The following is a 54,283-nucleotide window of genomic DNA, read 5'->3' on the forward strand; positions in this document are numbered from 1 at the left end:
AGTTGCGCAAGATGCTCAGCACCGGCCATCTGTACAACGGCCCGGCGGCTGTGCGCTACCCACGGGGCAACGGCCCCAACGCGCCGATCGACAAAGACCTGGAACCGATCGAGATCGGCAAGGGTGTGATCCGTCGCCAGGGCAAACAGGTCGCTTTGCTGGTGTTTGGCGTGCAATTGGCCGAAGCCCTGCATGTGGCCGAGAAGCTGGACGCCACGGTGGTCGACATGCGTTTCGTCAAACCCCTGGATGAAGCCCTGGTCCGCGAGATCGCCGGCAGCCACGAACTGCTGGTGACCGTCGAAGAGAACGCCATCATGGGTGGCGCCGGCGGCGCGGTCAGCGAGTTCCTGGCCCAGGAAAACATCCTCAAGTCGATCCTGCACCTGGGCCTGCCCGATGCTTACGTCGAGCACGCCAAACCGGCACAGATGCTCGCCGAGTGCGGCCTGGACGCTGCCGGGATCGAAGCCTCGGTGCGTCAGCGCCTGCAACTGCTGGGGCACTGATAGCCGCCGCAGCGTTCGCCCCTTGGCGCGGGGGCGATCAGCGTTGCGGCGCAATCAAGGCACACAGTGCGGCGGTCGCCGCGACCATCTGTGCGCTGGGCCGCTCCAGGCCGTTATCCATCACCCTTAACAACCGCCCCTGAGCCACCGCCGCGATCTGCGGCCAGGCTTTCCAGGCGTCCAGCTGTGCCTGGCGGGTGGCAAGGATGGCCTGGGGATTGCGCGCCAACACCGCTTCGATACTGACCTGGGGCGCCGGCAGTGCCTGGTCGGCAAACACGTTACGTGCGCCGCACACACTCAAGGCATCGCTGATGATCTGCTGGCCACCAATGGTGTACAGCGGCCGATCCCAGACCTGATAGAACACCGGCAAGGGGGACGGGCGCTGATAGCGCTGGCGCAACTCAGCAAGCCGCGCATCCAGTTGCGCCGCCAGCTTATGCCCCGCTTCGGGCCGGCCCAGGCGCTCGCCGATCTCGGCAATCTGCCGGGTGAGCTGCGCAAGGCTGTGGGGTTCAGCAACGTAGGTGGCAATGCCCAGGCGAGCCAACTGCTCACGCTGGGCCGGGCCAACACTGGCAGGCCAGAGCAGTAACAGGTCGGGTTTGAGGCTGAGCAGACGCTCCACATCCAATTGGCCATAGCGGCCCACGGACGGCAGGTCTTTCAACTCGGGAGGGCGTTCGCCGGCATCCAGCACCCCCACCAGCAGCTCACTGGCCCCCAGTTCGACGACGATTTCCGACAGCGAAGGGGCCAGGCTGACCACCCGCTCCACTGCCAAAGCCGGGCCACACAGGACCAGCAGCAGGAGCGCCAGCCAGCAGCGCATCAGCCGAGCTGGCGTGGAATACGGTAGAGGTAGAACAGCACCGTGGTGGACAGTGCCAGAAGAAACAGCGGCACGGCTTCCAGGCCGACGAAGACCGCCAAGGTGCCAACCCACGCCGGCAATGCGGCCACCAGCAAGGCCAGGCGACGGCGCGCGGCCAGCTCGATCCAGGCGGCGGGTTCTTCCGGGGTGTCCAGGGCTTTCTGGGTGGCGATCAGGGCGTGCTTGTAGCCACTAAAGAACCGCAAACTGACAAACATCGAGGCCACGCCAGCGATAAAGAACGGCATGGCCAGCACCGGCAACAGGGCTTCGCCCTGGCCAAACAGCGCATTGATCACGAACAGCGGCAACAAGGCCAGCGCCAGGTACTGCCACCAGCTGACGGCAAGGCGCCGCCGCACTTGGCCACGAGTCACGCGCGATCAACCTCACCCTGATGCTCGTTACCCATCATGTGGTCGAGCTTGCTGGCCTTGGTGGCCAGGTAGAGCTTGTTATGGGGGTTATGCCCGGTGTGCAACGGCACCCGCTCGGCCACCTGAATGCCCATCTCGGTCAGGGCTTTGACCTTGCGCGGGTTATTGGTCATCAGGCGCAGGGAGGTGACCCCCAAGTGCTCCAGCATCGGCAGGCACATGGCGTAGTCACGCTGGTCAGCGGCAAAGCCCAGGCGTTCGTTGGCTTCAACGGTATCGGCGCCGCCGTCCTGCAGTTCGTAGGCACGGATCTTGTTCAGCAAGCCAATGCCACGCCCTTCCTGGCGCAGGTACAACAGCACGCCACGGCCTTCACGGGCGATGGCCCGCAGGGCGGCTTCCAGTTGCGAGCCGCAGTCGCAACGCTGGCTGAACAGGGCATCGCCGGTCAGGCATTCGGAGTGCAACCGGCCGAGTACCGGGGCACCATCGGCGACATCACCCAGGCTGAGCACCACGTGCTCACGGCCGGTGGCTTCATCGAGAAAGCCATGCATGGTGAATTGCGCAAAAGGGGTGGGCAACTTGGAAGCGGCAACAAAAACGACGGGCACCGTTGTGCTCCTGATCTGTATTGGGACTGGAGATTCGCAGAGGCGGCATTGTAACAGCAGCTTTCGACAGACGCTTAGGCTGAATTATCGGAGATAAAGATCGATAAGTTTGATCAAGGGGTCAACACCGCTCGCCCGGATTCAAAGGGATAAGGCTGCTTCCAATGCTGGAAAATCGGCCGCAGGTGGCCGTTTTTGACCAACTCTTCCATGCGTCGATCAAACACCGCGAGCAAGGCGCGACCACGCTCGTTGTCGGTAAAGCCCAGGTACAGCGGCAATTCGGCCAGATGGCTGAGCCGGAAGCGCGAAGGGTCTTCAGCCTGGCCGAGCACGTAATTCACCTCGGTCAAGGCATCGATGTAGTAGTCGGCGCGGTTGTACATCAGCATCGGCAGAATGCCGATACGCCGGCGAATCTCATTGAAGCGCCGGACATTGGGCAAGTAATCCTGATACTTGTAGCCGCGCACCCAGACCAGCCGGTAAGCACCGAGGTTGTCCTGGGTCAGGGGCGGATTGCTCGCCAGCCCCAGGGAGTAGATATGGTCGGTGTCGTAATTCCAGCGAGGGTAAAGCAGGCCCACCGACTCGCCACGATAAGCCCCGACCTGGGCATCCACCTCGGCCCGCTGCACCAGCCCCACCGAGCGGGTGTAGGGCACGCTGCGGATGTCCAGCTTGATCCCTTGCGGCTCGAACACTTCCCGCAGGATGTCCCACGCCAGGCCCTGGCCGTTGGCTTCGGTGTAGTCGTCCCATTCCTCACTGGCCAGGCGAATGGGCCCGAGCGACGCCGGTGACTCGCCAGCCCAGGCCACGCTATACCCGCAGAAACAGAGCAACAGCACCAGAGCGCGGCTGAACCCCATGTTCAATCCCTCAGGTAAAACACCACACCAGCCCCTGCATCGCCAACCAGGCAAACACCCCGGCCAGCACATCATCGAGCATGATGCCGACACCGCCGTGCACATGCCGGTCGATCCAGCGGATTGGCCAGGGCTTGAGAATGTCGAAGAAGCGGAACATCAGGAACCCGGCGAGCAACCAGTACCAGCCTTCCGGCACCAGCCAGAGGGTGATCCACATACCGACCATTTCATCCCAGACGATGCCTTCGTGGTCATGGACCCGCAGGTCATTGGCCACCTTGCCGCACAGCCAGAAGCCGAACAGCATGGTGATGCCAAGCATCAGCCAGTAGCCCCAATCCGGCAGCATCTGCCACAACGGAATAAAGGGTAGTGCAACCAGCGACCCCCAGGTGCCCGGCGCCTTGGGCAAGGTGCCGGAGCCAAAGCCGAAGGCCAGGAAATGCCAGGGATTACGCCAGACCGACGGCGGCACGAACTCAGCCGGAACCTGTTTGGGATGATCTGTCACGGTGTCTCCCGAAAATGTTGATAGCCCCGCAGACTCGGGGTGATGTCTTGCCCACTGGCGTCCAGCAGCGTCACGCCCTCCCCGCTGACCACCCGCCCCACCACATGCACCGGCCAGCCTTCGGCCAGCAAGGGCGCCAATTCGGCAGGTGGCAGGGTGAAGGCCAGCACGTAGTCGTCACCGCCGCTCAAGGCCGCGACCCGTGCTCCCGCCTCGCCGAGAAAGCTCACCAGCGCCGGGGACATCGGCAAGCGCTGGCTGTCGATCTGCAGACCCACGGCCGAGGCTTTGGCGATGTGCCCACAATCGGCCAGCAAGCCATCGGAGATATCCAGGGCCGAAGTGGCCTTGCCCCGCAGTGCCTGCCCCAGGCCAAGCTGGGGTTGGGGCGACCAGTAATGAGCCAGCAGCGGCTCAGCGACCGCCGGCTCGGCGCTGCGTTGCCCCAGCACCAGCGGCAGGGCGCCCGCGCCGTTGCCCAGCTCACCGCCGACACAGAGCAAATCCCCCGGCCGGGCACCGCTGCGGACCAGGGCCTGGCCAACCGGCACCCGACCCAACACGGTCAGGGTCAAGGCCAGGGGGCCGCGCGTGGTATCGCCGCCAATCAAACGCACGCCGCAATCTTGCGCCATGGTATTCAAACCACGGGCAAAGGCTTGCAGCCAATCGGCGTCCACCGTCGGCAAGGTCAGGGCAAGGGTAAAGGCCAGCGGGGCGGCGCCCATGGCGGCCAGATCACTGACGGCCACCGCCAGAGAGCGTTGACCTAAAAGAAAGGGCTCGCAGGGATCGGCGAAGTGCACACCGCTCACCAGGGTGTCGGTGGAAATCGCCAACTGCTCGCCAGGGGGGACTGCCAGCAAGGCGCAATCGTCGCCAATCCCCAGGGCAACACCCTCGCCGGCCTGCGCACAAGGCGCGGCAGCGAAGAAGTTACGGATCAGCTCAAACTCGCCCATGGCAGCCACAAGCGCGAATCAGCGCTTGAACGCCTTCACTTCAGCTTCACGCAGACGTGGGGCCAGCTTGTCGAGTACGCCGTTGACGAACTTGTGACCGTCGGTGGAACCGAAGACCTTGGCCAGTTCGATACCTTCGTTGATCACAACGCGGTACGGCACGTCGACGCGCTTGAGCAGTTCCCAGGTGGACAAGCGCAACACCGCCAGCTCAACCGGGTCCAGCTCATCGATGGTGATGTCCAGGCAAGGCGTGAGAGCGCTGTCGATCTCGTCTTTGCTGGCCGGAACCCCGTGCAGGATTTCACGGAAGTAGGCACCGTCGATGTCGGTGAAATCGTTGTCGACCCGGAACTGCGCTTCAATCTCGTTCAGCGAATGCTTGGCCATGTGCCATTGGTACAGCGCCTGAGTCGCGAGCTGACGGGCTTCGCGGCGCTTGGCGCTCTTGGATGGCTTGCCAGCGTCCGCAGGTTTCGGATCGCGCGGGTTGAAACGATCGCTATCGTCGCTAATCACTTGGCCTCCAACTGCGCCAGCAGACTGACCATTTCCAGGGCGGACAAGGCAGCTTCAGCGCCTTTGTTGCCGGCCTTGGTGCCGGAACGCTCGATGGCTTGCTCGATCGAGTCAACGGTCAGCACGCCGAAGGCCACGGGCACGCCGAATTCCATGGACACCTGGGCCAAGCCCTTGGTGCATTCGCCAGCCACGTATTCGAAGTGCGGGGTGCCGCCGCGAATCACTGCGCCCAGGGCGATGATCGCTGCGTATTCACCCTTCTGTGCAACTTTCTGCGCGACCAGGGGAATCTCGAAGGCGCCAGGTGCGCGGATGAGGGTGATATCGCTTTCGCTCACGCCGTGGCGAACCAGGGCGTCAACCGCGCCGCTGACCAGGCTTTCGACGACGAAGCTGTTGAAGCGGCCGACCACCAGGGCATAGCGGCCTTTGGGGGCGATGAAGGTACCTTCGATGGTCTTCAGGGTCATTCGACAAATCTCTTAAAGAGCCGGGACGCGTTCAGTACGCGCCCCTCAGTGATGTTTTAACCGCGAACAAGAGGCCTTTGGCGGGCGGCTTTTATTCGGAGGGCACGTATTCTACAACTTCCAGGTCGAAACCGGATATCGCATTAAATTTCATTGGCGCACTCATCAAGCGCATTTTGCGCACGCCCAGGTCCCGCAGGATCTGCGAACCGGCACCGACGATGCTGTAGGTGGTCGGGGTCTTGGCCGGTGCGTGATCGGCACTTTCGCGAATATGCGCCAGGACCACGTCGCCATCCAGGGGGTGGCCGAGCAACAGCACCACACCGCTGCCGGCCTCGGCCACTGCGGACATGGCGGCCCGCAGGCTCCAGCGCCCCGGTTGCTTGACCATCAGCAGGTCGCGCAGCGGGTCCATGTTGTGCACCCGGACCAGGGTCGGCTGTTCGGCACAGATTTCGCCCAGGGTGAGGGCCATGTGCACGTCGCCTTCCACCGAATCACGATAGGTCACCAGGTTGAACTGGCCCAATTCGCTGTCCAGAGGCTGCTCGGAGATCCGCTGAACGGTACGTTCGTGGATCATCCGGTAGTGAATCAAGTCGGCAATGGTGCCGATTTTGATGTCATGTTCGGCAGCGAAGGCTTCCAGCTCGGCGCGACGGGACATGGTGCCGTCGTCGTTCATCACCTCGCAGATCACACCGCTCGGGTCGAACCCGGCCATGCGCGCCAGGTCGCACGCGGCTTCGGTGTGGCCGGCACGGGCCAAAGTACCGCCAGGCTGGGCCATCAACGGGAAGATGTGGCCGGGGCTGACGATGTCATCGGCCTTGGCGTCCTTGGCAACCGCCGCTTGTACAGTGCGCGCGCGGTCAGCGGCGGAGATGCCGGTGGTCACGCCTTCAGTGGCTTCAATGGACACGGTGAACTTGGTGCCGAAACCCGAGCCGTTGCGCGGAGCCATCAGCGGCAGCTTGAGCAGCTCGCAGCGCTCGCGGGTGATCGGCATGCAGATCAGGCCGCGGGCGTGCTTGGCCATGAAGTTGATGTGTTCGGCCTTGCAGCACTCGGCGGCCATGATGATGTCGCCTTCGTTCTCGCGATCTTCGTCATCCATAAGGATGACCATCTTGCCTTGGCGGATGTCTTCAACCAGTTCTTCGATGCTATTGAGCGCCACGCGGCACCCCCTTGAGTCAGGATTTGAGGTAGCCGTTGGCGGCCAGAAAACTTTCGGTGATGCCGCCGCTGGAAGGCTCTGCTGCCTTGTCGCCGAGCAGCAGGCGCTCCAGATAACGCGCCAGCAGGTCGACTTCGAGGTTCACCTGCCGGCCCGGACGGTAGTCGTCCATGATGGTTTCGGCCAGGGTGTGCGGAACGATGGTCAGTTCGAATTCGGCGCCATTGACCGCGTTGACCGTCAGGCTAGTGCCGTCGACGGTGATCGAGCCTTTGTGGGCGATGTACTTGGCCAGCTCCTTGGGGGCACGGATGCGGAACTGAATGGCCCGGGCATTTTCTTCCCGCGCCACCACTTCACCGACGCCATCGACGTGCCCGCTGACCAGGTGACCGCCCAGGCGGGTGGTCGGGGTCAAAGCTTTTTCCAGGTTGACCCGGCTGCCGCTTTTCAATTGATGGAAGGCGGTGCAGTCCAGGGTCTCGCGGCTGACGTCGGCCCAGAAACCGTCACCGGGCAACTCGACCGCGGTCAGGCAAACGCCGTTCACCGCGATGCTGTCGCCCAGTTTTACGTCGGCCAGGTCAAGCTTGCCGGTTTCTACATAGACCCGCACATCTCCGCCTTTAGGGGTCAATGCACGGATGCTGCCGATGGATTCGATAATGCCGGTGAACATGGAGTCCTCCTCGAGAACAGGGCCTTGTCGGCGCGAAAGCTGGGAATTATACGCTCGCTGATGGCACAGGAATGGCGGTGACTCGCCAGTCATCGCCCACAGCGCGCATTTCAATGATTTTCAGCACCGGCGCATCCGCCATCTGTGCCAGCGGCCAGTCCAGCAGCGGTCGGGCCGAAGAGCCGAGGAACTTGCCGGCCACAAAGATCTGGTACTCATCCACCAGGCCTTGTTGCGCGAAGGCACCCGCCAGGCGCGGGCCGGCCTCCACCAGAACGTCGTTGACCCCACGCCCCGCCAGCTCAAGCAGCAGGCGACGCAGATCAACCATTCCGTCCGCCCCGGGAACGATCAGGCACTCAGGGCCATTGGCGTATTGCTCCTCCACGGCTGCGCAGGTGGCAACCAGGGCCGGCCCGGCCTTGAAGAACGGCGCGTCCAGAGGCACCCGCAGACGGCCGTCGATCAGCACGCGCAAGGGTGGGCGACTCAGGGCCAGGGCGGTCTGTTCCTCGTCCAGGCCCAATTCCTGCGCGCGCACCGTGAGCCGGGCGGCATCGGCCAGCACCGTGTCGGCGCCGGTCAGCACCACGCTGGCCTGGGCCCGCAAGCGCTGCACCGCAGAACGTGCGGCCGGGCCGGTGATCCACTGGCTTTCGCCACTGGCCATGGCGGTGCGCCCGTCCAGGCTCATGGCCAACTTGACCCGCACATAAGGCAGGCCGTGCTCCATACGCTTGAGAAACCCCTGATTCAGCGCCCGTGCTTCGCCTTCGAGCACGCCGCTGCCAATCTCGATACCGGCCTGGGCCAGGCGTTGCAGGCCACGGCCAGCCACTTCCGGGTTGGGGTCTTGCATGGCTGCGACCACCCGCCCCACGCCGGCATTCACCAGGGCGTCGGCGCACGGCGGGGTACGACCGTGATGGCTGCAGGGCTCGAGGGTCACGTAGGCGGTGGCACCGCGGGCCAGCTCGCCGGCCGCACGCAAGGCGTGGACCTCAGCGTGGGGCTCGCCGGCGCGCACATGCCAACCTTCGCCAACCACCTGGCCGTCACGCACGATCACGCAGCCGACACGTGGGTTGGGATGGGTGCTGTACCAACCCTTGCGGGCCAGTTCCAGGGCTCGGGCCATGTAATGGGCGTCGAGGACGGACTGCTCAGGCGTGGGCGTCATTCTTTAACCGGCTCGCGGGCGAGACGGTCGATCTCTTCGCGGAATTCATTGAGGTCCTGGAAGCGGCGATAGACCGAGGCGAAACGGATATAGGCCACTTCATCGAGCTTTTGCAGCTCGCCCATGACCAGTTCGCCCACCACCAGGGACTTGACCTCGCGCTCGCCGGTGGCTCGCAGCTTGTGCTTGATATGCACCAAAGCAGCTTCCAGACGCTCGACACTCACCGGGCGTTTTTCCAGGGCGCGCTGCATGCCGGCGCGGAGTTTTTCTTCGTCGAAGGGCTGGCGGCTACCGTCAGTCTTGATCAGGCGCGGCAACACCAGTTCAGCGGTTTCGAACGTGGTGAAACGCTCACCACAGGCCAGGCATTCACGCCGGCGGCGGACTTGCTCGCCTTCGGCGACCAGTCGCGAGTCGATGACCTTGGTGTCGTTGGCACCGCAGAAGGGACAGTGCATGGTGGCAGGCAACAAAAAAAGGGAGGGCCATGGTAGCGCATCCCACTGGCAAGACAAGCCATAGCCTTTACGGTATACAGACCGACTATTATGTTTCGCACACGAAATTTCGCTTTGCTGGAGCTTCAGATGCCCCTACGACCGCTCGTTTTGCTCAGCCTCGTCAGCCTGCTGGTCGCCTGTAGCAGCAACCCTCCGTCTACCCCGGCACAGGCTCCCAGCCCCCAGCAATCGGTCAAAAAACCTCAGGCGCCCGCCGAATTGGGGCCGTTGCCGGCCTATCAACGCGAGCTCAGCGGCGCCTTGGAAGGCATCCCGGCCGGTGCCGAAGTTGAACTGGCGCTGCTGGTGATCGACGAGCGCGGGCGCCCACAACGCTTGCTGGCCAACAGTAATTTGACCGGCAATAACCAGGCCCTGCCGTTTCGCCTGCGCTTCGACCCCGAGGCATTTCCGGCCGGGGCGCGGGTTGAACTGCGTGGGCGCGCCAGCCAGTCCGGGCAACTGATTCTGCACCTGCCGGCCGTGCGCATCGACCAGGCCACCACCCAAGCCCTGGGCTCGCTGCAGTTTGTCAAAGCCCCATGAAGGCGCCGCTCGACCTGCAAGATGCCTTGAGTGAGCTGCTGGGCGACGCCCAACTGGTGCCCAGCGAGCTGCCGGACACCCCGCTGAAACTCTGGCTGATCGACGCCGACAACATGGACCGTGCCTTCACTCCGGAAGAAACCCGGCGCATCCTCCATGAGCCACCCTACTGGTGCTTCTGCTGGGCCAGCGGCCTGGCCCTGGCCCGCTACCTGGCCGAACGTCCCCATTGGGTGGCCGGCAAGCGGGTGCTGGACTTCGGTGCCGGCTCCGGGGTGGCTGCCATTGCTGCGGCCAAGGCCGGGGCCCTGGAAGTGGTGGCCTGCGATCTTGACCCGCTGGCCATCGCGGCTTGCCGGGCCAATGCCGAACTCAACGGGGTGGAACTGAACTACTCCACGGACTTCTTCGCGGAGGCCGATCGCTTTGATCTGATCCTGGTGGCGGACGTGCTCTATGACCGCGCCAACCTGCCGCTGCTGGACCAGTTCCTCAGTCGCGGGCAGCAAGCCCTGGTGGCGGATTCCCGGGTCAGGGATTTCCAGCACCCGCTGTATCAGCGCCTGGAAAGCCTCAACGCCCTGACCCTGCCGGACCTGGCCGAGCCCTGGGAATTTCGCAACGTGAGCCTGTACCACGCACAACGGCCATTTGCCGCTGCGCTGGCGCCTACAGGCGATGGCGATCTATCCCGCGCAACTTTATAGTGGCTCCATTCCCGCTTATTCGAGAGACCCCATGAGTCAGGACACGCCGTACATCTTCGACGCCAGCACCGCCGACTTCGATCAGTCGGTGATCGAAAACTCCTTCCACAAACCGGTCCTGGTGGATTTCTGGGCCGAGTGGTGCGCACCCTGCAAAGCGCTGATGCCGATGCTGCAACAGATTGCCGAGAGCTATCAGGGCGAGTTGCTGCTGGCCAAGGTCAACTGCGACATCGAGCAAGACATCGTCGCCCGCTTCGGCATTCGCAGCCTGCCGACCGTGGTGCTGTTCAAGGACGGCCAACCGGTGGACGGCTTTGCCGGCGCGCAACCGGAATCCGCAGTGCGGGCCATGCTCGAACCTCACGTACAGATGCCACCACCGGCCGCGGCCGATCCCTTGGAGCAGGCTGAGGCGCTGTTCGCCGAAGGGCGGATTGCCGAAGCTGAAGCCACGTTGAAAGTCCTGCTGGGGGAAGACAACAGCAACGCCAAGGCGCTGATTCTGTACGCCCGCTGCCTGGCCGAACGTGGTGAGCTGGGGGAAGCCCAGACCGTGCTGGATGCGGTCAAGAGTGACGAACACAAGGCTGCCTTGGCCGGCGCCAAGGCCCAGATTACCTTCCTCAAGCAAGCGGCCGACCTGCCGGATGCCGCGGACCTCAAGGCGCGCCTGGCCAAGGACCCGCTCGACGACGAAGCGGCCTACCAGCTGTCGATCCAGCAACTGGCCCGCCAGCAGTACGAAGCGGCGCTGGAAGCCCTGCTTAAACTGTTCATGCGCAACCGCAGCTATAACGAAGGCATCGCCCACAAGACCTTGCTGCAAGTCTTCGACCTGCTGGGCAACGATCACCCGCTGGTCACCGCCTACCGCCGCAAACTGTTCGCCGCCCTGTACTGATCCTTGTACGCCTGCGCTGGCCCATGCAGGAGCTGGCTTGCCAGCGAATGCGTTTTGCCAGGTAAGGTGCCTTCGCCAGCAAGCTGGCTCCTACAGGATCACTGCACCCAGCTGTAGAGCGGCGTATCGGCGCCGCTCACCACCTTGACCTCAGCGCAGTGACGCAAACGCACCAACAAACGCTTACCGGCACCGGCGCTGCCGGTCAGGCCCTCCAGTTGCTCCAGCAAGTCCGGGCCGCTGAGTTGTCCGGCCTGGCGCAGCAGGTCCTTGGCGGTCTGCCACACAGCATCATCCTGACTCACGGGCCTGGCCACCGGCGCCGCAGCCATTTCCGGCGTACTCGCCTGCAACTGCGCGCCCAGTTGCGCCCACTCCCCGGCATCCAGCTCCAGGGTCAAGTCCACCGGCCAATCGCCGATGCTTCCACGAATCCTCACCATTGCCCTGCTCCCGGTTATTTCTGTCGGGCATGCTCCCACGCGTCTTGCGTAACGCCAAGCGGGCGGTCAAACTCTGCGCCTTATTGTTATAAGATCACATAACATTATTTTCATCTTCCTCCTGGAGACACGCTATGCGCCGCCTGCTTCTTGCCTTGCCGTTCGCCCTGTTGCCGCTGGCCATTGCCCAGGCTGCCGAAACCCATGATCACGAGCACGAACATGGTAGCCTCGGCGCCCACGAACACGGCGTCGCGCGCCTGAACGGAGCGCTGGACGGCAAGAACCTGGAACTGGAGCTGGAAAGCCCGGCCATGAACCTGGTGGGCTTCGAACACGCCGCCAGCACCGACGCCGACAAGGCCAAGGTCGCCGCCGCACGGGCCCAGCTGGAACAACCCCTGGCCCTGTTCAGCCTGCCCAAGGCCGCCGGTTGCGTCGTGGCCAAGCAGGAACTGGAAAGCCCGCTGTTCGGTGACAAGCCGGATGCCGATGACCACGATCATGATGATGACGACCACGACGAAGACGCCGACGGCCACGAGCATCACCACGAACACAGCGAGATCCACGCCCACTATCAATTCACCTGTGCCACGCCGGCCGCACTGAAGAACCTGGACTTGGGGCAAGTCTTCAAGACCTTCCCCGCCACCCAGAAAATTCAGGTACAACTGATCGGCCCGAGTGGTCAGCAAGGTGTGGAAGCGACGGCTCAATCAGCCACCGTTAAATTCTGATTAGAACCCGGCCCCTGTAGGCACTGGCTTGCCAGCGATGCAAACGCTGCGGTCTGTCACGCAAACCTTAGCGATGCAATCGCCGGCAAGCCGGCTCCTACGGGCAGCGACATCACTTTTGAAACTTCGCCAGCAGGCAATACTGATTGCACATGACCCAAGCATTGATCGAACTGTCTGACCTGGGCTTCAGTTGGCCCGAGCACCCGGAGTTGCTAGACATTCCGGCCTTTCGCCTGGAGGCGGGCGAGACGCTGTTTCTCAAAGGTCCCAGCGGCAGCGGAAAGACCACCCTGCTGGGCCTGTTGGGCGGCGTGCAAAAGCCCAACCGCGGCAGCATTCGCCTGCTGGGCCAAGAGCTGACCGAACTCGGCGCCGGCGCCCGTGATCGCTTCCGCGTCGACCACACGGGTTACATTTTCCAGCAGTTCAACTTGCTGCCGTTCCTGTCGGTGCGGGAAAACGTCGAGCTGCCTTGCCACTTCTCCAAGCTGCGCGCCGCACGGGCGATCCAGCGCCACGGCAGCGTCGACCAGGCCGCCGCGACCTTGCTGGCCCACCTGGGCCTCAAGGACCCGGACCTGCTCAGCCGTCGCGCCGACTCGCTGTCCATCGGCCAGCAGCAACGGGTCGCCGCCGCGCGGGCGTTGATCGGCCAACCGGAACTGGTGATCGCCGACGAACCGACCTCGGCCTTGGACTACGACGCCCGCGAAGCCTTCCTCCAGCTGTTGTTCGCCGAATGCCGCGAAGCCGGGGCCAGCCTGCTGTTCGTCAGCCACGACCAGAGCCTGGCACCGCTGTTCGATCGCAACCTGTCGCTCGCCGAACTCAATCGCGCCGCCACGCCCGCAGAGGTCTGAGATGTATTTGTTCCGTCTAGCCATGGCCAGCCTGGCTAACCGCCGCTTTACCGCGCTCCTCACCGCCTTCGCCATCGCCCTCTCGGTGTGCCTGCTGCTGGCCGTGGAACGGGTGCGCACTGAAGCCCGGACCAGTTTCGCCAGCACCATCAGCGGCACCGACCTGATTGTCGGTGCCCGCTCCGGCTCGGTGAACCTGCTGTTGTACTCGGTGTTCCGTATCGGCAACGCCACCAACAACATCCGCTGGGACAGCTTCGAACACTTCGCCAACAACCCGAAGGTCAAGTGGGCAATCCCCATCTCCCTCGGCGACTCCCATCGCGGCTACCGGGTGATGGGCACCACCGACGCCTACTTCGAGCACTACCAGTACGGCCGTCAGCAGAACCTGCAACTGGCGGTCGGTCGCGCCTTCGCCACGGACCCATTCGAAGTGGTACTGGGTGCTGAAGTCGCCGATGCCCTGCACTACAAGCTGGGGGACCAGTTGGTGCTGGCCCACGGCGTGGCCGCCATCAGCCTGGTCAAGCACGATGACAAGCCGTTCACCGTGGTCGGCATCCTCAAGCGCACCGGCACCCCGGTGGACCGTACGCTGCACATCAGCCTGGGCGGCATGGAAGCGATCCACATCGACTGGCACAACGGCGTGCCGGCCCGTGGCGAAGGCCGTATCAGCGCCGACCAGGCACGCAATATGGACCTCACGCCCCAGGCCATCACCGCCTTCATGCTCGGCCTGAACAGCAAGATCTCCACCTTTGCCCTGCAACGGGAGATCAACGAATTCCGCGGCGAACCGATGCTGGCCATTCTTCCGGGCGTTGCTTTGCAGGAGCTCTGGAGCCTCATGGGGACGGCGGAAAAAGCCCTGTTTGTGGTGTCGCTGTTCGTGGTCCTGACCGGCTTGATCGGCATGCTCACGGCGATCCTCACCAGCCTCAACGAGCGACGTCGGGAAATGGCCATCCTGCGCTCGGTGGGCGCCCGCCCGTGGCACATCGCGACCCTGCTGGTGCTGGAAGCCTTTGCCCTGGCGCTGTTCGGGGTGCTGGCCGGGCTTGGGTTGCTGTACCTGGGCATTGCCCTGGCCCAGGGCTACGTGCAGTCGACCTACGGCCTGTACCTGCCCCTGGCCTGGCCCAGCGAGTATGAGTGGGCACTGTTGGGCGGTATCCTGATCGCCGCCTTGCTGATGGGCAGCGTGCCGGCCTGGCGCGCCTACCGGCAATCCCTGGCCGATGGCCTGTCGATTCGCTTATGAGGAGTTTGTTGATGTCGCGGGTGTTGTTTGCGCTGTTGCTGTTGGTCGCCACGCCCTTGTGGGCAGCCGCCCCGCGAGACCTGGCCTGGTCGGAGATGATCCCTGCCGACGCCCCGCCGGAAGTGCCGAACATGCAGCCCCTGCACGACCTGTCGCAGATGAGCGATGCCCTGTCTGCCGAGTCGGCGCCAGCGGCCAAGCAGGACCTGCCCAACGCGCCAGTGGTGCAGGCACTCAACGGCCAAGCGGTACGCTTGCCGGGGTACATCGTGCCCCTGGAAGTCAGCGAAGAAGGCCGTACCACCGAGTTCCTGCTGGTGCCCTATTTCGGCGCCTGCATCCATGTGCCGCCACCGCCATCGAACCAGATCGTCCACGTCACCAGTGAAGTCGGGGTGAAGCTGGATGAGTTGTACCAACCGTACTGGATCGAAGGCGCGATGCAGGTCAAGCCATCCACCAGCGAGCTGGCAGATGCCGGGTATCAGATGGAAGCCGAGAAGATCTACGTGTACGAATTGCCGGAGTAATTACCGGCCCAAGAGAATAGTTCAACCCGCTCCCAAGGCATCACGGTTTCATTGAGCTGAGTCAAAGGCTCGTCGTTGACGATCCTTAACATTGGCCCCAGTCAATTTGAAACGTCCTTTGGAGCCTCCCATGCACAAGTCCTTGCTCAGCGCCTCCCTCGTCGCGCTCGCCCTTTCTGCCCCGATTGCCAACGCTCACGAAGCCGGCGAAATCATCGTTCGCGCCGGTGCAATCACCGTCAATCCAAAAGCCGACAGTTCCAGCGTCAAGGTCGATCGCGGCCCGGCAGCAGGTACCGACCTGGGCGGCAAGGCAACCATGAGCAGCGACACCCAACTGGGCCTGAACTTCGCCTACATGCTCACCAACCACGTGGGCATCGAACTGCTGGCGGCCTCACCGTTCGAACACGACGTGAAAATCAAAGGCACCAGCCTCGCCCCTGCCAACGGCAAGCTCGGTACCCTCAAGCACCTGCCGCCGACCCTGAGTGTGGTCTACTACCCGCTGGACAATAAGTCGACCTTCCAGCCTTACGTGGGCGCCGGCATCAACTACACCTGGATCTATGACGAGCACGTCGGCAGCGAGGCCAACGCCGCCGGCTTCGATAACTTCCGCGCCAAGAACTCCTGGGGCATGGCCTGGCAACTGGGTGCTGACTACATGCTGACCGACAAGGTCATGATCAACGCCCAGGTCCGTTATATCGACATCGACACCCGCGCCTACGTGGACAATAACAGCGTAGCGCCGGGCACCCGTGCCAAGGTCAATGTGGACGTTGATCCATGGGTCTACATGGTGGGCCTGGGCTACAAGTTCTAAGGTACCCACGCACAAAAAAGGCGCCTACACAGGCGCCTTTTTTTGTCTCGCTGAAAACCTCAGCGGCCCATCAGTCGAGCCAGTCCGACGTTCATCGGGGTCTGCTCCGGGAAGGTGAAGCGCTGCAACAACCGCTGGTTGTTGGCCCGGGAATGACGGATGTCCCCTGCCCGTGCCGGACCATAGCTGATGGGCGGCAGCGGCCCCACCACTTGCCCCAGGGCTTCAAGCATCTGCTTGAGGGTGGTGGCCTGGTTCAGGCCAACGTTGACCGCACCGATTTCCAACTGCGGCGCTTCCAGGGCCTGTACCAACACATCGACCAAATCTTCGACGTAGACGAAATCCCGGGTTTGCTCGCCATCGCCAAACACGGTGATGGGCAGGCCTTTCTGGGCCCGCTCGCTGAAAATGCTGATCACCCCGGAATAAGGCGAAGACGGGTCCTGACGCGGCCCGAAGATATTGAAGAAGCGAAAGATCGCCGGCTCCAGCCCATGCTCGCGGCGATAGAAGTCCAGGTAGTGCTCGCTCGCCAGCTTATCGACCGCGTAAGGCGTCAGCGGCGACTTGGGCGTTTCTTCATCGATCGACTCACCTTCGCCATTGTTGCCGTAGACCGCCGCGCTGGAAGCGAACAACACCCGCTTAACCCCGGCCTGGCGCATGGCTTCACAGACGTTCAGGGTGCCGATGAAATTGCTTTGATGGGTGCGCACCGGGTCGTCCACCGACGCCTGTACCGAAGCCACCGCCGCCAGATGGGCCACGCCCTGGCAGCCGGCCATGACCCGTGCCACCAGCGCGGCATCGGCGACATCGCCCTCGATCAATTCAACCCGTGGATTGTCCAGGGGCAGGTTGCCGGGCTTGCCGGTGGACAGGTCATCGAGGATGCGCACCGAGTAGCCCTTGGCGAGCAAGGCGTCGACCAGATGCGAACCGATGAAGCCGGCACCGCCGGTGATCAATACAGGGCCTTCAGCCATGACGATAAAACCTATCCAGTAAAGCCGGGAGCGCAGCGCGCCAGGCACGCGGCTTGATCCCGAAGGTGTGAAGAATTTTCTTGCAGGCCAGTACCGCGTGCTGCGGCTCTTCGGCCACGTCAGGGCTCGCAGCGTGGGCCTGGGCGGTGGGTGCTTCGATGGCCAGGGCATGCAGTTGCCGGGCTTCGGTCAGCACCGCCTGCCCCAAGGCCAGGACGGTGGTCGCCTCTTGCCCGGCGTAGTGGTAAGTGCCCCACAGCGGCGCCGCGCAGTCGAGTTGCTTGAGCACGGAAATGATCACCCGTGCGGCATCGTCCACCGGCGTCGGGTTGCCCCGCCGGTCGTCGGCCATCAGCAGTTCCCCCGGCTGTTCGGCCCGTGCCAGGAAGCGCCCGAGAATGCCGTCGGCGCTGTCGTCGAGCAACCAGCCCAGGCGCAGCAACACGTGCTGCGGGCAGGTGGCGCGCACGCTCTGCTCGATCCGCCACAGCGCCTGGCCACGCAGGCCGAGGGGAATGGGTTCGTCTTTTTCGCTGTAGGCCGTGGCCCGCGAGCCGTCGAACACCCGGTAACTGGACGGTTGCAGCAGGACGATATTGTGGTGCTGACAGAGTTCGGCCAGACGCTCCACCGCCCGTTCCTGGCCAGCCAGGCGCGCCTCGGGCACAGACTCCGCCTGGAACCAGTCGAAGTAGTAGGCAAGGTTGATCAAGGCATCCGGACGGGTGTCGTCGAGCAGTTGCGTCAGGCTCGCGGCGTCCCAGCCGTCTTGCGGCGGACGAGGGGCGAGGAAACCGATGTCTTCCTCCGCACCGAGGCGAATCAGCGCCTGCCCAAGGGCATTTCCGCCGCCCAGTAACATAAGGCGCATTCGCATAGAGTCAGCAGGCCCAATCTGTTCAGAACGATGGTTTTAAGTGGCCAAGCCTGGAGGCTCGGTCATTGAGAGTAGCCAGAATCGTTGCATTTTGCGGGTTTCCGGCGCAACCGTCACTGAGAAAGTGTTGAGGCGCCGGCCATTTGGCGCACGCCGATCCCGCCGTCTACGAATGCCGACAGGCCAGGCTTGCAACTTGGCCGGGACGGCCGCATAAATCCTCCATGAATCTTCCCCACTGCGTGGACAACGCCCTGGCCGGTTTTCACCCAGCGGTCAGCGCCTGGTTCCAGCTCGCCTTCCCCGCAGCCACCCCGGCCCAGGCCCGCGCGTGGCCGTTGATCCGCCAGCGTCGCTCCACCCTGATTGCCGCCCCCACCGGCTCCGGCAAAACCCTGACCGCCTTCCTCGCGGTGCTGGACGACTTGGTGCAACAGGGCCTGGCCCAAGGCGGCACGCTGCCGGCCCAGACCCTGGTGATCTATGTCTCACCGCTCAAGGCCTTGAGCAACGACATCCAGATCAACCTGCAAACCCCACTGGCCGGCATTACCGAACAGTTGCGCGTGCTCGGCCTGCCGGAACTGTCCATCAGCACCGCCGTACGCACCGGCGACACCGCGCAAAAAGAGCGCACGGCCATGCGCAAAAGCGCGCCGCATATTCTGGTGACCACACCGGAATCCCTCTATGTGCTGCTCGGTTCGGACTCGGGCCGCCAGATGCTGTCCACCGCCCGCACGGTAATCGTCGACGAAATCCATGCCATCGCCGCCAGCAAGCGCGGCAGCCACCTGGCCCTGAGCCTTGAACGACTGCAAGCGTTGTGTGCCGAACCGTTGCTGCGCATCGGCCTTTCGGCCACGCAAAAACCCATTGCCACCGTGGCGCGCTTCCTGGTGGGCCGGGATCGCCCTTGCGAGATTGTCGACATCGGCCATGCTCGCCCCCGGGACCTGGGAATCGAGGTGCCGCCCACACCCTTGTCGGCGGTAATGGCCAACGATGTCTGGGATCTGCTGTACGAGCGCCTGGCAGAATTGGCCCGCGAGCATCGCACGACCCTGGTCTTCGTCAACACCCGGCGCCTGGCCGAACGCCTGACCCGCCACCTCAGCGAGCGCCTGGGCCAGCAGGCCGTGGCGGCCCACCACGGCAGCCTGGCCAAGGAGCAGCGGCTAAATGCCGAGCAGCGCCTCAAGCGCGGTGAATTGCAGGTACTGGTGGCCACCGCGTCCCTGGAGCTGGGCATCGACATTGGTGAGGTCGACTTGGTCTGCCAGATCGGCTCGCCAGGTTCGATCTCGGCGTTTTTGCAGCGGGTCGGACGCTCCGGGCACCAGGTCAGGGGCACGCCCAAGGGACGCCTGTTCGCCTTGACCCGCGACGACCTGATCGAATGCGCCGCCCTGCTCGACAGCGTGCGGCGCGGCGAGCTGGACAGCCTGGTGCTGCCCATCGCGCCACTGGATGTACTGGCGCAGCAGATCATCGCTGAGGTCAGTTGCCAGGAATGGTCCGAAACGGCGCTGCTGGAGATGCTGCGCCGGGCAACGCCATACGCCAACCTCGACCCCAACCAATTCCAAGCGGTGCTGCGCCAGCTCGCCGAAGGCTACAACGGGCGCCAGGGGCTGCGCAGTGCCTACCTGCACCGCGATGCCGTGAGCGGTACCTTGCGTGGCCGGCGCGGCAGCCAACTGACAGCCCTGACCAGTGGCGGCACCATTCCCGACAACGCCGACTACGCCGTGCTGCTGGAGCCCCAGGGGCTGAACATCGGCAGCGTCAACGAAGACTTTGCAGTCGAAAGCATCGCCGGCGATGTGTTCCAGTTGGGCAACGTCTCTTACCGCATCCTGCGGGTGGAAACCGGCAAAGTGCGGGTCGAGGATGCCCAAGGCCAGCCGCCGAATATTCCGTTCTGGCTGGGCGAGGCACCGGGCCGCAGCGCCGAATTGTCCGCCGCCGTGGCCCGCCTGCTGCAGCAACTGGACGAGCGGCTCGCAGCCACCCCGGGCAACCTGCAACCCGCGCTCGACTGGCTGACCGGAGAGCTGGGCCTGGACCCCGCCAGCGCCGGGCAACTGTTGGACTACCTGGCCCGGGCGCGCCAATCCCTGGGTGCGCTGCCGTCCCAGGACTGCCTGATCATGGAGCGCTTCTTCGACGAGTCCGGCGGCACCCAACTGGTGATCCACAGCCCCTTCGGCAGCCGCATCAATCGCGCCTGGGGCCTGGCCCTGCGCAAGCGCTTCTGCCGCACCTTCAATTTCGAGTTGCAGGCCGCCGCCAGCGAAGACGCGATCGTACTGTCACTGTCCACCAGCCACAGCTTCGAACTGGCGGACGTCTGGCGCTACCTGCACAGCAACAGCGCCGAACACATCCTGATCCAGGCCCTGCTGGAAGCGCCCCTGTTTGGCGTGCGCTGGCGCTGGAATGCCGGGGTCGCCCTGGCCCTGCCGCGCTTCGTCGGCGGGCGCAAGGTGGCGCCACAGATCCAGCGGATGAAAAGTGAAGACCTGATTGCCAGCGTGTTTCCCGACCAGATCGCCTGCCTGGAAAACCTCGCCGGCGAACGCGAGATTCCCGACCACCCGCTGGTGCAGCAAACCCTCGACGACTGCCTGCACGAGGCCATGGACAGCCAAGGTTGGCTGGCCCTGCTTCGGCGCATGGAGCAAGGCCAGGTACGCCTGATCAGCCGCGACCTGCCGGCGCCCTCGCCCCTGGCGGCAGAGATTCTCAGCGCCAAGCCCTACACCTTTCTCGACGATGCCCCCCTGGAAGAACGACGTACCCAGGCGGTGCTCAGTCGCCGCTGGAGCGACCCGCAAAGCACCGACGACCTCGGCGCCCTGGACGCCGAAGCCATTGCAGCCGTGGCCCTGGAAGCCTGGCCGGCACCGGGCGGCGTGGATGAAATGCACGAAACACTGATGAACCTGGCCTGCATCAGCGACGCCGAAGCCCAGGCCAATACCCACTGGCCGGAGTGGTTGCGCGCCCTCGCCGCCAGTGGCCGGGCCAGTCGTTTGCAACGCCCCGACGGCGGCGGGTTGTGGCTGCCACTGGAACGCCTGTGCTGCCTGCAAACGCTGTATCCGCAGGCTGACCTGCAGCCGCCCCTGAGCGCCCTGCCCGGCTTCGATCAGCCCTGGACGCCGGAGGCGGCGGCAGTGGAAGTGATTCGCGCCCGGCTCAGCGGTTTTGCCCCCCTGAGCCTGACGCAGATCGCCACACCCCTGGGGTTGCCCGCCGGCCAGGTGACCCAGGCCCTGGCGCAACTGGAGCGCGAAGGCTACGTGCTGCGCGGGCGCTTCACCCCAGCAGGCACTGAAGAGCAATGGTGCGAACGCCACCTGCTGGCACGCATTCACCGCTACACGGTCAAGCGCCTGCGCCGGGAAATCGAGCCGGTGTCCTTGCAGGACTTCATGCGTTTCCTGTTCGACTGGCAGCACGTGTCCAGTCACACCCAGGGCCAGGGCAGCGCCATGCTCGGGGAGATCGTCAGCCAGTTGGAGGGTTACCCGGCGGCGGCCGGTGCCTGGGACAGCGAACTGTTGCCGGCGCGGCTCAAGGATTACTCAGGGAGCTGGCTGGATGAGCTGTGCCGCAGCGGCAAAGTGGCCTGGAGCCGCCTGAGCGCCACCCCCAAAACTGCCGGCGCGAACCTGCGTAGCACCCCCATCGTTCTGCTGCCACGCCGCCAAGTGGCGCTGTGGGGCGAACTCACCGCGCCAGGTGAAACTCGCGAGCTGTCGCCCAAGGCGCACAAAGTGCAGCAGGCCCTGAGTGAACACGGCGCCCTGTTCTTCGATGAATTGCTCCACGAAGCCCACCTGCTGCGCAGCGAGCTGGAAAGCGCCTTGCAGGAGCTGGTGGCGGCCGGCCAAGTGAATGCCGACAGTTTTGCCGGCCTGCGGGCGCTGATCACACCGGCCAGCAAACGCCAGAATCGCAGCAGCCGACGAGGCCGTGGGGCCTTTGTCGGTGGCATGGACGATGCCGGGCGCTGGGCCCTGCTGCGCCGCCCGGGCAGCCCAAAGCCCGGCGCACGTCCCGGGGCCCTGCCGGAGGCCACTCTGGAACATGTGGTCATGACCTTGCTGCGCCGATATGGCGTGCTGTTCTGGCGCTTACTGGAGCGTGAGGCGGACTGGCTGCCCAGTTGGCGCGAACTGCTGCGCACCCTGCATCGCCTGGAAGCCCGGGGCGAGATCCGTGGCGGACGCTTTGTCAGCGGCCTGGCAGGGGAACAATTTGCCCTGCCCGAAGCCATTCCCCTGTTGCGTGAAGTGCGGCGCCGCCCCCTCGATGGCAGCTTGATCGGCGTTTGCGGCGTGGACCCGCTGAACCTGGCCGGCACCTTGTTGCCTGGGCCCAAGGTCGCGGCGCTGGCCGGCAATCGGCTGGTGTATCGCGACGGCCTGCCAGCGGCCGCCGAAATCGCCGGCCAACAGCACATCTGGCTGGAGCTGGACCCGGCTGCGGCGACTCAGTTGCGCAACAAACTGACCCGCCACTGAGCCGCCCCTTCAAACGGCGGGAGGGCTGGGCAGCGCCACCGGCTGTGGATAAGTCTGGGCGAAGTGCACCTCGGGGCAGTTATCCACAAGCTTTTTCAAGCGCTGGTTGAACGCGCGGTTGACCGCGTACTGGCCACCGGAAACCGTGCGGAACTGCGCGGTCAGCACCACGCCATTGAGGTCCATCTTGTCCACGCCGAACACATCCAGCGTGCCCTGCAGGTTGTACTTCAGGAACGGATCCTCGGTGATGGAACGGCCGGCCTCGCGGATCAGTTCGATGGCCTTGTCGACATCGGTGTCGTAGGTGAACTGCACCGAGAAGAACGCATAGGCGAATTGCCGTGATTGGTTGGTCACCGCCTTGATCTGGCCAAAGGGCACCGAATGCACGAAGCCCTTGCCGTCGCGCAGGCGCAGGGTGCGAATGGTCAGGCCCTCCACCGTGCCCGCGTGCCCCGAGTCGAGCACCACCCAGTCGCCAATGGACAGGGTGTCCTCAATGATGATGAACAAGCCGGTAATCACGTCCTGCACCAGTTGTTGGGAGCCAAAGCCGATGGCCAGCCCGACCACCCCGGCCCCCGCCAGCAGCGGCCCGACATTGATCCCCAGATTGGCCATGGTGGTGATGGCGCAGATCACCACCAGGATGATTTTGATCGCGTTGCGCAGCAGCGGCAGGATGGTTTTCACCCGGGTGCTGGGCTGGCGCGCCGAGCGTTTGGTGAGCGGCGGCTTGAGGGCCTCCTGGATCGCCGTGTCGAGCACCACCCAGAGCAGCCAGGTGACCAGGAAGATCAGGCCGATGCGGCTTAACGAATCGCTGATGGCCCGGCCCACCGTGTTGCGCTGGGCGAACTCGAACAACGACAGGCCCCAGATCCGCCCCAATATTTCGATAAAGGCGATGGCCATGACAATCCGCAACAAGGCGTGCAACAGGCTCAGCAGGCGCTCCTTGTAGGCGCTGCTGTGCTGCAAGGCCCGAGCGCTGCGGGACTTGAACAGGTGCTGGAAAATCGTGCTGAGAAACACCGTGGCAATCAGCAGCACCGTGGTCAGCAGGGCGCAGCGCAGGGCCTTCTGGTTGTCTTCGCCGATCCCGATCAGGTTCACCGCGGACACCAGCACCATCAACAGAATCGGCCAGTACCAGAGCCCGGAAAAAATCCGCAGGGATTCTTGCAACGCCGGCTGCTTGAGACGCTGGGCCAGGGGGCGATTGCGAATCAGATGGGCCACCGGCCGGCGCAGACGGATCACCAGCATGGCAAAGGTCAGGGACGCCGCCAGGCCCGTGAACACCGCCACGCTGCTGGTGATATTGCCACCCAGTTGCCGGGCGATCTGCGGGCTGACCAGGGCGTCACTGAGGGCGGCAAAGAAGCCGATCAGGAACAGCGGTTTCGGGCAGTAAGCGCGGATGAGTCGCACCGCGGGACGCTTGTGCCCGCGATTGAACAGCACCACCAGGCACAACAGCACCGACGTGGAAAAAATCCCGCTGCTGGTGGCATAGGCGAAACACAGCGCCAGCGCCCGCCCTACCGAGCTGGGCACCAGGTGGCTGACATACAGGGTCAAGGGCAGGCAAATCAGTGCGGGGAGTGTGTAAGGGAGTAAATAACCGAGTACCGACTGGCTGCGTTCCCGGGCGCGCAACAGGCGTTGCTGGCCCAGGCGCCTGGCGAAGATGCCGCCCAGCAGGGTCAACACCGCAAAGGCGCCGATCCACACCCCGGATAACATCAAGAAATCCCCGGCCACGCTCCAGTTGGAGCGGTCCGTGGGGGGATTGACCAGGCGCCCGACTTCGTCCGCCGCGCGGTCGGCCCGCAGGCGCCAGGCATCGATCAGGTTTTCGTTGAGGTCGAGCTTGTCCTGGACCTCTCCAATGCTCGAACTGATGGCACCGAGCAAACCGCCCTCGACCAGCAACTCGGTTTTTTCGGCGGGCTCATCAGCCGCTGTAGCGGGGGCAGCCTCCAGCTCACTGCTGCCCATAAACAGCAGCACACCCAACAACATTGCGGTCTTGAGTTTCAGCACAACGGAAGGCTCCTTCGGCAAGGTCTGTAAGGAACTGATCGGCAAATGCCCGGCAAGTTCGCTTTGGCCTGAGCGACAAGCGTAGCGCTCCCCCTCTGAAAATCGACAGGCCGCCCATGGATCACCGTCCGTAGGCGCGTCGAAACTTTCTCCCTCGCAGCACAGTCATCCACTCACCGGGGTCATCCAAGGCCCACGCATTGGAGCAGACATGGCAGCGAATCACTTCGATATGACCGCCCCTCGACCCGCCACGCCCAGGTCGCGCCTATGAGTGCCGACTCCGCAACGCGGCCAAGCCTCGCCCAGACTCCGGCCCTGACTCGCTTTCGGGTGCTGACCGTCAATACCCATAAAGGCTTCACCGCCCTCAACCGCCGCTTCATACTCCCGGAATTGCGGGACGCGGTGCGCAGCGTGGCCGCCGACTTGGTGTTTCTGCAGGAAATCCACGGCACCCATGAAGGCCACCCCCAGCGCTACAGCAACTGGCCCAACATGCCCCAGTACGAGTTCCTCGCCGACAGCCTGTGGCCGCAGTTCGCCTACGGCCGCAACGCGGTGTACCCCGAGGGCGACCACGGCAATGCCCTGCTGTCGAAATTCCAGATCGTGCGGTACGACAACCTCGACGTGTCCCTTTCCGGACACGAGAACCGTGGCCTGCTGCATTGCGTGTTGCGCCTGCCGGGCCAGGATCGGGAAACCCACGCCATTTGCGTGCACTTGGGGCTGCGCGAAAACCACCGTCAGCAGCAACTGCAATTGCTGCTGCAACGGCTCGCCGAAATTCCGCCGGAGGCCCCGCTGATTGTCGCCGGGGACTTCAACGACTGGCGCCAGCGCGCCGATGCCACCCTCGCCCCCAGCGGCCTGCAGGAAGTGTTCGTCAGTACTCAGGGCAAGCCGGCTCGCAGCTTTCCGGCGCGCTGGCCGCTGCTGCGCCTGGATCGGATTTATGTCCGCAACCTGAAAATCCACCAGCCCCAAGTGCTGGCGGCCCATCCCTGGTCACATCTGTCCGACCATGCTCCGCTGGCGGTGGAGGTCGAACTATGAACAGCGCACCGCTGGAAAAAAACGTTGTGGATCAGCTCGCGGAGGCCGCGCCGAGCGCGCCGTCACCTGCCGTCGACCTGGAGTATGGCTGGCACAACAACAATCGGATCGAGTTGCTGGAGAATGGCGAAGCCTACTTTCCCAGGGTGTTTGAGGCCCTGCGCCAGGCACAGGAAGAAATCCTCCTGGAGACCTTCATCCTCTTCGAAGACAAGGTCGGCAACGAGCTGCAGCAGATCCTTATCGAGGCCGCGCAGCGTGGGGTGCGGGTCAGCGTCAGCCTCGACGGTTTCGGCTGCGGCGAACTGAGCCAGAGCTTCCTCGGTGCCTTGAGCTCGGCCGGCGTGCGCCTGCAGATGTTCGACCCGGCGCGCCCCATCCTCGGCGTGCGCACCAACTGGTTCCGCCGCTTGCACCGCAAGATCGTGGTGGTGGACGGCAGCCTGGCCTTCATCGGCGGGATCAACTTTTCCGCCGACCACCTGGCCGACTTCGGCCCGGAAGCCAAGCAGGATTACGCGGTGCTGATCGAAGGCCCGGCGGTGATCGACATCCATCATTTCGCCTTGCAGCAAAGCGGCCGCCCGGCCCGGGCCCGGTATTGGTGGCAGCGTCGTTCCCGGCGCCGCGCCGAGTTGGCACAGACCGATCATCAGGGGCAGGTGCGCCTGGTGTACCGGGACAACCGTGAACATCGCTCAGACATCGAAGAGGTCTACCTGCATGTGCTGCGCGGCGCCCGGCAGCGGGTGGTGATCGCCAACGCCTACTTCTTCCCGGGTTTTCGCCTGCTGCGGGAGATCCGTAACGCAGCGCGGCGCGGGGTCGAGGTGCGTTTGATTCTGCAAGGCGAGCCGGACATGCCTATCGCCAAGTTCGCCGCACGCCTGCTTTACGATTACCTGCTCAAGGACGGGGTGAGCATCCACGAATACTGCCAGCGTCCGCTGCACGGCAAGGTGGCCCTGGTGGACGACGATTGGAGCACCGTGGGCTCAAGCAATCTCGACCCCTTGAGCCTGGCGCTGAACCTGGAGGCCAATGTGCTGATCCGCGACCGGGCGTTCAATCATGAATTGTTCGAGCGCCTTGATTGCCTGAGCCGCGACCACTGCAAGGCCGTCACCGCCAACCCTGCGCCCCGCGGCCGGCTGTGGCGGCTCACCGTGGGCTTTGTGGTGTTTCACTGCCTGCGGCACTTTCCGGCCTGGGCTGGCGGGCTGCCCGCGCACAAACCGCGACTGCAAGCCGTCACCCACCCCCGCCAGGAGTCGCAGCCATGAGCCACTCCCAGGCTGCCGCGTCTTCAGCGCCCCAGAAAAAATCATTATGGAGCCGCCTGCAAAAGCCTTTGACCGTGCTGTTCTTCCTGGCGCTGATCGTACTGTTTACCCTGCTGGCGCGGCGGATCGACTGGCACGAAGTGTTCAGCACCCTGGCCGACTTCAAGTGGCCGACACTGCTGATCGCTGCGGCCCTGACCCTGACCAGTTTCCTGGTGTACGCCTGCTTCGACCTGATCGGCCGGACCTACATCCGCCAGGACCTGGGTTGGCGGCAGATTCTGCCGGTGGGGATCATCAGCTACGCCTTCAACCTCAACCTCAGCGCCTGGGTCGGTGGCATCGCCATGCGTTATCGGCTCTATTCGCGGCTGGGGGTGAGCAAGGGCAACATCGCCAAGATCCTCGGTCTGAGCCTGGCCACCAACTGGTTCGGCTACATGGCCGTGGCCGGGGTGGTGTTTGCCAGCGGCCTGGTATCGATGCCCCCGGGCTGGAGCTTGAGCAGCGGCGCCTTGCAGGTCGTCGGGGGGCTGCTGTTGCTGGTCAGCGGCGGCTATCTACTGGCCTGCCAGTTTTCCCGGCGGCGCGAGTGGTCGATACGCGGCACGGAAATCAACCTGCCCTCGCCCCGCATGGCCTTGCTGCAATTGGCCCTGGGCGCACTCAACTGGTCATTGATGGCAGCGGTGATCTTTACCCTGCTCCCGGGGAAGCTGGAGTACCCGTTGGTGCTGGGGGTGCTGCTGATCAGCGCGATTGCCGGGGCCATCACCCATATTCCTGCGGGGCTGGGGGTGCTGGAAGCGGTGTTTGTCGCGTTGCTGCAACACGAGGTTTCCCGCGGTGGCCTGCTGGCCGGGCTGATTGCCTATCGAGCCATCTACTTCATCTTGCCGTTACTGGTGGCGCTGGCGATGTACCTGCTGGTGGAAGCCAAGGCCAAGGCGCTGCGGGTGGAAAAACCGTCGTCCTGATCGGCACGGGCACCTGCCATCGCTGGCCGGGCGAGCCCGGTCAGTCAAACAGGCAGGCAGGATTCAGGCTCAACGTTGCTGGATGATACTCAAGCGCTCGCCCACCACCATCTCGGTAATCCAGTCCACAAGGATCGAGGTGTAAGCCTGCTGGGACACGGGGTCACTCAAAGAGTGGTCCGCCCCGTCGATGATGCGATGGGTCAACGAGTGGGTCTGCTGGCAGGCGGCGCGGTAACTCATGATGGTGGCGTGGGGCACGTGGTCATCGGTCTCCGACTCCACCAACAGCACATCCCCGGTAAATTCCGAACAGGCATGCAGCGCCCGATTGCTTTCGGCGGGCACCCGCTGGCCGCGGTAGGCCAATAGATCAACCTTGTCCAATTCGCGTTTGGGCGTATGCCATTGCTCATCCCGATACAGCGCCGGCACCCGCAGCGCCAGCCAGCGTACCGGTCGCAGGGAGGTAAGGATGCTTGCCAGGTAGCCACCGTAACTGGTGCCGACCACGGCAATCGCCGAGGTGTCCAGGGCCGGGTGCGACAACAGCCGGTCATAGGCGGCGAGCAAGTCCCGCAGATTGTCCTCTCGGGTCACCCGAGACAACGGAATACCGGTGCCCGCATGCCCCCGCAGGTCGAAGGTCAGGCACACACAGCCCAACCCGGCAATGCCTTTGGCGCGTTCCAGATCTCGCTCCTGGCTCCCCCCCCAGCCGTGGACAAACAACACCCCCGGCACTTTGGATTTGGGACTGAGGAAGGTCCCGCTCATTTGTTCGTCGTCGATGTCGATCTGAATGCTTTCACTTCTAGCCGTCATAGGATTGGACCCTCACGTACTTGAGTAGAAATTCACTGTCTTGCGCCGGGCCGCGATACACCTCGATGGCATCCGCCGGCAGTGGCCGATCGGTGTAGGTCTCCACAGAGGAGACGCGAATCACCTTCATCGCCGGGTCATTGACGAAGCTCTGCAGGGCGGCGATTTCCGCGCTGCTGGCGCCGCCCATGCGCCAGGACTGCTCCAGCACTCCGCTGCAGGGTTGCCCTTGGGCATCCAGGCCCTGGGCGATGTCGTAATTGCGCCGGGAGGCAAAAAACTGCGGATAGGCTTCGTCCGCAGCGGCGTCGAAAACCTGGGCCTGCTGCACCGCCAGGCGCACATCCGCCGACAGCGCCAACGCCAACAAGGCGTCGTAGTCGCCGCGCACCACCAACAAGTCGGAACCGCCGTAGACCTGCTCGCCATGCCCATCCTCGGTGAGGTATTGCTGGCCGCAGTAGCTCAGCGTCAAACCGCCGATAAAGGACTGGCCGACGCTATGGGTCACCACCTCGCTCAAGTCCTGCTCAAGCACCACGCCGGATTGGAAAAGCTCGGCAATCTCGGGTTGGGCCAGAAGCTGCTCAAAGCCCTCCAGGTTCTCGATAACCTGTTGCCCCCGCCCGGCGCACGCATGGATCGGCTTCAGGCGTATGGCGCCGCTGCGGAGCAACTGGGCCGCTGCGGGCCGGGCATCAGCCAGGGAAAAGACACTGAGCCCCTGCAACACCACCGCACGCACCCGCTCGGCGAACACCGACGACCAACCTGGCGGGGCCGCGGCGTCGGCGTTGAGCAGGCCGTGGGTGATGGCCTTGGTGCAGATGAAGTCATGTTCGACATAACCGCCCCACAGGTCTTCAGGGCCCTTGACCGCCAACTGCCGGGCGGCTTCAGGACCCACCAGGGTCTGGGTCGGCAGCCAGTAAAGGTTGGGGCCCACTTTGTCCTCCGGGCCGTGCCGGGGCGAGAAGCGCAGGCCGAGAATTTGCGCCAACCAGCGCGCCAGGGCCTGGTTGGTCTCGACTTCATGCTGGGGCGCCTGGGGCCGGATGGAGTGAGCCACGACGCGCTTTTTATCGTCTGCCGGAATCATCGGTCCACCTTGGCCTAGGCCTTGAGTTCAGAGAATGCCACTCAAGGTTGCAGGGTTCAGGCCAACCGCGACGCCCGAGCAATCCAGCGGCCAAGGCGGGAAAGGTGGCATCGGGCCTGTTTGATTTTGCACGATCGGCCCTGAGCGCCCGGTATTTTGCACGACGGCGCTAGTCGCCGCTGGCAACGACCACCGATGCGCCTGCGCCGAAACGGAGCCGATAAGCGCTGGGTGCCAGCCCGGTGATTTTCTTGAAAACCGCCCGAAACGCACTCGGGTCCTGGTAGCCCACGGTCCAGGCGATGTGATCGATGGTGCCGTTAGTGAATTCGAGCATTTCCCGGGCCTTGCCAACCCGTACATGCTGGCAATACTCGGTTGGCTTGAGGCCGGTGGCGCCACGGAAGCGCCTAAGGAAGGTGCGTTCTTCAAGCCCCGCGCACTGGGCCATGGCGCCAATCGACACCTCCACCGCGCCGCTGGCTTGCAACCAATGCTGGACCTTGAGCACCGCCGCATCGCCATGGCCGAGGATCGGCGCGAAATGGCTGCCGCATTGCTGGGTACTGGCCCGATGCTCCACCGCCAGAAAGCGCGCGGTGCGGCTGGCAAGGCTGGGGCCCAACAAACGGTCGACCAGGCGCAAGCCCAATTCGGCCCACGCCATCAGGCCGGCGCTGGTAATCAGGTCGCCGTCATCGATGATCGGCGAGTCGGCCTTGACCCGGAGCGCGGGGTATTGCTCGGCCAGCAGGGGCGCGTAGGTCCAGTGGGTGGTGACGTCCCGACCATCGAGCAAACCGCTGGCCGCCAGCAGAAAGACCCCGATACACACCGAGCACAGGGTCGCGCCATTGCTGTGCTGGGCACGCAGCCACTCGATCAGCGGTGACAACGAGGCCGCATCAGGCAATGTGGCAATGGACGGCGGAATCAGTACCGCCAGCAATGGCCCCACGGCTCCAGGATGGCTGTCGAACACCCGCTGCGGGGCACTGTCACCGTCGGCCTGCCAATGGCTCACCCGCAACAGCGGCCACGGAGCATCCGAATGCTGGGCCGCCAGCCGGTTGGCCACGGCGAACAGGTCAGTCAGCCCATGGACCGCCGCCATCTGCGCCCCGGGGTAGATCAGCAGGCCCAATTCGACGCTGGGCGATTGCGCAACCATTGTCAGTTTTCCCTCGCTTATTGTCGGTGCGGCCAATCCTCGGAGGCGGCGCGGGCGACCATACTGGTCCCACACGCTCATCAAGGAAAGCCCTCATGTCCAAACCAGCACTGATCGTAATCGACATCCAGAATGACTACTTCCCGGGCGGCAAGTGGCCCCTGGCCGGGGTTGAAGCTGCAGCCGCCAACGCTGCACGCCTGATCGCTGCCGCGCGCCAGGCCGGTGAGCTGGTGGTGCATGTGCGCCATGAATTCGCCGATGCCGACGCGCCCTTCTTCGCCCCTGGGTCAGCAGGCGCACAACTGCACCCCAAGGTCCTGAACCGCCCCGAGGAACCGGTGGTGCTCAAGCACGCGGTCAACGCCTTTCACAACACCGAACTCAAGGCACTGCTGGAGCAGCACAACATCGACGAACTGGTGATCGCCGGCAGCATGAGCAACATGTGCATCGAAGGCGCCACCCGTGCTGCCGCCGACTTCGGCTACCCGGTCACCGTGATCCATGACGCCTGCGCCTGCCGCGAACTGGAATTCGATGGCCAAGTGGTCCCAGCCCAGGAAGTGCACCTGGCGGCCATGGCATCCCTGGCGTTCGCCTATGCCAAGGTGCTGCCGACCGACGAGTTCCTCGCCAGCCGCGGCTGATTCAACTGCTTCCGCCCGGCCAGGCACCGTCCTGAGGCAGAACCTGCAGACGAAAAAAAACCGCTCCCTTCAAGGAGCGGTTTTTTTATGGGTCGATACCGAAAGGGGCGACCTTAGAACGGGATATCGTCATCGAAGCTGTCGAAATCCGGAGCCGGTTGCGGAGCCGCCTGCTGTGGCGCTGGACGCGACTCACGCTGTGGCTGCTGCGAAGGCTGTGGACGGGACTGCTGTGGACGCGGTGCCGAGTTGGACATGCCGCCCTGGCCTTGCTGGTCGCCCTGTGGACGGCCGCCCAGCAGTTGCATGGTGCCCTGCATGTCGACCACGATTTCAGTGGTGTAACGCTTGATGCCGTCTTTTTCCCACTCGCGGGTCTGCAGTTTGCCTTCGATGTAGACCTGCGAACCTTTACGCAGGTATTCACCGGCGATCTCAGCCACCTTGCCGAACATCGACACACGGTGCCATTCGGTTTTCTCGACCTTCTGGCCGGTCTGCTTGTCGGTCCACTGTTCGCTGGTCGCCAGACTCAGGTTGGTCACGGCGTTACCGTTAGGCAGGTAGCGAACCTCAGGATCCTGGCCGCAAGTACCGACCAATATGACTTTGTTAACCCCACGGGCCATAACGTTCTCCTAGGCTTCGCACGCCGACGGCGCTGGATTGACCAGCTGCTCGAGGGTCGCGCGATCCAATAATTCGGTGTCCAATTTGATGTAAATGGCGGCCTCTTCGGCCACCATCACTGCATCTGTTACCCCAACGACGGCCTTCAGGCGCTCGACCAGACCGGCTTCGCGGATCGCCTCGGGCGATAAAGGCAAACGCAGACTCGTCACATACGGGGGCTCGCGCATGGTAACAGCAAAGACCAGCCAGAGTGCAGCCAGACCTGCGCATCCCAGGAACACAACCGACAAACCGCCATGCTGGAACAGCCAGCCGCCGAGAATGCCGCCCAGTGCCGAACCCAGGAATTGGCTGGTGGAATACACCCCCATTGCCGTGCCCTTGCCGCCCGCGGGTGAAACCTTACTGATCAACGAGGGCAACGAGGCTTCCAACAGGTTAAACGCGGTGAAGAACACCACGGTACCGATCACCAGCGCCCGCAGACTGTCGCCGAACTCCCAAAAGAATAGCTCGGTGAGCATCAGTGTCGTCACCGCCCCGAGTAAAACTCGTTTCATTTTGCGTTTCTTCTCGCCGTAGATGATGAACGGGATCATGGCGAAGAAGGAAATCAACAAGGCGGTGAGGTAGACCCACCAGTGCTGCTCTTTGGGCAGGCCGGCTTTTTCTACCAGGGCCAGGGGCAAGGCGACGAAGCTCGACATCAGCATGGCGTGGAGCACGAAGATGCCCAGGTCCAGGCGCAGCAGGTCAGGGTGTTTCAGGGTCGGCAGCAGCGCCTGTCGCGCCACGCCCGACTCACGGTGCTGCAACGGACCGGTGGAGCGCGGCACCATGAAGGCAATGATCAGGATACCCACCAGGGCCATGCCGCCAGTGGCGAGGAACAACCCGGACAGGCCGAAGCGGCTGGTCAGCAGCGGACCGACCACCATCGCCACCGCGAAAGACAGGCCAATGGTCATGCCGATCATGGCCATGGCTTTGGTGCGGTGCTGTTCGCGGGTCAGGTCGGAGAGCAACGCCATGACGGCTGCGGAAATCGCCCCGGCGCCCTGCAGGATGCGCCCGGCGATCACGCCCCAGATCGAGTCGGCGTTGGCGGCTAGGACACTGCCGAGGGCGAAGACGATCAGGCCCAGGTAGATCACGGGGCGGCGACCGATACGATCGGAAATGATCCCGAAAGGAATCTGGAACAGCGCCTGGGTCAAGCCGTACGCGCCAATGGCTAGGCCGATCAGGGCCGGGGTCGCTCCTGCGAGATCCATTCCATAGGTCGCCAGCACCGGCAACACCATAAACATGCCAAGCATACGGAAGGCGAACACCAGCGCCAGCCCGCTTGCTGCGCGGGTCTCGCTGCCACTCATGCGTTCGCTGTGGGGATCGTGCATGGATAAACCTCGTGTGAACCGGCGGCGATTCTACCAGTCCCATCGATTGACGGGGTATAGGGTGACGCTTTGCCGCGCCGCTGCAGGACATCACTGCAAAGTAGCCATTTGATGGTGTGCATCCATCCAGTATTTGGCTTTATACTCCTACGCTTTCGACGCCCGCCGACCGAGGCCGCTTTTGGACAAGATCCTGATTCGTGGGGCCCGAACCCACAACCTGAAGAACATCGATCTGACCCTGCCACGGGACAAACTGATCGTCATCACCGGCCTGTCCGGCTCCGGCAAGTCTTCACTGGCTTTCGACACCTTGTACGCCGAAGGCCAACGCCGCTACGTCGAGTCGTTGTCGGCCTACGCCCGACAGTTCCTGTCGATGATGGAAAAGCCCGATGTCGACACCATCGAAGGCTTGTCGCCGGCCATTTCCATCGAGCAGAAATCCACCTCCCATAACCCGCGCTCGACCGTCGGCACCATCACCGAGATCTACGATTACCTGCGCCTGCTGTATGCCCGCGTCGGTATTCCTCGCTGCCCGGACCATGACATCCCCCTGGAAGCCCAGACCGTCAGCCAAATGGTCGACCTGGTGCTGGCCCAGCCCGAAGGCAGCAAGCTGATGCTGCTGGCGCCGGTGATCCGTGAGCGCAAAGGCGAACACCTGTCCGTGTTTGAAGAGCTGCGGGCACAGGGTTTCGTGCGGGCCCGGGTCAACGGCAAGCTGTGCGAACTGGACGAACTGCCGAAGCTGGATAAACAGAAGAAGCACTCCATTGATGTGGTAGTGGACCGCTTCAAGGTCCGCGCCGACTTGCAGCAGCGCCTGGCGGAATCCTTCGAGACCGCCTTGAAGCTGGCAGACGGCATTGCCCTGGTCGCGCCGATGGATGACGAACCGGGTGAAGAGATCATCTTCTCCGCGCGTTTCGCCTGCCCGATCTGTGGCCACGCCATCAGCGAGCTGGAACCCAAGTTGTTCTCCTTCAACAACCCGGCCGGCGCCTGCCCGACCTGTGACGGTCTGGGGGTCAAGCAGTTCTTCGATATCAAGCGGCTGGTCAACGGCGAACTAACCCTGGCCGAGGGTGCGATACGCGGCTGGGATCGGCGCAACGTCTATTACTTCCAGATGCTCGGTTCCCTGGCGTCCCATTACGGGTTCAGCCTGGAAGTGCCGTTCAACCAATTGCCGGCGGATCAGCAGAAGATCCTTCTCAATGGCAGCGGCACGCAGAATGTCGACTTCAAGTACCTCAACGACCGTGGCGATATCGTCAAGCGCTCTCACCCATTTGAAGGCATCGTGCCAAACCTCGAGCGGCGCTACCGGGAGACCGAATCGGCCACCGTGCGCGAGGAGCTGGCCAAGTTCCTCAGCACCCAGCCCTGCCCCGATTGCCGTGGCACCCGTCTGCGTCGCGAGGCGCGCCATGTGTGGGTGGGCGAGAAAACCCTGCCGGCGGTGACCAACCTGCCGATCGGCGATGCCACCGACTACTTCGGCACCCTGAAGCTGACCGGGCGGCGCGGCGAGATTGCCGACAAGATTCTCAAAGAGATCCGCGAGCGTCTGCAGTTCCTGGTCAACGTCGGCCTGGATTACCTGACGCTGGATCGCAGTGCCGACACCTTGTCGGGCGGTGAGGCCCAGCGTATTCGCCTGGCCAGTCAGATCGGCGCCGGCCTGGTGGGGGTGATGTACATCCTCGACGAACCGTCCATCGGCCTGCATCAGCGAGACAACGACCGCTTGCTGGGAACCCTGAAACACCTGCGGGATATCGGCAACACGGTCATCGTGGTCGAGCACGACGAAGACGCGATTCGCTTGGCGGACTACGTGGTGGATATCGGCCCAGGTGCCGGTGTGCACGGCGGGCAAATCGTGGCCGAGGGCACGCCGGCGGAAGTCATGGCACACCCCGACTCCCTGACCGGCAAATACTTGTCCGGCCGGGTCAAGATCGAAGTGCCAGCCAAACGCACGCCGCGCAACAAGAAGCTGTCGCTGTCCCTCAAGGGCGCGCGGGGCAACAACTTGCGCAATGTCGACCTGGAGATCCCCATTGGCCTTCTGACCTGCGTGACCGGTGTGTCCGGCTCAGGCAAGTCGACGCTGATCAACAACACCCTGTTTCCCCTCAGCGCCACGGCACTGAATGGCGCAACCACCCTGGAAGCCGCAGCCCACGACAGCATCAACGGCTTGCAGCACTTGGATAAGGTGGTGGATATCGACCAGAGCCCGATCGGTCGCACCCCGCGCTCCAACCCGGCGACTTATACCGGGCTGTTCACGCCGATTCGCGAATTGTTCGCTGGGGTTCCCGAGTCACGCTCCCGCGGCTACGGGCCCGGGCGCTTCTCTTTTAACGTTAAGGGCGGCCGTTGTGAGGCTTGCCAAGGCGATGGCCTGATCAAGGTAGAGATGCACTTCCTGCCGGACATCTACGTGCCTTGCGACGTGTGCAAGAGCAAGCGCTACAACCGCGAAACCCTGGAGATCAAATACAAGGGCAAGAGTATCCACGAGGTCCTGGAAATGACCATCGAGGAAGCCCGGGTGTTCTTCGACGCAGTGCCGGCACTGGCGCGCAAGCTGCAAACCCTGATGGATGTGGGCCTGTCCTACATCAAGCTCGGGCAGTCGGCGACCACCCTGTCCGGCGGCGAAGCCCAGCGGGTCAAGCTGTCACGCGAGTTGTCCAAACGCGATACCGGTAAGACTCTGTATATCCTCGACGAGCCGACCACCGGCCTGCACTTCGCGGACATTCAGCAACTGCTGGACGTACTGCACCGCCTGCGTGACCACGGCAACACCGTGGTGGTGATCGAGCACAACCTGGATGTGATCAAGACCGCCGACTGGCTGGTGGACCTGGGCCCTGAAGGGGGCTCGAAAGGTGGCCAGATCATCGCAGTGGGCACACCGGAACAAGTGGCGGAAATGGAGCAGTCCCACACGGGCTACTACCTCAAGCCGCTGCTGACGCGCGACAAGGCCTGAAGCCCATGAAAAAGCCCCTGTCACTGTGAAGTGGCAGGGGCTTTTTTGTACCCGCAGTACTGGCCAACGAAACAGATGCGATCGCTCGCGACCCTGAGTGAACGTCGGCAGGCTATCAGAACTGGGATTGCAGGTAATTCTCCAGACCGATCGACTTGATCAGACCCAACTGCTTCTCCAACCAGTAGGTGTGATCTTCTTCGGTGTCGGCCAGTTGAATACGCAGAATGTCGCGGCTGACATAGTCTTTGTGCAGCTCACAGAGCTCGATGCCCTTGCACAGCGCAGCGCGCACTTTGTATTCCAGGCGCAAATCGCTGGCGAGCATCTCGGGGACCGTGGTACCGGTGTCCAGATCGTCTGGACGCATGCGCGGCGTGCCCTCGAGCATCAAGATACGACGCATCAGTGCGTCGGCGTGTTGTGCCTCTTCTTCCATCTCGTGGTTGATCCGCTCGTAGAGCTTGCTGAAGCCCCAGTCTTCGTACATCCGCGAATGGATGAAATATTGGTCACGTGCTGCCAGTTCGCCCGTCAGCAACGTGTTGAGGTAATCGATTACGTCCGGGTGACCTTGCATCGCCCTACATCTCCCTGCTTGAAAGCCGATAGTTTGAACCAAGCTGACTGGAAGGTCACTTGAAAAACGCTAACAAAGTGAAGATTTTCAGAGAAAAGTAGTCGAAATAACGCAAAAACCGCCCAAATGAGGGCGGTTCTGCTTCTTATTTAGAGTTAGTTAAGCGATACACCCAATGCACGAGCAATCCCTTCCCCATAAGCAGGATCTGCCTTGAAGAAGTGCTGCAGTTGGCGTTGAACCACATCAGTACTGACGCCGCCCATGGCACCGGCGATGTTGTTGATCAACAACGCCTTCTGCTCGTCATTCATCAGGCGGAACAGCGCACCAGCGTGGCTGTAGTAGTCAGTGTCTTCACGGTGATCGTAACGATCTGCAGCACCGCTCAGGGCCAAGGCCGGCTCTGCGTAACGTGGCGCTTGCTTAGGAGCGTCCGCATAGCTGTTTGGCTCATAGTTAGGTGTTGCGCCGCCATTGCTGCCAAAGGCCATGGCACCGTCACGCTGGTAGCTGTTTACCGGGCTCAGGGGTGCATTGACCGGCAACTGCTGGTGATTGGTGCCTACACGGTAGCGGTGCGCATCGGCGTAGGCGAATACGCGGCCTTGCAGCATGCGGTCCGGCGACAAGCCAACGCCCGGAACCATGTTGCTTGGACCGAACGCAGCCTGCTCAACCTCGGCAAAGTAGTTGAGCGGGTTGCGGTTAAGCTCCAACTCACCCACCTCAATCAGCGGGAACTCTTTCTGCGACCAGGTCTTGGTCACATCGAAGGGGTTCTCGTAATGAGCCGCAGCCTGGGCCTCGCTCATGATCTGGATGCAGACACTCCATTTAGGGAAGTCACCCCGCTCAATGGCATTGAACAGGTCACGCTGGGCGTAATCCGGATCAGTCCCGGCCAGGCGCGCAGCTTCCGCCGGAGCGAGGTTCTTGATGCCTTGCTTGGTCTTGTAATGCCATTTCACCCAGTGACGTTCACCGGTGGCGCTGATCAGGCTGTAGGTGTGGCTACCAAAGCCGTGCATGTGACGGTAACCGTCAGGAATGCCACGGTCCGAAAACAGGATGGTGACCTGGTGCAGCGCCTCAGGCGAATGAGACCAGAAGTCCCACATCATCTGCGCGCTTTTCAGATTGCTCTGGGGCAGGCGCTTTTGGGTGTGGATAAAGTCAGGGAACTTCAGCGGATCGCGGATGAAGAACACCGGGGTATTGTTGCCGACGATGTCCCAGTTACCTTCTTCGGTATAGAACTTCAGGGCGAAACCCCGTGGATCGCGCTCAGTGTCAGCCGAGCCGCGCTCGCCACCCACAGTGGAGAAGCGCAGGAAAGTCGGCGTTTGTTTACCCACAGACTCGAACAGCTTGGCGCTGGTGTACTGAGTGATATCGCGAGTGACCGTGAAGGTACCGTAAGCACCCGAGCCTTTGGCGTGTACACGGCGCTCTGGGATGTTTTCACGGTTGAAGTGGGCGAGCTTCTCGATCAGGTGAAAATCGTCGAGCAGCAGCGGGCCACGAGGGCCGGCGGAACGGGAGTTCTGGTTATCAGCGACAGGAGCGCCACTGGCGGTAGTAAGAGTTTTGGTCTGGCTCATGCTCTATTTTCCTCTGTCAGGCTTGAAACTGCCGGCTAATCGGCTGACAAGGATTATTGACCATGAATATGACAACAGCCAATGCATTACACATTGCCTACCGATAGAAATAGCTAATACATCAGACAACAAAAAACCGGGCACAAGGCCCGGTTTTTCGTTTCAGACTGACGTCTTACTCAGCGGATACAGCTTCACCGCCGGCAGCACGATCAACCAACTCGACGTACGCCATAGGCGCGTTGTCGCCAGCGCGGAAACCGCACTTGAGGATGCGCAGGTAGCCACCCTCACGGGTAGCGTAACGCTTGCCCAGGTCGTTGAAGAGCTTACCAACGATAGCTTTCGAACGAGTACGGTCGAAAGCCAGACGGCGGTTAGCCAGGCTGTCTGTCTTGGCCAAAGTGATCAGCGGCTCAGCAACGCGACGCAGTTCTTTAGCTTTCGGCAGTGTAGTTTTGATCAGCTCGTGCTCGAACAGCGACACCGCCATGTTTTGAAACATGGCCTTGCGGTGCGAGCTGGTGCGGCTCAGGTGACGCCCACTTTTACGATGACGCATGGTTCATTCCTTACCAAACACAACGTTCGGTGATTACGACGATCAGGCAGTCGCCTTGTCGTCCTTCTTAAGACTTGCAGGCGGCCAGTTGTCGAGGCGCATGCCGAGGGACAGACCGCGGGAGGCCAGAACGTCCTTGATTTCAGTCAAGGATTTCTTGCCCAGGTTCGGAGTCTTCAACAGTTCTACTTCGGTACGCTGAATCAGGTCGCCGATGTAGTAAATGTTTTCCGCCTTAAGGCAGTTAGCCGAACGTACAGTCAGTTCCAGATCGTCAACCGGGCGAAGCAGGATCGGATCGATCTCGTCTTCCTGCTCGACTACCACTGGCTCACTGTCACCTTTGAGGTCGACGAACGCAGCCAACTGCTGTTGCAGGATGGTTGCAGCACGACGGATGGCCTCTTCAGGATCCAGGGTACCGTTGGTTTCCAGATCAATAACCAGCTTGTCCAGGTTAGTACGCTGCTCGACACGGGCGTTTTCCACCACGTATGCGATACGGCGAACCGGGCTGAACGAAGAGTCAAGCTGCAAGCGACCAATGCTGCGGCTTTCGTCTTCATCGCTCTGACGCGAGTCGGCCGGTTCATAACCACGACCACGAGCTACGGTGAGCTTCATGTTCAGGGCGCCGTTAGACGCCAGGTTAGCGATTACGTGATCGGGATTAACGATCTCGACATCATGATCCAGCTGAATATCGGCAGCGGTAACCACCCCCGAACCCTTCTTCGACAAGGTCAGCGTAACTTCGTCACGGCCGTGCAGCTTGATAGCCAGACCTTTAAGGTTCAACAGGATTTCAATTACGTCTTCCTGTACACCTTCGATGGCGCTGTACTCGTGGAGCACACCGTCAATCTCGGCCTCGACTACTGCACAGCCGGGCATTGAGGACAACAGGATGCGGCGCAGCGCGTTGCCCAGGGTGTGGCCAAAACCACGCTCGAGAGGCTCGAGGGTGATCTTGGCGCGGGTTGGACTGACAACCTGCACATCAATATGGCGGGGTGTCAGAAACTCATTTACCGAAATCTGCATGGATGCACCTATTTTCTAGCCCTTACTTGGAGTAGAGCTCGACAATCAGGCTTTCGTTGATGTCGGCGGACAGATCACTGCGAGCTGGAACGTTCTTGAAAACGCCCGACTTCTTCTCAGTGTCTACTTCTACCCATTCTACGCGGCCACGTTGGGCACACAGATCGAGAGCTTGGACAATGCGAAGTTGGTTTTTTGCTTTCTCGCGAACAGCAACCACGTCACCAGCACGAACCTGGTAGGACGGAACGTTAACGGTTTGACCGTTTACGCTGATCGACTTGTGCGATACCAGCTGACGGGATTCGGCACGAGTAGAACCAAAGCCCATACGGTATACAACGTTGTCCAGACGGCATTCGAGCAGTTGCAACAGGTTTTCGCCGGTTGCGCCTTTCTTGCCAGCTGCTTCTTTGTAGTAGCCGCTGAATTGACGCTCGAGAACGCCGTAGATACGACGGACCTTCTGCTTTTCACGCAGTTGGGTGCCGTAATCGGACTGGCGACCGCGGCGTTGGCCGTGGATACCAGGTGCTGCTTCGATGTTGCACTTGGATTCGATAGCGCGCACGCCGCTCTTCAGGAAGAGATCGGTGCCTTCGCGACGAGCCAGTTTGCATTTTGGACCAATGTAACGAGCCATTCTTTACAATCTCCTGGATTACACGCGGCGCTTCTTCGGCGGACGGCACCCGTTGTGCGGGATTGGCGTCACGTCGGTGATGCTGGCGATCTTGTAGCCACAGCCGTTCAAAGCGCGGACTGCGGATTCACGACCTGGACCTGGACCCTTGACGTTAACGTCGAGGTTTTTCAGGCCGTATTCCAGCGCAGCTTGACCAGCGCGTTCAGCAGCTACTTGAGCAGCGAACGGGGTGGACTTGCGGGAACCGCGGAAACCCGAACCACCGGAGGTAGCCCAGGAAAGAGCGTTACCTTGACGGTCGGTAATGGTCACGATGGTGTTGTTGAAAGACGCGTGGATGTGGGCGATGCCATCAACCACTGTCTTTTTAATCTTTTTACGAGGACGAGCAGCAGGTTTTGCCATGACTAAATTCCTGTCGATTCGCTGGTGCGATTACTTGCGGATCGGCTTACGCGGACCTTTGCGAGTACGCGCGTTGGTCTTGGTACGCTGACCGCGCACTGGAAGACCACGACGATGGCGCAGACCGCGGTAGCAGCCCAAGTCCATCAAGCGTTTGATTTTCATGTTGATTTCGCGACGCAGGTCACCTTCAGTGGTGAACTTCGCCACTTCGCCACGCAGCTGTTCAATTTGCTCGTCGCTCAGATCTTTGATCTTTGCTGCTGGGTTTACCCCAGTCACTGCACAGATCTTCTGTGCAGTAGTGCGACCAACACCATAGATGTAGGTCAGCGAGATAACAGTATGCTTGTTATCTGGAATGTTAACGCCTGCAATACGGGCCATTCAGTGGGACTCCAATTGACAGCTACCTACGCCCCGGAAGCCAAGAAATAGGGCGCGAGATAATATCGCTGTAATAACAAATAATCAACCCGGCAGCGCACTAGCTGCCGGGCTTGAAGCACAATCACACTCAGCCTTGGCGCTGTTTGTGACGCGGTTCCGCGCTGCAAATTACTCGAACAACACCTTCGCGGCGAATAATCTTGCAGTTACGGCACAGCTTTTTCACCGATGCACGAACTTTCATCACCAACTCCTCGAACCTTATGGGTCAGCGCAGCATGCCGCTGCCGTAACCCTTCAGGTTGGCTTTCTTCATCAGGGATTCGTACTGGTGCGAAACGAGGTGCGATTGTACTTGGGACATAAAGTCCATAACAACCACGACCACGATCAGCAACGAGGTCCCGCCAAGGTAGAACGGAACGTTTGCTGCAACCACCAGGAACTGGGGCAACAAGCACACGGCCGTCATATATAGAGCACCGAACATGGTCAAGCGGGTCAGAACGCCATCAATGTAGCGCGCCGACTGCTCACCTGGACGGATGCCCGGAATAAAGGCACCGGACTTCTTCAGGTTTTCCGCTACGTCTTTCGGATTGAACATCAACGCCGTATAGAAGAAGCAGAAGAAAATAATCCCTGCACTAAACAGCAGAATATTCAACGGCTGACCAGGAGCGATCGACTGCGAGATGTCCTGCAACCAGCCCATACCTTCAGACTGACCGAACCAGGCACCCAACGAAGCCGGAAACAGCAAAATGCTGCTCGCGAAAATAGCAGGAATTACACCGGCCATATTCACTTTCAGCGGCAAGTGGCTAGTCTGCGCAGCAAAAACCTTGCGGCCCTGCTGACGCTTGGCGTAGTGAACAGCAATACGACGCTGGCCACGCTCAATGAACACCACAAAACCGATAATCGCTACTGCCAGCAAACCGATGGCAACCAAGGCAAAAATGTTGATATCACCCTGACGTGCAGACTCGAAAGACTGCCCAATCGCTCTCGGAAGACCGGCGACGATACCTGCGAAAATCAACATCGAGATACCGTTGCCAACACCACGCTCAGTAATCTGCTCACCCAGCCACATCATGAACATTGCGCCAGCCACAAAAGTGGATACCGCAACGAAATGGAAGCCAAAGTCACCAGTGAACGCAACACCCTGCCCGGCCAAGCCAACGGACATGCCGATAGCTTGAACCAGAGCGAGGATGACAGTGCCGTAGCGGGTGTACTGGCTGATCTTACGACGGCCAGCTTCACCTTCCTTCTTCAACTGCTCCAGCTGCGGGCTGACGGCGGTCATCAGCTGCATGATGATCGATGCCGAAATGTACGGCATGATCCCCAGTGCAAAGATACTCATCCGCTCCAGCGCGCCGCCGGAAAACATGTTGAACAAGCTAAGAATGGTCCCCTCATTCTGTCGAAACAGGTCTGCGAGTCGGTCAGGATTGATACCTGGAACCGGGATGTGTGCGCCTATTCGGTAGACGATAATCGCCAAGAACAGAAAACGCAGACGAGCCCAGAGTTCAGACATACCGCCTTTGCCGAGCGCAGAGAGAGCACCTTGCTTAGCCATTTATTCCTCGAACTTGCCGCCAGCTGCTTCGATAGCCGCACGCGCACCTTTGGTGGCGCCGATTCCCTTTCCGATGGTGACAGCGCGAGTAACTTCGCCGGACAGCATGATTTTCACACGCTGAACGTTGACGTTGATCACGTTGGCATCTTTCAGGGACTGCACGGAGACGATGTCGCCTTCCACTTTAGCCAGCTCGGACAGACGCACTTCTGCGCGATCCATGGCCTTCAGGGAAACGAAACCGAACTTCGGCAGGCGACGATGCAGCGGCTGTTGACCGCCTTCAAAGCCTGGAGCAATGGTGCCACCGGAGCGGGAAGTCTGACCTTTGTGACCACGGCCACCAGTCTTACCCAAACCACTACCGATACCACGGCCCGGACGATGCTTTTCGCGACGGGAACCCGGCGCTGGACTCAGATCATTGAGTTTCATCGATTAACCCTCGACACGCAGCATGTAGTAAGCCTTGTTGATCATCCCGCGATTCTCGGGAGTATCCTGGACTTCTACAGTGTGACCGATGCGACGCAGACCCAGACCCTTAACGCACAGTTTGTGGTTAGGGATACGGCCGGTCATGCTTTTGATCAGCGTTACTTTTACGGTAGCCATGATCAGAAGATCTCCTTGACGCTTTTGCCACGCTTGGCAGCAATGGACTCAGGAGACTGCATTGCTTTCAAACCTTTGAAAGTGGCGTGAACCACGTTTACCGGGTTAGTCGAGCCGTAGCACTTGGCCAGAACGTTCTGAACGCCAGCAACTTCGAGGACAGCACGCATAGCGCCGCCAGCGATGATACCGGTACCTTCAGAAGCAGGCTGCATGTACACCTTCGAAGCGCCGTGAGCGGACTTCATTGCGTACTGCAGAGTGGTGCCGTTCAGATCAACTTGGATCATGTTGCGACGAGCAGCTTCCATTGCCTTCTGGATCGCAGCAGGCACTTCACGCGACTTGCCACGGCCGAAGCCAACACGGCCTTTACCATCACCAACCACGGTCAACGCGGTGAAGGTGAAGATACGGCCGCCTTTAACGGTTTTGGCTACGCGGTTAACTTGAACCAGCTTCTCAATGTAGCCTTCGTCGCGCTTTTGGTCGTTATTTGACATAACTTAGAACTCCAGCCCAGCTTCACGAGCAGCATCAGCCAGCGCCTTGACGCGACCGTGGTACTTGAAGCCAGAGCGGTCGAAAGCCACCTGCGAGACGCCAGCGGCTTTAGCACGCGTAGCGACCAGCTGGCCAACCTTAGTGGCCGCGTCGATGTTGCCAGTGGCGCCATCACGCAGTTCTTTATCCAAAGTCGAGGCACTTGCCAGGACTTTGTTGCCGTCGGCCGAAATGACCTGGGCGTAGATGTGCTGCGAAGAGCGGAACACGCAGAGACGCACGACTTCGAGTTCGTGCATTTTCAGGCGTGCTTTGCGAGCGCGACGCAGTCGAGTAACTTTTTTGTCGGTCATTTGCTATGCCCTACTTCTTCTTGGCTTCTTTACGACGGACGACTTCGTCCGCGTAGCGCACACCTTTACCTTTGTAAGGCTCTGGTGGACGGAAGTCGCGGATCTCAGCGGCCACTTGACCTACCAGCTGCTTATCGATGCCCCGGATCAGGATATCGGTCTGGCTAGGAGTCTCAGCGGTGATGCCTTCCGGCAGTTCGTAATCCACTGGATGCGAGAAGCCGAGGGCCAGGTTCAGCACTGTGCCTTTTGCTTGTGCCTTGTAACCAACACCGACCAGCTGGAGCTTGCGCTCGAAGCCTTGGCTTACGCCTTGGACCATGTTGTTTACCAACGCACGAGTGGTACCGGCCATTGCGCGAGTTTGTTGGTCGCCATTGCGAGCAGCGAAACGCAGCTCACCAGCTTCCTCAACCACTTCAACGGACGAGTGTACGTTCAGTTCGAGAGTGCCCTTGGCACCCTTCACCGAAAGCTGTTGGCCGGCGAATTTAACTTCGACACCAGCTGGCAGCTTAACGGGGTTCTTAGCGACGCGAGACATGCTTATCCCCCCTTAGAACACAGTGCAAAGAACTTCGCCGCCGACACCGGCAGCGCGCGCAGCACGATCAGTCATCACACCCTTGTTGGTGGAGACGATAGACACGCCGAGACCGCCACGTACTTTTGGCAGATCTTCAACGGACTTGTACTGACGCAAGCCTGGACGGCTGACGCGCTTCACTTCCTCGATGACCGGACGGCCTTCGAAGTACTTCAGCTCGATGGACAGCAGAGGTTTGATTTCGCTGCTGATCTGATAACCCGCGATGTAGCCTTCGTCTTTCAGGACTTTTGCTACAGCCACCTTCAACGTGGAAGACGGCATGCTTACGACGGACTTTTCAGCCATCTGGGCATTACGGATTCGAGTTAGCATGTCCGCTAACGGGTCCTGCATACTCATGGGCTAGACGCTCCTAATACAAAAAAATTAGCCTTGCGGCTACTACTTGTCGCCGAGAAATTCCGGGCAAAAAACACGGGCTCAGGCGAGCCGGGTATTCTAGACACACCCCAGAAATGAATCAAGCCCCAAAAGGGGCTTGATTCATGTTCAAGGCCACCGATGGTCAGGATCTTGCGAACCTGGACACCGGGACTTCGATAGCTATTACCAGCTGGCTTTAACCAGACCTGGTACGTCACCACGCATTGCAGCTTCACGCAGCTTGTTACGGCCAAGGCCGAACTTGCGGTAAACGCCGTGCGGACGACCAGTCAGGCGGCAGCGGTTACGCATGCGCGAAGCGCTTGCGTCACGTGGCTGCTTCTGCAGAGCTACGGTAGCTTCCCAACGAGCTTCTGGACTTGCGTTCAGATCCACGATGATAGCTTTCAGCGCTGCACGCTTGGTGGCGTACTTGGCAACAGTGAGCTGACGCTTCAGCTCACGGTTTTTCATGCTCTTCTTGGCCATTTTCCTACTCCAATCAGTTGCGGAACGGGAATTTGAAAGCACGCAGCAGAGCGCGGCCTTCATCATCGTTCTTAGCAGTGGTGGTCAGGGTAATGTCCAGACCGCGGAGAGCATCGATCTTGTCGTAATCGATTTCCGGGAAAATGATCTGCTCTTTCACGCCCATGCTGTAGTTGCCACGACCATCGAAGGACTTGGCATTCAGGCCGCGGAAGTCGCGAACCCGAGGCAGGGAGATCGACAGCAGACGATCCAGGAACTCGTACATACGCTCACGGCGCAGGGTCACTTTGACGCCGATCGGCCAACCTTCACGGACTTTAAAGCCAGCGATAGATTTCCGAGCGTAGGTCACAACGACTTTCTGGCCGGTGATCTTTTCCAGGTCAGCAACAGCGTGCTCGATGACTTTTTTGTCGCCGATCGCTTCGCCCAGACCCATGTTCAGGGTGATTTTGGTAACGCGCGGAACTTCCATCACGTTCGAAAGCTTAAGTTCTTCCTTAAGTTTCGGAGCGATTTCCTTCCGGTAAATCTCTTTTAGTCGTGCCATGGTCTTCTACCTAGCAGTGTTCAAGCATCAACCGCTTTTTGGGTCGACTTGAAGACACGAATTTTCTTGCCGTCTTCTACTTTGAAACCAACGCGGTCAGCCTTGTTGGTTTCGCCGTTGAAAATGGCGACGTTGGAAGCGTGCAGTGGCGCTTCTTTCTCGACGATACCGCCCTGTACGCCCGACATCGGGTTAGGCTTGGTATGACGCTTGACCAGGTTCAGGCCACCGACGACCAGACGGTCATCAGCCAGAACCTTAAGCACCTTACCGCGCTTACCTTTGTCTTTGCCGGCGATCACGATGATCTCGTCGTCACGACGAATCTTTTGCATGTCGGATCTCCTTACAGCACTTCTGGGGCGAGCGAGACGATCTTCATGAACTTCTCAGTACGAAGTTCACGGGTCACTGGCCCAAAGATACGGGTGCCGATCGGCTCTTGCTTGTTGTTCAACAGAACAGCAGCGTTGCCATCAAAGCGGATGATGGAGCCGTCAGCACGACGAACGCCATGGCGAGTGCGGACTACAACAGCAGTCATCACTTGGCCTTTTTTCACCTTACCGCGAGGAATTGCTTCCTTGACGGTAACTTTGATGATGTCACCGATACCAGCGTAACGACGATGGGAGCCACCCAGCACCTTGATGCACATAACGCGGCGAGCGCCGCTGTTATCGGCCACATCGAGCATGGATTGAGTCTGAATCATATAATTTCTCCGACCCTTAGCCCTTAGACTTCCACAGCGCGTTCGAGAACATCAACCAGGGCCCAAGATTTGGTCTTGGCCATCGGACGAGTTTCACGAATAGTGACCTTGTCGCCGATGTGGCACTGGTTGGTTTCGTCGTGCGCGTGCAGCTTAGTCGAACGCTTAACGTATTTACCGTAGATCGGGTGCTTAACGCGACGCTCAATCAGAACGGTGATGGTCTTGTCCATCTTGTCGCTGACAACACGGCCAGTCAGCGTACGGACAGTTTTTTCGGCTTCAGCCATGATTACTTACCTGCCTGCTGGTTGAGCACAGTCTTCACGCGAGCGATGTCACGCTTAACTTGCGAGAGCAGATGAGACTGCCCCAACTGGCCAGTTGCTTTCTGCATGCGCAGATTGAACTGGTCGCGCAGCAGGCCGAGCAGTTGCTCGTTCAGCTGCTGTGCGGATTTTTCACGAAGTTCATTCGCTTTCATCACATCACCGTCCGTTTAACAAAGGAGGTGGCGAGCGGCAGCTTTGCAGCAGCCAGGGCGAAAGCCTCACGCGCCAGCTCTTCAGTAACACCCTCGATTTCATACAGGACTTTGCCTGGCTGAATCTGGGCAACCCAATATTCCACGTTACCCTTACCTTTACCCATCCGAACTTCGAGGGGCTTTTTGGAGATAGGCTTGTCCGGGAATACACGGATCCAGATCTTGCCGCCACGCTTAACGTGACGGGTCAGTGCACGACGCGCTGACTCGATCTGACGAGCGGTGAGACGACCACGAGCAACAGACTTCAGCGCGAACTCGCCGAAGCTGACTTTGCTACCGCGCAATGCCAGACCACGGTTGTGGCCGGTCATTTGCTTGCGGAACTTCGTACGCTTTGGTTGCAACATTTGGCGTACCCCTTACTTAGCAGCTTTTTTACGAGGCGCTGGTGCTTGTGGTTTCAGTTCTTCTTGGCGACCACCAATTACTTCGCCTTTGAAGATCCAAACCTTCACACCGATCACACCATAAGTGGTGTGAGCTTCGTAGATGGCATAGTCGATATCGGCACGCAGGGTGTGCAATGGCACACGACCTTCGCGATACCATTCAGTACGCGCGATTTCAGCACCGCCGAGACGACCGCTCACTTGGATTTTGATGCCTTTGGCACCAATGCGCATGGCGTTCTGTACAGCGCGCTTCATAGCGCGACGGAACATTACACGACGCTCCAGCTGCTGAGCTACGCTCTGCGCAACCAGCATACCGTCGAGCTCCGGCTTGCGGATCTCTTCGATATTGATGTGCACAGGCACACCCATTTGCTTGGTCAGGTCCTGACGCAGTTTCTCAACATCTTCACCTTTCTTGCCGATCACGATGCCGGGACGAGCGGTGTGGATGGTGATGCGTGCAGTTTGTGCCGGACGATGGATATCGATACGGCTCACGGACGCGCTTTTTAGTTTGTCTTGGAGATACTCACGCACATTCAGATCTGCGAGCAAATAGTCCGCATAAGTCCGACCGTCTGCGTACCAGACGGAGGTGTGCTCCTTGACGATTCCCAGGCGAATGCCAATGGGATGTACTTTCTGACCCATCTCTTCGACTCCGTTACTTGTCAGCAACCTTGACAGTGATATGGCAAGACCGCTTGACGATGCGATCAGCACGGCCTTTGGCACGTGGCATGATGCGCTTCAGCGAACGCCCTTCGTTGACGAAAACGGTGGAGACCTTCAGGTCATCAACGTCTGCGCCTTCGTTATGCTCGGCGTTGGCTACGGCCGACTCCAGCACTTTCTTCATGATCTCGGCGGCTTTCTTACTGCTGAAAGCCAACAGGTTGAGCGCTTCGCCCACCTTCTTCCCGCGGATCTGGTCGGCGACCAAGCGGGCTTTCTGGGCGGAGATTCGAGCGCCCGACAACTTAGCGGCTACTTCCATCGTTCCTTACCCCTTAACGCTTGGCTTTCTTGTCTGCCACGTGCCCACGATAAGTGCGGGTACCGGCAAACTCGCCCAGTTTGTGGCCGACCATGTCTTCGTTCACGAGAACTGGAACATGTTGACGACCGTTATGCACAGCAATGGTCAGACCGACCATTTGTGGCAGGATCATGGAACGGCGCGACCAGGTCTTAACTGGTTTGCGATCGTTCTTTTCCGCCGCCACTTCGATCTTCTTCAGTAGGTGAAGATCAATAAAAGGACCTTTTTTCAGAGAACGTGGCACTGTCGTATCCCTCTATTTACTTGCGACGACGGACGATCATTTTGTCGGTACGCTTATTACCACGAGTCTTCGCGCCCTTAGTCGGGAAGCCCCATGGCGATACCGGATGACGACCACCGGAGGTACGACCTTCACCACCACCGTGTGGGTGGTCAACCGGGTTCATGGCAACACCACGAACGGTTGGGCGAACGCCACGCCAGCGTTTGGCACCAGCTTTACCCAGCGAACGCAGGCTGTGCTCGGAGTTCGAGACTTCGCCCAGGGTCGCACGGCATTCAGCCAGGACTTTACGCATTTCACCGGAGCGCAGACGCAGGGTCACGTAGACGCCTTCACGCGCAACCAGCTGAGCCGAAGCACCAGCGGAACGAGCGATTTGCGCGCCTTTACCCGGCTTCAGTTCGATGCCGTGTACGGTGCTACCAACTGGAATGTTACGCAGTTGCAGAGCATTGCCCGGCTTGATCGGCGCCAAAGCACCTGCGATCAGCTGGTCGCCAGCGCTCACGCCTTTAGGGGCAATGATGTAGCGACGCTCGCCATCTGCGTACAGCAGCAGAGCGATGTGAGCAGTACGGTTTGGATCGTATTCGATACGCTCGACAGTGGCAGCGATGCCATCTTTGTCGTTGCGACGGAAGTCGACCAGACGATAATGCTGCTTATGACCACCACCGATGTGACGAGTGGTAATACGGCCATTGTTGTTACGACCACCAGACTTCGATTTTTTCTCGAGCAGCGGTGCGTGAGGAGCGCCTTTATGCAGCTCCTGGTTGACCACCTTGACCACAAAACGGCGGCCAGGGGAAGTCGGTTTGCATTTAACGATTGCCATGATGCACCCCTTCCTTACTCAGCACTGCTGCTGAAATCGAGATCTTGGCCTGGCTGAAGGGAGATAACTGCCTTCTTCCAGTCATTACGCTTGCCCAGACCGCGAGCAGTGCGCTTGCTCTTACCCAGAACATTCAGGGTAGTAACACGCTCTACTTTCACGCTGAACAGGCTTTCGACGGCCTTCTTGATTTCCAGCTTGGTTGCATCAGTAGCAACCTTGAAAACGAACTGGCCTTTCTTGTCTGCCAGAACCGTAGCCTTCTCGGAAACGTGCGGGCCAAGCAGAACTTTAAATACGCGTTCCTGGTTCATCCCAGCAGCTCCTCGAATTTCTTCACGGCCGACACGGTGATCAACACCTTGTCGTATGCGATCAGACTAACTGGATCGGAACCTTGCACGTCACGAACATCAACGTGTGGCAGGTTACGAGCAGCCAGGTACAGGTTCTGATCAACAGCATCAGACACGATCAGGACATCAGTCAGACCCATGCCATTCAGCTTGTTCAGCAGATCTTTGGTTTTCGGTGCTTCAACAGCGAAGTCCTGAACCACGACCAGACGATCAGTACGCACCAGCTCAGCAAGGATGGAACGCATTGCTGCGCGATACATCTTCTTGTTCAGCTTTTGGGAGTGATCCTGTGGACGAGCTGCGAAAGTGGTACCGCCGCCGCGCCAGATTGGGCTACGAATAGTACCGGCACGAGCACGGCCAGTACCTTTCTGACGCCATGGGCGCTTACCGCCACCACGAACGTCGGAACGGGTCTTTTGCTGCTTGCTACCTTGACGGCCGCCGGCCATGTAGGCCACGACTGCTTGGTGAACCAGCGTCTCGTTGAACTCGCCGCCAAATGTCAGTTCGGAAACTTCGATCGCTTGAGCGTCATTTACATTTAATTGCATGTCAGCTTCCCCTTAACCGCGAGCCTTGGCTGCTGGACGTACAACCAGGTTGCCGCCAGTAGCGCCAGGAACAGCGCCCTTGACCAACAACAGATTGCGTTCAGCGTCCACGCGCACTACTTCCAGGGACTGCACGGTCACGCGCTCAGCGCCCATATGACCGGACATTTTTTTGCCCTTGAATACACGACCAGGAGTCTGGCACTGGCCGATAGAGCCTGGGACGCGGTGGGATACGGAGTTACCGTGGGTGTTATCTTGCCCGCGGAAATTCCAGCGCTTGATCGTACCCTGGAAGCCTTTACCTTTGGACTGACCGGTCACATCAACCAGTTGACCAGCAGCGAAGATTTCAGCGTTGATCAGATCGCCGGCCTGGTACTCGCCTTCTTCAAGACGGAATTCCATTACGGTACGACCAGCGGCAACGTTCGCTTTAGCGAAGTGGCCAGCTTGAGCAGCTGTTACACGCGAAGCACGACGCTCGCCGACAGTGACTTGCACTGCACGATAGCCATCGGTCTCTTCAGTTTTGAACTGGGTGACGCGATTCGGCTCGATCTCAATGACCGTGACCGGAATGGAGACACCTTCTTCGGTGAAAATACGGGTCATACCGCATTTACGACCGACTACACCAATAGTCATGTTGTAAACCTCATGAGTGTACGGGGCTTTCACCCGCTATGGCCGCCCATTTCAGAGCGTTACACGACTAAGACCGAGTCTTAGCCGAGGCTGATCTGCACTTCCACACCGGCCGCAAGATCGAGCTTCATAAGAGCATCAACGGTTTTATCCGTTGGCTGGACGATGTCCAGTACGCGCTTATGAGTACGGATCTCGTACTGGTCACGCGCGTCTTTGTTGACGTGCGGGGAGACCAGAACGGTGAACCGTTCTTTACGGGTAGGCAGTGGAATTGGACCACGCACTTGAGCACCAGTACGTTTCGCGGTTTCCACGATTTCCTGGGTGGATTGGTCGATCAGGCGATGGTCAAAAGCCTTCAACCTGATACGGATTTGCTGATTTTGCATTGGATTTCAGACTCCGGCTGCTATTCCCACCGGGCGCACTGCGCCCGTTAAAAGGAGGCGCAATTCTATAGACGCCCCAGATAGGTGTCAACCCAATAAAAAAAGCCCCCCGCTAGGCGGGGGCTCTTTCAAATCATCGACTATTACTCGATGACTTTGGCTACGACGCCAGCGCCGACGGTACGACCGCCTTCACGGATAGCGAAACGCAGACCATCTTCCATCGCGATGGTTTTGATCAGAGTGACAGTCATCTGGATGTTGTCACCTGGCATTACCATTTCAACGCCTTCTGGCAGCTCGCAGTTACCAGTCACGTCAGTAGTACGGAAGTAGAACTGTGGACGGTAGCCTTTGAAGAACGGAGTATGACGACCGCCTTCTTCCTTGCTCAGAACGTAAACTTCTGCAGTGAACTTGGTGTGCGGTTTAACGGTACCTGGCTTAACCAGAACCTGGCCACGCTCAACGTCGTCACGCTTGGTGCCACGCAGCAGAACGCCGCAGTTCTCACCAGCACGACCTTCGTCGAGCAGCTTACGGAACATTTCAACGCCGGTGCAGGTAGTTTTCTGAGTATCGCGCAGACCAACGATCTCAACTTCTTCCTGGATGCGAACAATGCCACGCTCAACACGACCAGTTACCACGGTGCCACGACCGGAGATCGAGAACACGTCTTCGATTGGCATCAGGAACGGCTTGTCGATTGCACGCTCTGGCTCTGGGATGTAGCTGTCCAGAGTTTCTACCAGACGCTTAACAGCGGTGGTACCCATTTCGTTGTCGTCTTGGCCGTTCAGAGCCATCAGAGCCGAACCGATGATGATTGGAGTGTCATCACCTGGGAAGTCGTAAGTGCTCAGCAGATCGCGCACTTCCATCTCAACCAGTTCCAGCAGCTCTGCGTCGTCAACCATGTCAGCCTTGTTCAGGAAGACAACGATGTACGGAACGCCTACCTGACGGGACAGCAGGATGTGCTCACGGGTTTGTGGCATCGGACCATCAGCGGCCGAGCAAACCAGGATTGCGCCGTCCATCTGAGCAGCACCGGTGATCATGTTTTTTACGTAGTCGGCGTGACCTGGGCAGTCAACGTGTGCGTAGTGACGCACGGCCGAATCGTATTCAACGTGAGCGGTGTTGATGGTGATACCGCGAGCTTTTTCTTCTGGGGCGCTGTCGATCTTGTCGAAGTCAACCTTGGCCGAACCGAAAACTTCGGAGCAGACGCGGGTCAGAGCAGCAGTCAGAGTGGTTTTACCGTGGTCAACGTGACCGATAGTGCCAACGTTGACGTGCGGTTTGTTACGTTCAAATTTTTCTTTAGCCACGACAATTAACTCCTTGCCTAAAGGGCTGAATCAGCCTTGTTTTTTGGTTACAGATTCGACGATGTGCGACGGAGCTGTATTGTATTTTTTGAATTCCATAGAGTAGCTTGCGCGACCCTGAGACATGGAACGGACGTCGGTCGCATAACCGAACATCTCACCCAGCGGAACTTCGGCGCGAATCACTTTGCCGGAGACCGTGTCTTCCATACCCAAGATCATGCCGCGACG

The 54,283-nt window shown here is 60.8% G+C and carries 68 protein-coding genes (2 of these 68 cut by a window edge); 15 read left to right on the plus strand and 53 right to left on the minus strand.

What is annotated here, in order from left to right; genetic code table 11:
• Nucleotides 1-509 carry the 3' portion of a 1-deoxy-D-xylulose-5-phosphate synthase gene (gene dxs, locus M1B35_RS11560; protein ID WP_123334609.1) on the plus strand. 1,390 nt of this gene lie to the left of the window's left edge, so 509 of the gene's 1,899 nt are visible here — the last part of the coding sequence; its start codon lies beyond the left edge, outside the window; the stop codon is at nt 507-509.
• A 37-nt stretch (nt 510-546) separates the two neighbouring features.
• Here dxs and M1B35_RS11565 read toward each other — a convergent pair whose 3' ends face one another.
• From M1B35_RS11565 to nrdR, 12 genes are all read right to left on the minus strand, one after another.
• Nucleotides 547-1,344, minus strand: coding sequence for a cobalamin-binding protein (locus tag M1B35_RS11565; RefSeq protein WP_123334607.1), 798 nt, complete (start codon nt 1,342-1,344; stop codon nt 547-549).
• Complete coding sequence (locus M1B35_RS11570; RefSeq protein WP_123334605.1) at nt 1,344-1,763, minus strand: MFS transporter; 420 nt, start codon at nt 1,761-1,763, stop codon at nt 1,344-1,346. Before M1B35_RS11570 ends, M1B35_RS11565 begins: the two co-directional genes overlap by 1 nt.
• Complete coding sequence (ribA, locus tag M1B35_RS11575; RefSeq protein ID WP_123334603.1) at nt 1,760-2,377, minus strand: GTP cyclohydrolase II; 618 nt, start codon at nt 2,375-2,377, stop codon at nt 1,760-1,762. Before ribA ends, M1B35_RS11570 begins: the two co-directional genes overlap by 4 nt.
• A 113-nt stretch (nt 2,378-2,490) precedes the next feature.
• Nucleotides 2,491-3,249 carry a substrate-binding periplasmic protein gene (locus M1B35_RS11580; protein WP_123334601.1) on the minus strand — a complete coding sequence of 253 codons (759 nt, stop codon included), beginning with the start codon at nt 3,247-3,249 and terminating at the stop codon, nt 2,491-2,493.
• Between the two features lie 10 nt (nt 3,250-3,259).
• Entirely contained in the window at nt 3,260-3,763 is a 504-nt protein-coding gene (locus M1B35_RS11585) for a phosphatidylglycerophosphatase A family protein (RefSeq protein ID WP_123334599.1), read from the minus strand.
• Nucleotides 3,760-4,725 carry a thiamine-phosphate kinase gene (gene thiL, locus M1B35_RS11590; protein WP_268261981.1) on the minus strand — a complete coding sequence of 322 codons (966 nt, stop codon included), beginning with the start codon at nt 4,723-4,725 and terminating at the stop codon, nt 3,760-3,762. Before thiL ends, M1B35_RS11585 begins: the two co-directional genes overlap by 4 nt.
• An 18-nt stretch (nt 4,726-4,743) precedes the next feature.
• Complete coding sequence (nusB, locus tag M1B35_RS11595; RefSeq protein WP_123334595.1) at nt 4,744-5,244, minus strand: transcription antitermination factor NusB; 501 nt, start codon at nt 5,242-5,244, stop codon at nt 4,744-4,746.
• Nucleotides 5,241-5,717, minus strand: coding sequence for a 6,7-dimethyl-8-ribityllumazine synthase (gene ribH / locus M1B35_RS11600; protein ID WP_095109665.1), 477 nt, complete (start codon nt 5,715-5,717; stop codon nt 5,241-5,243). Before ribH ends, nusB begins: the two co-directional genes overlap by 4 nt.
• 91 nt (nt 5,718-5,808) lie before the next feature.
• Nucleotides 5,809-6,900, minus strand: coding sequence for a bifunctional 3,4-dihydroxy-2-butanone-4-phosphate synthase/GTP cyclohydrolase II (gene ribBA / locus M1B35_RS11605; protein WP_123334593.1), 1,092 nt, complete (start codon nt 6,898-6,900; stop codon nt 5,809-5,811).
• 16 nt (nt 6,901-6,916) lie between these two features.
• On the minus strand, nt 6,917-7,579 hold the full coding sequence (locus tag M1B35_RS11610) for a riboflavin synthase (protein WP_123334591.1): 663 nt from the start codon (nt 7,577-7,579) through the stop codon (nt 6,917-6,919).
• Nucleotides 7,580-7,625: 46 nt separating this feature from the next.
• Nucleotides 7,626-8,759 carry a bifunctional diaminohydroxyphosphoribosylaminopyrimidine deaminase/5-amino-6-(5-phosphoribosylamino)uracil reductase RibD gene (ribD, locus tag M1B35_RS11615; RefSeq protein WP_268261982.1) on the minus strand — a complete coding sequence of 378 codons (1,134 nt, stop codon included), beginning with the start codon at nt 8,757-8,759 and terminating at the stop codon, nt 7,626-7,628.
• A complete protein-coding gene (nrdR, locus tag M1B35_RS11620; protein ID WP_185039323.1) occupies nt 8,756-9,220 on the minus strand; it encodes a transcriptional regulator NrdR in 465 nt (154 codons plus the stop codon). Before nrdR ends, ribD begins: the two co-directional genes overlap by 4 nt.
• Nucleotides 9,221-9,349: 129 nt before the next feature.
• On the opposite strand from nrdR, the gene M1B35_RS11625 reads away from it, so the two are divergent.
• From M1B35_RS11625 to trxA, 3 genes are read left to right on the plus strand one after another with little or no spacing between them, the layout of a single operon-like run.
• Nucleotides 9,350-9,808, plus strand: a complete 459-nt coding sequence (locus M1B35_RS11625; protein ID WP_268261983.1) for a hypothetical protein — start codon at nt 9,350-9,352, stop codon at nt 9,806-9,808.
• Nucleotides 9,805-10,515 (plus strand): class I SAM-dependent methyltransferase, encoded by a 711-nt coding sequence (locus tag M1B35_RS11630; RefSeq protein WP_123334583.1) that lies wholly within the window; start codon nt 9,805-9,807, stop codon nt 10,513-10,515. Before M1B35_RS11625 ends, M1B35_RS11630 begins: the two co-directional genes overlap by 4 nt.
• 31 nt (nt 10,516-10,546) lie before the next feature.
• Entirely contained in the window at nt 10,547-11,419 is an 873-nt protein-coding gene (trxA, locus tag M1B35_RS11635) for a thioredoxin (RefSeq protein ID WP_123334581.1), read from the plus strand.
• 98 nt (nt 11,420-11,517) lie between these two features.
• On the opposite strand, the gene M1B35_RS11640 is transcribed toward trxA, so the two are convergent.
• Nucleotides 11,518-11,862 (minus strand): hypothetical protein, encoded by a 345-nt coding sequence (locus M1B35_RS11640; RefSeq protein WP_123334578.1) that lies wholly within the window; start codon nt 11,860-11,862, stop codon nt 11,518-11,520.
• Nucleotides 11,863-11,996: 134 nt separating this feature from the next.
• Here M1B35_RS11640 and M1B35_RS11645 point away from each other — a divergent pair, with 134 nt between their 5' ends.
• The 5 genes from M1B35_RS11645 to M1B35_RS11665 all read left to right on the plus strand — a co-directional run bounded on the left by M1B35_RS11645 (nt 11,997) and on the right by M1B35_RS11665 (nt 16,091).
• Nucleotides 11,997-12,602 carry a DUF2796 domain-containing protein gene (locus M1B35_RS11645; RefSeq protein ID WP_268261984.1) on the plus strand — a complete coding sequence of 202 codons (606 nt, stop codon included), beginning with the start codon at nt 11,997-11,999 and terminating at the stop codon, nt 12,600-12,602.
• 152 nt (nt 12,603-12,754) lie between these two features.
• A complete protein-coding gene (locus tag M1B35_RS11650; protein ID WP_123334574.1) occupies nt 12,755-13,465 on the plus strand; it encodes an ABC transporter ATP-binding protein in 711 nt (236 codons plus the stop codon).
• A 1-nt stretch (nt 13,466) separates the two neighbouring features.
• On the plus strand, nt 13,467-14,732 hold the full coding sequence (locus M1B35_RS11655) for an ABC transporter permease (protein ID WP_123334572.1): 1,266 nt from the start codon (nt 13,467-13,469) through the stop codon (nt 14,730-14,732).
• Nucleotides 14,733-14,743: 11 nt separating this feature from the next.
• Nucleotides 14,744-15,262 carry a DUF3299 domain-containing protein gene (locus tag M1B35_RS11660; RefSeq protein ID WP_425273404.1) on the plus strand — a complete coding sequence of 173 codons (519 nt, stop codon included), beginning with the start codon at nt 14,744-14,746 and terminating at the stop codon, nt 15,260-15,262.
• Nucleotides 15,263-15,392: 130 nt separating this feature from the next.
• Nucleotides 15,393-16,091 (plus strand): OmpW/AlkL family protein, encoded by a 699-nt coding sequence (locus tag M1B35_RS11665; RefSeq protein ID WP_123334568.1) that lies wholly within the window; start codon nt 15,393-15,395, stop codon nt 16,089-16,091.
• 59 nt (nt 16,092-16,150) lie between these two features.
• Here M1B35_RS11665 and M1B35_RS11670 read toward each other — a convergent pair whose 3' ends face one another.
• Both M1B35_RS11670 and M1B35_RS11675 read right to left on the minus strand, forming a co-directional pair.
• Nucleotides 16,151-17,080, minus strand: coding sequence for an NAD-dependent epimerase/dehydratase family protein (locus tag M1B35_RS11670; RefSeq protein ID WP_123334566.1), 930 nt, complete (start codon nt 17,078-17,080; stop codon nt 16,151-16,153).
• Nucleotides 17,073-17,957, minus strand: coding sequence for a sugar nucleotide-binding protein (locus M1B35_RS11675; RefSeq protein ID WP_123334564.1), 885 nt, complete (start codon nt 17,955-17,957; stop codon nt 17,073-17,075). The genes M1B35_RS11670 and M1B35_RS11675 overlap by 8 nt, the downstream gene beginning before the upstream one ends.
• Nucleotides 17,958-18,181: 224 nt before the next feature.
• Between M1B35_RS11675 and M1B35_RS11680 the strand changes: the two genes are divergently transcribed.
• Entirely contained in the window at nt 18,182-22,492 is a 4,311-nt protein-coding gene (locus M1B35_RS11680; protein ID WP_268261985.1) for a DEAD/DEAH box helicase, read from the plus strand.
• Between the two features lie 9 nt (nt 22,493-22,501).
• Here M1B35_RS11680 and M1B35_RS11685 read toward each other — a convergent pair whose 3' ends face one another.
• A complete protein-coding gene (locus M1B35_RS11685; RefSeq protein WP_123334560.1) occupies nt 22,502-24,544 on the minus strand; it encodes a mechanosensitive ion channel family protein in 2,043 nt (680 codons plus the stop codon).
• 270 nt (nt 24,545-24,814) lie between these two features.
• On the opposite strand from M1B35_RS11685, the gene M1B35_RS11690 reads away from it, so the two are divergent.
• From M1B35_RS11690 to M1B35_RS11700, 3 genes are read left to right on the plus strand one after another with little or no spacing between them, the layout of a single operon-like run.
• The gene (locus M1B35_RS11690; RefSeq protein ID WP_268261986.1) at nt 24,815-25,603 is read left to right on the plus strand and encodes an endonuclease/exonuclease/phosphatase family protein; all 789 of its coding nucleotides are present in this window, start codon (nt 24,815-24,817) and stop codon (nt 25,601-25,603) included.
• On the plus strand, nt 25,600-26,886 hold the full coding sequence (clsB, locus tag M1B35_RS11695) for a cardiolipin synthase ClsB (RefSeq protein WP_268261987.1): 1,287 nt from the start codon (nt 25,600-25,602) through the stop codon (nt 26,884-26,886). Before M1B35_RS11690 ends, clsB begins: the two co-directional genes overlap by 4 nt.
• Nucleotides 26,883-27,863: a lysylphosphatidylglycerol synthase domain-containing protein gene (locus tag M1B35_RS11700; protein WP_123334554.1), complete on the plus strand. Its 981-nt coding sequence runs from the start codon at nt 26,883-26,885 to the stop codon at nt 27,861-27,863. Before clsB ends, M1B35_RS11700 begins: the two co-directional genes overlap by 4 nt.
• A gap of 69 nt (nt 27,864-27,932) precedes the next feature.
• On the opposite strand, the gene M1B35_RS11705 is transcribed toward M1B35_RS11700, so the two are convergent.
• From M1B35_RS11705 to M1B35_RS11715, 3 genes are all read right to left on the minus strand, one after another.
• Nucleotides 27,933-28,688, minus strand: a complete 756-nt coding sequence (locus tag M1B35_RS11705; protein ID WP_268261988.1) for an alpha/beta hydrolase family protein — start codon at nt 28,686-28,688, stop codon at nt 27,933-27,935.
• Nucleotides 28,678-29,787 (minus strand): DUF3182 family protein, encoded by a 1,110-nt coding sequence (locus tag M1B35_RS11710; protein WP_268261989.1) that lies wholly within the window; start codon nt 29,785-29,787, stop codon nt 28,678-28,680. The genes M1B35_RS11705 and M1B35_RS11710 overlap by 11 nt, the downstream gene beginning before the upstream one ends.
• A gap of 169 nt (nt 29,788-29,956) precedes the next feature.
• A complete protein-coding gene (locus M1B35_RS11715) occupies nt 29,957-30,958 on the minus strand; it encodes a GlxA family transcriptional regulator (protein ID WP_268261990.1) in 1,002 nt (333 codons plus the stop codon).
• Between the two features lie 95 nt (nt 30,959-31,053).
• Here M1B35_RS11715 and M1B35_RS11720 point away from each other — a divergent pair, with 95 nt between their 5' ends.
• A complete protein-coding gene (locus M1B35_RS11720) occupies nt 31,054-31,608 on the plus strand; it encodes a cysteine hydrolase family protein (protein WP_268261991.1) in 555 nt (184 codons plus the stop codon).
• A gap of 113 nt (nt 31,609-31,721) precedes the next feature.
• Here M1B35_RS11720 and M1B35_RS11725 read toward each other — a convergent pair whose 3' ends face one another.
• Both M1B35_RS11725 and M1B35_RS11730 read right to left on the minus strand, forming a co-directional pair.
• A complete protein-coding gene (locus M1B35_RS11725; RefSeq protein ID WP_003232445.1) occupies nt 31,722-32,237 on the minus strand; it encodes a single-stranded DNA-binding protein in 516 nt (171 codons plus the stop codon).
• A gap of 9 nt (nt 32,238-32,246) precedes the next feature.
• Nucleotides 32,247-33,641: an MFS transporter gene (locus M1B35_RS11730; RefSeq protein WP_123334544.1), complete on the minus strand. Its 1,395-nt coding sequence runs from the start codon at nt 33,639-33,641 to the stop codon at nt 32,247-32,249.
• Between the two features lie 181 nt (nt 33,642-33,822).
• On the opposite strand from M1B35_RS11730, the gene uvrA reads away from it, so the two are divergent.
• Nucleotides 33,823-36,657 carry an excinuclease ABC subunit UvrA gene (uvrA, locus tag M1B35_RS11735; RefSeq protein ID WP_123334542.1) on the plus strand — a complete coding sequence of 945 codons (2,835 nt, stop codon included), beginning with the start codon at nt 33,823-33,825 and terminating at the stop codon, nt 36,655-36,657.
• Between the two features lie 115 nt (nt 36,658-36,772).
• Here uvrA and bfr read toward each other — a convergent pair whose 3' ends face one another.
• The 32 genes from bfr to fusA form a co-directional block, all read right to left on the minus strand.
• Entirely contained in the window at nt 36,773-37,237 is a 465-nt protein-coding gene (gene bfr / locus M1B35_RS11740) for a bacterioferritin (protein ID WP_123334540.1), read from the minus strand.
• Nucleotides 37,238-37,392: 155 nt separating this feature from the next.
• On the minus strand, nt 37,393-38,841 hold the full coding sequence (locus tag M1B35_RS11745) for a catalase (protein ID WP_268261992.1): 1,449 nt from the start codon (nt 38,839-38,841) through the stop codon (nt 37,393-37,395).
• A 175-nt stretch (nt 38,842-39,016) separates the two neighbouring features.
• Entirely contained in the window at nt 39,017-39,403 is a 387-nt protein-coding gene (gene rplQ / locus M1B35_RS11750; protein WP_123334536.1) for a 50S ribosomal protein L17, read from the minus strand.
• Nucleotides 39,404-39,445: 42 nt separating this feature from the next.
• The gene (locus tag M1B35_RS11755; protein ID WP_003186012.1) at nt 39,446-40,447 is read right to left on the minus strand and encodes a DNA-directed RNA polymerase subunit alpha; all 1,002 of its coding nucleotides are present in this window, start codon (nt 40,445-40,447) and stop codon (nt 39,446-39,448) included.
• 22 nt (nt 40,448-40,469) lie between these two features.
• Nucleotides 40,470-41,090 carry a 30S ribosomal protein S4 gene (gene rpsD / locus M1B35_RS11760; protein WP_003176404.1) on the minus strand — a complete coding sequence of 207 codons (621 nt, stop codon included), beginning with the start codon at nt 41,088-41,090 and terminating at the stop codon, nt 40,470-40,472.
• A gap of 18 nt (nt 41,091-41,108) precedes the next feature.
• A complete protein-coding gene (gene rpsK, locus M1B35_RS11765; protein WP_007924177.1) occupies nt 41,109-41,498 on the minus strand; it encodes a 30S ribosomal protein S11 in 390 nt (129 codons plus the stop codon).
• Nucleotides 41,499-41,528: 30 nt separating this feature from the next.
• On the minus strand, nt 41,529-41,885 hold the full coding sequence (rpsM, locus tag M1B35_RS11770; protein WP_003186020.1) for a 30S ribosomal protein S13: 357 nt from the start codon (nt 41,883-41,885) through the stop codon (nt 41,529-41,531).
• Nucleotides 41,886-42,015: 130 nt separating this feature from the next.
• Complete coding sequence (gene rpmJ / locus M1B35_RS11775; protein WP_002555468.1) at nt 42,016-42,132, minus strand: 50S ribosomal protein L36; 117 nt, start codon at nt 42,130-42,132, stop codon at nt 42,016-42,018.
• A 24-nt stretch (nt 42,133-42,156) separates the two neighbouring features.
• Entirely contained in the window at nt 42,157-43,485 is a 1,329-nt protein-coding gene (secY, locus tag M1B35_RS11780; protein ID WP_003210064.1) for a preprotein translocase subunit SecY, read from the minus strand.
• On the minus strand, nt 43,486-43,923 hold the full coding sequence (gene rplO, locus M1B35_RS11785; protein WP_123334534.1) for a 50S ribosomal protein L15: 438 nt from the start codon (nt 43,921-43,923) through the stop codon (nt 43,486-43,488). It abuts the gene before it with no gap.
• A gap of 3 nt (nt 43,924-43,926) precedes the next feature.
• Nucleotides 43,927-44,103 (minus strand): 50S ribosomal protein L30, encoded by a 177-nt coding sequence (gene rpmD / locus M1B35_RS11790; protein ID WP_003176408.1) that lies wholly within the window; start codon nt 44,101-44,103, stop codon nt 43,927-43,929.
• Nucleotides 44,104-44,105: 2 nt separating this feature from the next.
• Nucleotides 44,106-44,606, minus strand: coding sequence for a 30S ribosomal protein S5 (rpsE, locus tag M1B35_RS11795; RefSeq protein WP_003186035.1), 501 nt, complete (start codon nt 44,604-44,606; stop codon nt 44,106-44,108).
• Between the two features lie 3 nt (nt 44,607-44,609).
• Nucleotides 44,610-44,960 (minus strand): 50S ribosomal protein L18, encoded by a 351-nt coding sequence (gene rplR / locus M1B35_RS11800; protein WP_003186037.1) that lies wholly within the window; start codon nt 44,958-44,960, stop codon nt 44,610-44,612.
• Nucleotides 44,961-44,970: 10 nt separating this feature from the next.
• On the minus strand, nt 44,971-45,504 hold the full coding sequence (rplF, locus tag M1B35_RS11805; RefSeq protein ID WP_123334532.1) for a 50S ribosomal protein L6: 534 nt from the start codon (nt 45,502-45,504) through the stop codon (nt 44,971-44,973).
• Nucleotides 45,505-45,516: 12 nt separating this feature from the next.
• Complete coding sequence (rpsH, locus tag M1B35_RS11810; RefSeq protein ID WP_017848802.1) at nt 45,517-45,909, minus strand: 30S ribosomal protein S8; 393 nt, start codon at nt 45,907-45,909, stop codon at nt 45,517-45,519.
• 207 nt (nt 45,910-46,116) lie between these two features.
• Nucleotides 46,117-46,422 carry a 30S ribosomal protein S14 gene (gene rpsN / locus M1B35_RS11815; RefSeq protein ID WP_003228726.1) on the minus strand — a complete coding sequence of 102 codons (306 nt, stop codon included), beginning with the start codon at nt 46,420-46,422 and terminating at the stop codon, nt 46,117-46,119.
• A 13-nt stretch (nt 46,423-46,435) separates the two neighbouring features.
• A complete protein-coding gene (gene rplE / locus M1B35_RS11820) occupies nt 46,436-46,975 on the minus strand; it encodes a 50S ribosomal protein L5 (RefSeq protein ID WP_003210069.1) in 540 nt (179 codons plus the stop codon).
• Between the two features lie 20 nt (nt 46,976-46,995).
• Entirely contained in the window at nt 46,996-47,310 is a 315-nt protein-coding gene (gene rplX / locus M1B35_RS11825; protein ID WP_007896770.1) for a 50S ribosomal protein L24, read from the minus strand.
• A gap of 11 nt (nt 47,311-47,321) precedes the next feature.
• Nucleotides 47,322-47,690: a 50S ribosomal protein L14 gene (gene rplN / locus M1B35_RS11830; protein ID WP_002555479.1), complete on the minus strand. Its 369-nt coding sequence runs from the start codon at nt 47,688-47,690 to the stop codon at nt 47,322-47,324.
• 23 nt (nt 47,691-47,713) lie between these two features.
• Nucleotides 47,714-47,980 carry a 30S ribosomal protein S17 gene (gene rpsQ, locus M1B35_RS11835; protein WP_003194644.1) on the minus strand — a complete coding sequence of 89 codons (267 nt, stop codon included), beginning with the start codon at nt 47,978-47,980 and terminating at the stop codon, nt 47,714-47,716.
• Between the two features lie 2 nt (nt 47,981-47,982).
• Nucleotides 47,983-48,174, minus strand: a complete 192-nt coding sequence (rpmC, locus tag M1B35_RS11840) for a 50S ribosomal protein L29 (RefSeq protein ID WP_002555481.1) — start codon at nt 48,172-48,174, stop codon at nt 47,983-47,985.
• Nucleotides 48,174-48,587 carry a 50S ribosomal protein L16 gene (rplP, locus tag M1B35_RS11845; protein ID WP_025262050.1) on the minus strand — a complete coding sequence of 138 codons (414 nt, stop codon included), beginning with the start codon at nt 48,585-48,587 and terminating at the stop codon, nt 48,174-48,176. Before rplP ends, rpmC begins: the two co-directional genes overlap by 1 nt.
• 12 nt (nt 48,588-48,599) lie before the next feature.
• Entirely contained in the window at nt 48,600-49,286 is a 687-nt protein-coding gene (gene rpsC / locus M1B35_RS11850; RefSeq protein WP_123334530.1) for a 30S ribosomal protein S3, read from the minus strand.
• Between the two features lie 13 nt (nt 49,287-49,299).
• Nucleotides 49,300-49,632, minus strand: coding sequence for a 50S ribosomal protein L22 (gene rplV, locus M1B35_RS11855; protein WP_003103908.1), 333 nt, complete (start codon nt 49,630-49,632; stop codon nt 49,300-49,302).
• 13 nt (nt 49,633-49,645) lie between these two features.
• Entirely contained in the window at nt 49,646-49,921 is a 276-nt protein-coding gene (rpsS, locus tag M1B35_RS11860; RefSeq protein ID WP_002555486.1) for a 30S ribosomal protein S19, read from the minus strand.
• 16 nt (nt 49,922-49,937) lie between these two features.
• The gene (gene rplB, locus M1B35_RS11865; protein ID WP_123334528.1) at nt 49,938-50,762 is read right to left on the minus strand and encodes a 50S ribosomal protein L2; all 825 of its coding nucleotides are present in this window, start codon (nt 50,760-50,762) and stop codon (nt 49,938-49,940) included.
• Between the two features lie 14 nt (nt 50,763-50,776).
• Nucleotides 50,777-51,076, minus strand: a complete 300-nt coding sequence (gene rplW, locus M1B35_RS11870) for a 50S ribosomal protein L23 (RefSeq protein WP_002555488.1) — start codon at nt 51,074-51,076, stop codon at nt 50,777-50,779.
• Nucleotides 51,073-51,675, minus strand: coding sequence for a 50S ribosomal protein L4 (gene rplD / locus M1B35_RS11875; RefSeq protein ID WP_123334526.1), 603 nt, complete (start codon nt 51,673-51,675; stop codon nt 51,073-51,075). The genes rplW and rplD overlap by 4 nt, the downstream gene beginning before the upstream one ends.
• Before the next feature lie 12 nt (nt 51,676-51,687).
• Complete coding sequence (rplC, locus tag M1B35_RS11880) at nt 51,688-52,323, minus strand: 50S ribosomal protein L3 (RefSeq protein WP_003186059.1); 636 nt, start codon at nt 52,321-52,323, stop codon at nt 51,688-51,690.
• Nucleotides 52,324-52,403: 80 nt separating this feature from the next.
• On the minus strand, nt 52,404-52,715 hold the full coding sequence (gene rpsJ / locus M1B35_RS11885; protein ID WP_003186070.1) for a 30S ribosomal protein S10: 312 nt from the start codon (nt 52,713-52,715) through the stop codon (nt 52,404-52,406).
• Nucleotides 52,716-52,858: 143 nt separating this feature from the next.
• Nucleotides 52,859-54,052: an elongation factor Tu gene (gene tuf / locus M1B35_RS11890; RefSeq protein WP_139049048.1), complete on the minus strand. Its 1,194-nt coding sequence runs from the start codon at nt 54,050-54,052 to the stop codon at nt 52,859-52,861.
• Between the two features lie 30 nt (nt 54,053-54,082).
• Nucleotides 54,083-54,283: the final stretch of an elongation factor G gene (gene fusA / locus M1B35_RS11895; protein ID WP_123336144.1), read on the minus strand. It continues 1,905 nt past the right edge of the window; 201 of the gene's 2,106 nt are visible here — the last part of the coding sequence; its start codon lies beyond the right edge, outside the window; it ends in the stop codon at nt 54,083-54,085.

This window comes from Pseudomonas morbosilactucae, from assembly GCF_023241665.1.
Classification (GTDB): domain Bacteria; phylum Pseudomonadota; class Gammaproteobacteria; order Pseudomonadales; family Pseudomonadaceae; genus Aquipseudomonas; species Aquipseudomonas morbosilactucae.

Coding starts and splice junctions, on each gene's coding strand:
- M1B35_RS11565 (WP_123334607.1), bottom strand. CDS start 1,344: ATGCGCTGCTGGCTGGCGCTCCTGCTGCTGGTCCTGTGTGGCCCGGCT.
- M1B35_RS11580 (WP_123334601.1), bottom strand. CDS start 3,249: ATGGGGTTCAGCCGCGCTCTGGTGCTGTTGCTCTGTTTCTGCGGGTAT.
- thiL (WP_268261981.1), bottom strand. CDS start 4,725: ATGGGCGAGTTTGAGCTGATCCGTAACTTCTTCGCTGCCGCGCCTTGT.
- ribH (WP_095109665.1), bottom strand. CDS start 5,717: ATGACCCTGAAGACCATCGAAGGTACCTTCATCGCCCCCAAAGGCCGC.
- M1B35_RS11610 (WP_123334591.1), bottom strand. CDS start 7,579: ATGTTCACCGGCATTATCGAATCCATCGGCAGCATCCGTGCATTGACC.
- ribD (WP_268261982.1), bottom strand. CDS start 8,759: ATGACGCCCACGCCTGAGCAGTCCGTCCTCGACGCCCATTACATGGCC.
- nrdR (WP_185039323.1), bottom strand. CDS start 9,220: ATGCACTGTCCCTTCTGCGGTGCCAACGACACCAAGGTCATCGACTCG.
- M1B35_RS11625 (WP_268261983.1), top strand. CDS start 9,350: ATGCCCCTACGACCGCTCGTTTTGCTCAGCCTCGTCAGCCTGCTGGTC.
- M1B35_RS11630 (WP_123334583.1), top strand. CDS start 9,805: ATGAAGGCGCCGCTCGACCTGCAAGATGCCTTGAGTGAGCTGCTGGGC.
- trxA (WP_123334581.1), top strand. CDS start 10,547: ATGAGTCAGGACACGCCGTACATCTTCGACGCCAGCACCGCCGACTTC.
- M1B35_RS11640 (WP_123334578.1), bottom strand. CDS start 11,862: ATGGTGAGGATTCGTGGAAGCATCGGCGATTGGCCGGTGGACTTGACC.
- M1B35_RS11645 (WP_268261984.1), top strand. CDS start 11,997: ATGCGCCGCCTGCTTCTTGCCTTGCCGTTCGCCCTGTTGCCGCTGGCC.
- M1B35_RS11650 (WP_123334574.1), top strand. CDS start 12,755: ATGACCCAAGCATTGATCGAACTGTCTGACCTGGGCTTCAGTTGGCCC.
- M1B35_RS11655 (WP_123334572.1), top strand. CDS start 13,467: ATGTATTTGTTCCGTCTAGCCATGGCCAGCCTGGCTAACCGCCGCTTT.
- M1B35_RS11660 (WP_425273404.1), top strand. CDS start 14,744: ATGTCGCGGGTGTTGTTTGCGCTGTTGCTGTTGGTCGCCACGCCCTTG.
- M1B35_RS11665 (WP_123334568.1), top strand. CDS start 15,393: ATGCACAAGTCCTTGCTCAGCGCCTCCCTCGTCGCGCTCGCCCTTTCT.
- M1B35_RS11670 (WP_123334566.1), bottom strand. CDS start 17,080: ATGGCTGAAGGCCCTGTATTGATCACCGGCGGTGCCGGCTTCATCGGT.
- M1B35_RS11675 (WP_123334564.1), bottom strand. CDS start 17,957: ATGCGAATGCGCCTTATGTTACTGGGCGGCGGAAATGCCCTTGGGCAG.
- M1B35_RS11680 (WP_268261985.1), top strand. CDS start 18,182: ATGAATCTTCCCCACTGCGTGGACAACGCCCTGGCCGGTTTTCACCCA.
- M1B35_RS11690 (WP_268261986.1), top strand. CDS start 24,815: ATGAGTGCCGACTCCGCAACGCGGCCAAGCCTCGCCCAGACTCCGGCC.
- clsB (WP_268261987.1), top strand. CDS start 25,600: ATGAACAGCGCACCGCTGGAAAAAAACGTTGTGGATCAGCTCGCGGAG.
- M1B35_RS11700 (WP_123334554.1), top strand. CDS start 26,883: ATGAGCCACTCCCAGGCTGCCGCGTCTTCAGCGCCCCAGAAAAAATCA.
- M1B35_RS11705 (WP_268261988.1), bottom strand. CDS start 28,688: ATGACGGCTAGAAGTGAAAGCATTCAGATCGACATCGACGACGAACAA.
- M1B35_RS11710 (WP_268261989.1), bottom strand. CDS start 29,787: ATGATTCCGGCAGACGATAAAAAGCGCGTCGTGGCTCACTCCATCCGG.
- M1B35_RS11715 (WP_268261990.1), bottom strand. CDS start 30,958: ATGGTTGCGCAATCGCCCAGCGTCGAATTGGGCCTGCTGATCTACCCC.
- M1B35_RS11720 (WP_268261991.1), top strand. CDS start 31,054: ATGTCCAAACCAGCACTGATCGTAATCGACATCCAGAATGACTACTTC.
- M1B35_RS11725 (WP_003232445.1), bottom strand. CDS start 32,237: ATGGCCCGTGGGGTTAACAAAGTCATATTGGTCGGTACTTGCGGCCAG.
- M1B35_RS11730 (WP_123334544.1), bottom strand. CDS start 33,641: ATGCACGATCCCCACAGCGAACGCATGAGTGGCAGCGAGACCCGCGCA.
- bfr (WP_123334540.1), bottom strand. CDS start 37,237: ATGCAAGGTCACCCGGACGTAATCGATTACCTCAACACGTTGCTGACG.
- M1B35_RS11745 (WP_268261992.1), bottom strand. CDS start 38,841: ATGAGCCAGACCAAAACTCTTACTACCGCCAGTGGCGCTCCTGTCGCT.
- rplQ (WP_123334536.1), bottom strand. CDS start 39,403: ATGCGTCATCGTAAAAGTGGGCGTCACCTGAGCCGCACCAGCTCGCAC.
- M1B35_RS11755 (WP_003186012.1), bottom strand. CDS start 40,447: ATGCAGATTTCGGTAAATGAGTTTCTGACACCCCGCCATATTGATGTG.
- rpsD (WP_003176404.1), bottom strand. CDS start 41,090: ATGGCTCGTTACATTGGTCCAAAATGCAAACTGGCTCGTCGCGAAGGC.
- rpsK (WP_007924177.1), bottom strand. CDS start 41,498: ATGGCAAAACCTGCTGCTCGTCCTCGTAAAAAGATTAAAAAGACAGTG.
- rpsM (WP_003186020.1), bottom strand. CDS start 41,885: ATGGCCCGTATTGCAGGCGTTAACATTCCAGATAACAAGCATACTGTT.
- rpmJ (WP_002555468.1), bottom strand. CDS start 42,132: ATGAAAGTTCGTGCATCGGTGAAAAAGCTGTGCCGTAACTGCAAGATT.
- secY (WP_003210064.1), bottom strand. CDS start 43,485: ATGGCTAAGCAAGGTGCTCTCTCTGCGCTCGGCAAAGGCGGTATGTCT.
- rplO (WP_123334534.1), bottom strand. CDS start 43,923: ATGAAACTCAATGATCTGAGTCCAGCGCCGGGTTCCCGTCGCGAAAAG.
- rpmD (WP_003176408.1), bottom strand. CDS start 44,103: ATGGCTACCGTAAAAGTAACGCTGATCAAAAGCATGACCGGCCGTATC.
- rpsE (WP_003186035.1), bottom strand. CDS start 44,606: ATGTCAAATAACGACCAAAAGCGCGACGAAGGCTACATTGAGAAGCTG.
- rplR (WP_003186037.1), bottom strand. CDS start 44,960: ATGACCGACAAAAAAGTTACTCGACTGCGTCGCGCTCGCAAAGCACGC.
- rplF (WP_123334532.1), bottom strand. CDS start 45,504: ATGTCTCGCGTCGCTAAGAACCCCGTTAAGCTGCCAGCTGGTGTCGAA.
- rpsH (WP_017848802.1), bottom strand. CDS start 45,909: ATGAGTATGCAGGACCCGTTAGCGGACATGCTAACTCGAATCCGTAAT.
- rpsN (WP_003228726.1), bottom strand. CDS start 46,422: ATGGCCAAGAAGAGCATGAAAAACCGTGAGCTGAAGCGTCAGCTCACT.
- rplE (WP_003210069.1), bottom strand. CDS start 46,975: ATGGCACGACTAAAAGAGATTTACCGGAAGGAAATCGCTCCGAAACTT.
- rplX (WP_007896770.1), bottom strand. CDS start 47,310: ATGCAAAAGATTCGTCGTGACGACGAGATCATCGTGATCGCCGGCAAA.
- rplN (WP_002555479.1), bottom strand. CDS start 47,690: ATGATTCAGACTCAATCCATGCTCGATGTGGCCGATAACAGCGGCGCT.
- rpsQ (WP_003194644.1), bottom strand. CDS start 47,980: ATGGCTGAAGCCGAAAAAACTGTCCGTACGCTGACTGGCCGTGTTGTC.
- rpmC (WP_002555481.1), bottom strand. CDS start 48,174: ATGAAAGCGAATGAACTTCGTGAAAAATCCGCACAGCAGCTGAACGAG.
- rplP (WP_025262050.1), bottom strand. CDS start 48,587: ATGTTGCAACCAAAGCGTACGAAGTTCCGCAAGCAAATGACCGGCCAC.
- rpsC (WP_123334530.1), bottom strand. CDS start 49,286: ATGGGTCAGAAAGTACATCCCATTGGCATTCGCCTGGGAATCGTCAAG.
- rplV (WP_003103908.1), bottom strand. CDS start 49,632: ATGGAAGTAGCCGCTAAGTTGTCGGGCGCTCGAATCTCCGCCCAGAAA.
- rplB (WP_123334528.1), bottom strand. CDS start 50,762: ATGGCAATCGTTAAATGCAAACCGACTTCCCCTGGCCGCCGTTTTGTG.
- rplW (WP_002555488.1), bottom strand. CDS start 51,076: ATGAACCAGGAACGCGTATTTAAAGTTCTGCTTGGCCCGCACGTTTCC.
- rplD (WP_123334526.1), bottom strand. CDS start 51,675: ATGCAATTAAATGTAAATGACGCTCAAGCGATCGAAGTTTCCGAACTG.
- rplC (WP_003186059.1), bottom strand. CDS start 52,323: ATGACTATTGGTGTAGTCGGTCGTAAATGCGGTATGACCCGTATTTTC.
- rpsJ (WP_003186070.1), bottom strand. CDS start 52,715: ATGCAAAATCAGCAAATCCGTATCAGGTTGAAGGCTTTTGACCATCGC.